This is a genomic window from Lonsdalea quercina (assembly GCF_900107885.1).
In the GTDB taxonomy this organism is placed as follows: Bacteria; Pseudomonadota; Gammaproteobacteria; order Enterobacterales; family Enterobacteriaceae; genus Lonsdalea; species Lonsdalea quercina.
In genome coordinates this window covers 1-57671 of record NZ_FNQS01000013.1, presented here as the reverse complement: position 1 = coordinate 57671, position 57671 = coordinate 1, and the positions used below count along the sequence as shown (strand labels likewise).

Genomic DNA, 57671 nt, shown 5'->3' with positions numbered 1-57671 from the left:
TGAACGCCATCGGCGTTCGCTTCGAGCGCTGGCAGGCGGACCGTGCATTAAGCGCCGAGCCTGATGCGGAAGAAGTGCTGGCGGCCTATCAGCACGAAATCGACAAGCTGGTGGCGGAAAAAGGCTATCAGAGTTGGGATGTGATCAGCATGCGCGCCGACAATCCGCAGAAGGAGGCGTTGCGCGGTAAGTTTCTGTCTGAGCATACCCACGGGGAAGATGAAGTGCGTTTCTTCGTAGAGGGCGCAGGGCTGTTCTGCCTGCATGTCGAGGGGCAGATTTTCCAGATCCTGTGTGAGAAGAACGATTTGCTGTCCGTACCGGCGGGAACGCCGCACTGGTTCGATATGGGATCGTCACCGAACTTCACGGCGATCCGGCTGTTCGACAACCCGGAAGGGTGGATCGCGCACTTCACCGGCGACGACATTGCCACGGCCTATCCGAAGCTGGCCTGATTGACTGACTTCAAGCGTCTCCCCACCCGAGCGGCGGGGAGGCGTCTCCTACCGCATTAACGCGACAGCGTCTGCTGAAAAATGCCTTCCCGTACCTGCTCGGGCGTCACCACACCACAATCCAGCACCCAACCGCTAATCAAGGCGGCCGGGGTGACATCAAAGGCCGGGTTATACACCGGCGCATCCTGCGGCGCCCACTGAGTGTGGCCGAAGCTTCCTGACACGCCGGTGACCTCGGCGGTGGCGCGCTGTTCGATGGGGATCGCGCGGCCCTCCGGACAGTGGGGATCGAGCGTGGTGTGAGGCGCGGCGACGTAGAAAGGAATGCGGTGATAATGCGCCAGCACCGCCAGGCTATAGGTGCCGATCTTGTTGGCGACATCGCCGTTGGCGGCGATGCGGTCCGCGCCGACCCACACGGCATCGACTTGGCCCTGCGCCATCAGCGACGCCGCCATCGAGTCGCAAATCAGGCGATAGGGAATACCCAATTCGCCCAGTTCCCAGGCGGTAAGGCGTCCGCCTTGCAGCAACGGCCGGGTTTCATCCACCCATACGTTTTCAATCTTGCCCTGCTGATGAGCGCGCAGCAGTATCCCGATCGCCGTGCCCACGCCCGCCGTCGCCAGTCCGCCGGTGTTGCAGTGTGTCAGCAGCCGGCTGCCGGAGGTGACCAGCGTGGCGCCGTAATCCGCGATGCGATCGCACAGGGCGCGATCTTCCTCAATCAACCGCAGGGCTTCCCGCCCCAGCGCCGGGATCCACTCCGGCGCCGCCAGCGCCTGCTTCATGCGATCAAGATTGTTCATCAGGTTGACGGCGGTCGGGCGTGCCGCGCGCAGCGTCTCAAGCGCGACCGTCAGCGCCTGTCGCGACAGGCCGCCTTCCGCCAGCAGTGCCAGCAGCAAACTCGCCGATAATCCGATGACCGGCGCGCCCCGCACGCGCAGCGCTTTGATGTGTTCTACCAACGCAGGGACGTCCGGGCAGGGATGCCAGACCATCTCCTGCGGCAGCGCCTGCTGGTCCAGGATCCAGAGCTGGTTATCGATAATCTTCAGACTTGTCGTGTTAATGTTTTGCATTCAGGGTTAAATCCGTGTTGCGCTATTGCATCAATTTTTTTATTCTGCCAGTATGCTTTACGGATGTATAGACGTCCAAACGCTTTTATGTCTAAAACAACAATAAAACGACCAACAGCACCACATACCAGGGGATTCGCAATGTCGCAATACCGTACTTTTCACGCAGACGATGCTGTAGCATACGCCCGCCAATACGGCGGCGTGGCAGAGGCACATACGTTGGTCGCCGCCGAGGAGATTGGTGACGGCAACCTGAATCTGGTCTTCAAAATCCGCGATACGCAGGGCGTCAGCCGTGTGATTGTCAAGCAGGCGCTGCCCTATGTGCGCTGTGTCGGCGAGTCGTGGCCGCTGACGTTGGACAGATCGCGCATCGAAGCGGAAACTTTGCTGACCCATGCGCAGTTTTGCCCGCAGCATACCGTCGCGGTGTTGCATTACGATCCCAAACTGGCGGTGATGGTGCAGGAAGATCTGTCCGATCACCGCATCTGGCGTAACGAACTGGTGGCGGGGCGCCATTACCCGCAGGCGGCCTCTCAGCTAGGCGAGTATCTGGCGCAGACGCTGTTTCATACCTCCGACTTCTATCAGCCGCCGCACGATAAGAAAGCGGCCGTCAGCCGTTTCACTAACCCGGAGCTGTGTCAGATTACCGAGGATCTGTTCTTTACCGACCCTTATATCGACCATGAACGTAATCAGTTCGAGCCGGAGCTACTGCCGGACGTACTGGCGCTGCGGGAAGATCGCGCCCTGAAGCGCGCGGTGGCGGCATTGAAACACGGTTTTCTCGCCAAGGCGGAAGCGTTGTTGCACGGGGATGTGCACAGCGGATCGATTTTCGTGGCCGAAGGCAAGCTCAAGGTGATTGATGCCGAGTTCGGTTTCTACGGTCCCATCGGCTTCGATGTGGGGTCGGCGCTGGGGAACCTGCTGTTGAATTACTGCGGCGTGACGGGATTGTTAGAAGCAGAATCGGCAAAGATCGCCCGATCTCAGCGTCTCGAGGAGTGCGCCACGCTATGGCGGACTTTTGCTGAGCGCTTTACGGTGCTGTGCGCAGAGCAAGGTCGTGAGCCTGCGCTGGCGGCTGACGGCTATGCAGAACTGTTTTTGCGTCAGGTGTGGCGAGACGCCGTCGGGTACTGCGGCAGCGAATTGATTCGTCGCACCATCGGCCTGGCTCACGTCGCGGATCTGGACGGTATTGGGGATCCCCAGGCGCGTTTGACCGCGAAAAGACATGCGCTGGCGCTGGGCAGAGCGCTGATCGTCGAAGCGCCGGTTGTCGGCGACATCGACGTGCTTTTGACGCGGATCCGTCAGTTCGACGTCTGATCCACTCCGTATCGCAGTCGGTGCGGCCAGGCCGCCGTCACGACAGGAAAATAGCATTCGTGGCGGTGGTCGACGCATCGAATATTGCGCTCATCGGTCATGGCGGCGCGCCAGCGCTTCAACGCTTGGCGACGTCAGGCGCACAATTCCACTCCTCGTTGTTTCTTCGTGTTCCTTCCCCACATATCGCTGAAGTAAGGGTTCTTTCAGGCAAGAACCACTTGAATGTGTCGCTGTTTTCGAATGAGGGCTTTGCGATATTGGCGCTATGTGGGCGTTGTTCATCTGTTCATAAAACACCGAAGGTTAAAGTCGGTGAGTTGTGGCTATTTTCACCTATCATTTTCATGAGCAGGATTGCATTAACCACCATGAACGCTTGGATTACGGCATCAATGCGCTGATAGAGGGTAGAAGATGAAAAAACGCGCTTGTCATCGACACGATGGCAGCCTGTTACCGTCGGCGGGTATCGCTTACGCGGCCAGTGCTGACCCGTATATTGAACGTGACACGCAGGCTTTGTTAACTGCGCTGAGCCGCGGGGATGGCCCGCCGATTGAGCAACGCTCTCCGGCAGAGGCGCGAAAGGTACTGGCCGATCTGCAGGCGAGCGTCGAAGTAGATCTGTCCGGCACCATCATCTCGCATAAAACGATTCAGGTGGACGGGCATCCGCTGGCGTTGACCATCGTGCGGCCTGACAACGTCGGGGACATGCCGCCCGCGTTCATGTTTTTTCATGGCGGTGGCTGGGTGCTGGGTGATTTTATGGCCCACCAGCGTATGGTCAGGGATTTGGTGCTGTCTTCTCATGCGGCGGCGGTCTTTGTGGACTACACCCTCAGCCCTGAAGCGCATTATCCCGTGGCAATTCATCAGGCCTATGCCGCGACCCAATGGGTGTCTGAGCACGGCGCTGAAATCAACGTCGACGGACAGCGTCTGGCCGTAGTTGGCAATAGCGCTGGCGGTAACATGGCGACGGTGGTCAGCTTGATGGCGAAAGAAAAGGGCACGCCGACGCTTCGTTATCAGGTGCTTTTCTGCCCGGTTACGAATGCCAAATTTGATACGGAATCTTACCAACTTTTTGCGGAAGGCCGTTTTCTGACTCGCGCTATGATGACCTGGTTTTGGGATCACTACACAATTAGCGACGCGCAGCGCGCCGAGATTTACGCATCGCCGCTGAGGGCGAGCGAAGCGCAGTTGAAAGGGTTACCGCCAGCCCTGATCCAAACCGCAGAAAACGATGTATTGCGAGACGAAGGAGAAGCCTATGCGCGTCATCTGAACGCGGCGGGCGTTGATGTCGTGCAGGTGCGTTACAACGGCATGATCCACGACTTTGGTTTTCACAACGCGTTAGTGAACGTGCCGGAAGTTCAGGCCGCGCTAGATCAAGCTGGCAGCTTGCTGAGAAAGCATCTGCAGTAATCACCGCGTGTCGAGAGGCATGTTTTAATGTCTTATACTGCCGATACGTCGGCGGTTTTTTTTCATTCCAGCCGTGCCTTGCAACGTGGTTCTATGTGATGGACGGTGGAAACTGTGCGTTAAATAATCTCCCCTACGTGACCTCCGCCGCGAATCATATCAATCGTTAATTGTCCGCTTCTCCGGGTTTGGGCGATCCGTTACACTGCATGGCAGACCATCGTGATATCACCTAATGAGAGGGTTCCATGTATCAGGACTTAATCCGTAAAGAGCTAACAGAAGCGGCGGATACGCTGAATACCTTTTTGAGCGACAATGCCAATATTCAGTCGATTCAGGATGCGGCGGTACTGCTGGCGGACGCGTTCAAAGCGGGCGGAAAGGTAATCTCCTGTGGGAACGGCGGTTCTCATTGTGATGCCATGCATTTCGCTGAAGAGCTGACCGGCCGTTACCGTGAAAACCGTCCGGGACTGCCGGCGATCGCGATCTCCGATCCGAGCCATATCTCTTGCGTCGGCAATGACTTTGGCTACGACTTTGTGTTCTCGCGCTACATAGAATCGCTTGGACGTGAAGGCGATGTGCTGTTGGGGATCTCCACCTCGGGCAATTCCGGCAATATCATCCGGGCCATTGCGGCCGCGCGCGCCAAGCGGATGAAAGTCATCACGCTGACCGGCAAAGACGGCGGCAAAATGGCGGGATCGGCGGACGTCGAAATCCGCGTGCCGCATTTTGGCTACGCCGACCGTATTCAGGAAATCCATATCAAAGCGATTCATATCCTGATCCAGCTGATTGAAAAGGAAATGGCGGAGAGCTAATCCCGCTGCGCCTACGGTGCATCAGGCAGCATCCCGCACCGGTGCAAAGGCTGTCGTTGCCGCGAAATCGCTTCATCAAGGCGCGGACGGGCGCTCCGCAGAAGATGGGGATGTCACGTTGGCCCTAAGGAGCAGAGCTGCGCTGTTTTTTAGGGCCATTCACACCGCACGGATCTCGCCTGAAGACGCAGGCTAATCACCGCCAGCGGCTCTGACGTTTTCATCGCGGGTCACAGAGGTAAGGAATCCACCATGTGTGAACTGCTTGGGATGAGCGCTAATGTCCCAACTGATATCTGTTTTAGTTTTTCCGGGCTGATGCAACGCGGCGGCCGTACCGGGCCGCATCGTGACGGCTGGGGCATCACCTTTTACGAGGGCAATGGTTGCCGTACGTTCAAAGATCCGCTGCCTAGCGCCACGTCGCCCATTGCACAGCTGGTACAGAAGTATCCCATCAAGTCCTGCGCCGTGGTGTCTCATATCCGCCAGGCCAACCGCGGTGCGGTGGCGCTGGAAAACACCCATCCGTTTACCCGCGAGCTGTGGGGGAGAAACTGGACGTTCGCCCACAACGGTCAGTTAAAAGGCTATCGCAGCCTGAAAACCGGAACCTACCGCCCGGTAGGGCAGACAGACAGCGAATACGCCTTCTGCTGGCTGCTTCACCATCTCTCGTTACGCTATCCCCGTACGCCATCTCACTGGCCTTCGGTCTTTCGCTATATCGCATCGCTGGCGGAAACGCTGAGCAAAAAGGGCGTGTTCAACATGCTGTTGTCCGATGGACATTTCGTGATGGGGTATTGTTCCACGCGGCTATGCTGGATTACGCGCCGTGCGCCATTCGGCAGGGCGACGCTGCTGGATGATGATGTGGAGATCGATTTTCAACAGCAGACCACGCCGGATGACGTGGTCACCGTGCTGGCGACGCAGCCGCTGACGGGGAATGAAACCTGGCATCAGATCGAGCCAGGCGAGTTCGTGTTATTCCACTTTGGTGAGCGCATAGTTTGAAAACGGGTTCTTGTTCGGCGTCGCCTGATTCACCATATACTGGCCGTTAAACACCGCAACGGCCGGGGGCTGGTGGTGCTGGTTGAAGTAGGCGTAGCCCGGCTGCAACTGCTGCCAGAAATTGGCGTAGGTAGAATTGCGATGCCGCTGCAGGTTTTTGTCCGTCATGCGGAACGGGTAAATCGCCAGTTCGACTTTCGCCTGCCCGTTCAATAGCGCCCGCTCGACGTAGGTGTAGATCTCATCGATGTACTGATTGGTCATCGCATAACAGCCGACCGATACGCACTCGCCGTGAATCATGAGATAGCGTCCGGAATAGCCCTGGGCACGGTCATATTCGTTGGGAAAACCGACGTTGATGGCGCGGTGAAATCGGCTATCCGGTTTAAGCTGATGCAAATCGACCTGATAAAATCCTTCCGGACTTTTCATATCGCCTTCCACACGTTTGGGACCGAGACCGCCCGAGTATTTGCAGATGGGATAGCTTTGCACCAGACGATAGTCGGTGCCGATTTTGGCATACAGCTCCAAAAGCCGCTCTTCTTTGAAGATTTGAATATAAACCGGCGAGCCTAACGCCTGCTGCTTGAAAGAGGTCGTGACCGGAATGACTTCGCTCGCATAGCTGGTAACAAATACGGAAGGCAAAAAAAACAGCGTCGCAAATGACAGTGCGATTTTTTGCATTGATGGATCCTGATAACTGAAGCTGTGTGACATACGGTATTTTTGTGGTGTCGTCCCGTATTCCTGTGCCTAAGGCGGTGTAGCGCTGTCACATTAGCACTGCGTTTATTTTATTCAAGTGGGAAATTATGTCAGACGCAAACAGCGGTGAAAGAGAGGTCGGACCGGGGGCGTCATCGTGGCCGGAATGACGGCTCCGCGCCCAGCCGATAAGGCGCGAGAAGGTCAGGGCAAAGCACCGGTAACACGACGATTTTATTAAGAAACTTATTGGCATCAACCCGTCTGAGGCAGAAAAGGGAAACCCTCCCTGAGACAGGAAGCGAGCGCGAGCCATTTTTCTTTTAGCGTATTTTCCACGAAAATCGGGCGGATGAGCGCGCCGTCAGGGCCTTTGACTTTCGCGGTTCACTGGCGCGACGTGGCTCCGGTGGTGGAGCTGCTTGCATCATTCCATATTGGTACTGTATTTTTATACAGATACCGGAGGGGATATGCGCAAGATTATTCATGTCGATATGGATTGCTTTTACGCCGCCATTGAAATGCGGGACAACCCGCGCCTGCGCGATATTCCCCTTGCCATCGGCGGCAGCGCGCTGCGCCGCGGGGTGATCAGCACCGCCAATTATCCCGCTCGCCGTTACGGCGTACACAGCGCAATGGCGACCGCGACCGCTTTGCGACTCTGTCCGCATCTGACTTTGCTGCCGGGACGTATGGAGGTGTACAAAGCCACCTCCCTCCAGATCCGTCAGATCTTTGCCCGCTATACCGAACTGATCGAACCTTTATCGCTCGACGAAGCGTATCTCGATGTCACCGACAGTCTTCACTGCAACGGCTCCGCCACGCTGATGGCGCAGGAAATACGTCAGACCATTTTCGATGAGCTGAATCTGACTGCCTCCGCGGGCGTCGCGCCCATCAAGTTCCTGGCGAAAGTGGCCTCGGAGCAGAACAAACCCAACGGGCAGTTCGTCATTACGCCCGCTGAGGTGGATGACTTCATTCTGGCGCTGCCGTTGGCGAAGATCCCCGGCGTCGGTAAAGTGACGGCCAGCCGGTTGTCCGAGCGGGGGCTGCATACCTGCGCCGACGTGCGGCGTTATGATTTGTCCGCGCTATTGAAGTCGTTCGGCAAGTTCGGGCGTGTGCTGTGGGAGCGCTGTCATGGTATTGATGAACGCCAAGTGTTGCCTGACCGGCTGCGTAAATCCGTCGGCGTCGAGAAAACGCTGGCGGAGGATATTCACGACTGGCCTCAATGCGAAGCGCTGATCGAAACGCTGTATGACGAGCTGGAGGTGCGGCTGCGTCGGGTGAAGCCGGATCTGCATATCGCGCGTCAGGGCGTGAAGCTGAAATTCGACGATTTTCGGCAGACCACGCAGGAGCACGTCTGGCCGGTGCTGAACAAACAGGATCTCATCCAGTTGGCGAGGCAGACCTGGGAGCAGCGGCGGGAGGCGCGCGGCGTTCGGCTGGTGGGATTACACGTGACGCTACTGGACCCGCAGCTGGAGCGACAGCTGGTATTTAACTGGGAGCGTTAATCGAGGGCGCTTGGCGCCGCATCCGGCGAGGTTTCCAGCCGGATGCGGGAAGGGCAGGCGATGAACGCCTTAGCGTTTCTCTGGGATGGCTTTCAGAACCGCAGTCAGCAGTTGCCAATAGAGGCCGACGCTGACGATATTTACCCGCTCATCCGGCGAGTGCGGTCCGGTGATGGTCGGGCCGATAGAAACCATATCCATCTCCGGATAAGGCTTCTTAAACAGCCCGCATTCCAAACCGGCGTGTATCACCTGAACGCTCGGCGTTTTATCGAACAGCTGCTGGTAGGTTTCCCGCACCAGTTGCATGACCGGCGATTGCGCGTCCGGCTGCCAGCCCGGATAGCCGCCTTTGGGACGCGTTTCCGCGCCGGCCAGCTGTCCCAGCGACGTCAGCATGCTCACCACATAGTCCTTGCCGCTGTCGATCAGCGAACGGATCAGGCAGTGCACTTCCGCCTGTGTCTCCGTCATGGTGATCACGCCGACGTTAAGCGAGGTTTCCACCACGCCTTTCACCTCGTCGCTCATGCGGATGACACCGTTAGGGATCGCGTTGAGCAGGGCCACTAGCCGATCGCGGCTATCTGTGGTCAGGGCTGCGGCGGCGTCCGACGTCGGTTCGACCAGAATAGTGATGTTTTTTTCCACCGCGGCCAGTTCGTGTTTCAGTACGGCCACATAGTCCTGCGCTGCCGCTTTCAGCGCAGCGATTTTATCTTCTGCGATGGCCAGCGTGACCGCGCTTTCGCGCGGGATGGCATTGCGCAGCGTGCCGCCGTTCAGGTCGAGAAGACGCAGGTCCAGCGTTTTCGCCTGCTCCGCCAGGAAACGGCCCAGCAGTTTATTGGCGTTGCCCAGCCCCAGGTGAATATCGCAGCCGGAATGACCGCCTTTCAACCCTTTAATCACCAGCTTCATCACCTGATAGCCCGCGGGCACCGCTTCCCGCTGCAGCGGCAGACGCGTCAGGAAATCGATCCCGCCCGCGCAGCCCATGTAGACTTCGCCTTCCTCTTCCGAGTCGGTGTTGATCAGAATCTCTCCCTGCAGCCAGTTCGGTTGCAGGCCGAAAGCGCCGTCCATGCCGGACTCTTCCGTCATGGTGAGTAGCACTTCGAGCGGACCGTGTTCGACGCTGTCGTCGGACAGGACGGCCAGCGTAGACGCCATGCCGATACCGTTGTCAGCGCCCAGCGTGGTGCCGCGCGCTTTCACCCACTCCCCGTCGATATATGGCTGAATCGGATCTTTCGTGAAATCATGCGCCGTATCGTTGTTTTTCTGCGGCACCATATCCAGATGCGCTTGCAGCACGACCGGCTTGCGGTTTTCCATGCCCGGCGTCGCCGGTTTGCGCAGCAGAATGTTGCCGACGCGATCGCGCTCTGAATGAATGCCGCGCGCCTGCGCCCATGACAGAATGTGCGCCGCCAGCGCCTCTTCATGATAGGAGGGATGCGGAATGGAACAGATCGTGGCAAAAATATCCCACAAGGGCTGTGGGGAAAGCTGAGACAATTCAGACACTATTCACGTCTCCTTTTCAGCAGCCTAAGTCCGCGTCTGGCGCGTGAGGCGCTACAGGTTAAAAAAATGATCGCGCTTGAGCGCGGCGATCGGGCATCATGAAACAGAGTATCACTTTCCCGCCGCCGGGGAGAGTCTGTCAATCCTGGTGGCGAAGAATCGGCTGAGGTGGCTGGCAGCGGGCGGATTGCTAACGATGGCGGCGGGGATTTTGTCGCCACCCACAAAACTCAATCGGATAAAGGCTGGTTTTTATGAGGTTGCCTATCTATAATCTCGCGCAACCTTTTTCCCCCTCCGACTATGATAAAGCCGACTCCACCGTTGGCCGGGATATATTATATGAGTGAAAAATACGTCGTAACCTGGGATATGTTGCAGATTCATGCCCGCAAACTGGCCGAGCGTTTACTGCCGGCGGACCAATGGAAAGGCATTATCGCCGTCAGCCGCGGCGGTCTGGTTCCTGGTTCTCTGCTGGCCCGCGAACTGGGCATCCGTCATGTGGATACCGTATGCATTTCCAGCTACGACCATGACAATCAGCGTGAGCTGAAGGTGCTGAAACGTGCCGAAGGCGATGGCGAAGGCTTCATCGTGGTGGACGATTTGGTCGATACCGGCGGTACCGCCAAAGCGATTCGCGATATGTATCCGAAAGCGCACTTCATCACCATTTTTGCGAAACCCGCAGGGAAACCGTTGGTGGACGATTATCAGGTTGATATCCCGCAGGATACCTGGATTGAGCAGCCTTGGGACATGGGCGTGGTGTTCGTGCCGCCGCTGTCCGACCGCTAATCGCTCCCTGATTTGCCGTCTATCACGCCCGGTTTTGCCGGGCGTTGTCATTTCCGACTCTTTTCCCTCTCCCGTACTGCATTTCCATGTAGTGTTGAGTACACTTTAGCGAAACGCTCTCTCTGCTGCTTGACCTTTATGGAGGCTGCTGTGGTTCAGGCCAACCTGTCCGAAAAGCTGTTCAAACCGTCCTTCAAACATCCGGAAACCTCGACCCTGATCCCGCGCGCGCATCACTCCACCAGTGCGATGCACTCCGCCCTGGAAGGCAGCGACAACAGCGCCTGGTATCGGATGATCAACCGCCTGATGTGGATTTGGCGCGGCGTAGCGCCGCTGGACATCGAGGAGGTACTGTCGCGCATTGCCGCCAGTACAGCCCAGCGCAGCGACGACGCGCTGTTGGATACGGTCATCGGTTACCGCGGCGGAAACTGGATTTACGAATGGGTCGTACAGGGAATGCGCTGGCAGCAGCAGGCGACGGAAAGCGAACACGATGAAGAGAGCAAAGGGCAGTGCTGGCTGAAGGCCGCCGCGCTGTACAGCATCGCCGCCTATCCGCACCTGAAGGGCGATGAGCTTGCCGAGCAGGCGCAGACGATGGCGAATCGCGCCTATGAAGAGGCTGCCGGCCTCCTGAGCTATGAACTAAAAACGCTGTCTATTCCCATCGACGGCGGCGGAACGCTGACCGGTTTTTTGCATATGCCCTCTCAGGGCAGCGCGCCGTTCCCCACCGTACTGGTGTGCGGCAGCCTGGACCTGCTTCAAAGCGACTATTACCGCTTGTTCCATGACTATCTGGCGCCGGCGGGGATGGCGATGCTGACGATTGATATGCCATCAGTCGGTTTTTCGTCGCGCTGGAAGTTGGACCAAGACTCCAGTTTCCTGCATCAGCAGGTATTGAAAGCCTTGCCGGACGTGCCGTGGGTGGACCATACCCGAGTAGGGGCATTTGGTTTTCGCTTCGGCGCGAATATCGCCGTCCGGCTCGCGTATCTGGAATCGCCGCGTCTGAAGGGCGTTGCCTGCCTGGGGCCGGTGGTGCATTCGCTGCTGGCTGGCGCCGTGCGTCAGCAGGACGTGCCGGATATGTATATGGATATCCTCGCCAGCCGGCTCGGTATGCCGTCTTCCACCTACGCCGCATTGAAGGCTGAGATGGGGCGTTATTCTCTAAAAACGCAGGGACTGTTGGGTCGACGTTGCCCAACGCCGATGCTCTCCGCTTACTGGAAGGACGACGTACTTAGCCCGAAAGAGGAATCCGAACTGATCGTCAACTCATCGCTCCAGGGCAAGCTACTGGAGGTCAAAGCTTCACCGGTCTATGAAAGTTTCCATCTCTGTTTACAGCAAATCAGCCATTGGTTAGGGCGTCAGCTTCAGTAGCGATGTCTTTATCTGCCGCATGATCGTCCCCTTTATCGTCCCATTACCTTGAATGGGATGGTGATAACGTATTCATTAGCTATGCTATTTGAAAAACAAAATAGCTTCGAAGGTAAGCCGCCGCGCGTATGGCTTCGCAGCGCGCGCAAAAAACATTCCTTCCTAATTGGATGATAAGCAGCTGGATAACGTTATTATGGAGAGAAGGTGGATCTTACTTGTTCTGATATTTTCGATGTTACCCCTTATGTTGTTAGCCAGGGCCGATGCGTCCAATCTTAAAACAGAGATGAATCAGGTTTCGGCTGCCGACCTACGCCGTACCGTATCCGGTATCGTCAGCTACACTCGATGGCCATCCGCCCAAATGGTTCCCACGCTTTGCGTATTCTCTTCAGCGCATTTCGCTGCCGTGCTCACCGATATGCGTAATGAACAAGATACCCCTTTATTCAATGCAATCTTGGTAGAAGATGTCGATGATTTTTCGTCCTCGCACTGCGATGCGGTATACTTCGGCAGGGAATCCATTCAAGAGCAGGTCGGAATTTCAAGCCTGGACCCGGCGCATCCACTCCTGACTATTTCGGAGCAAAACCCCGAATGTGTTGATGGCAGCGCGTTTTGTCTTATCTTCGCGGATAAAAAGGTCAGTTTCTCTGTCAATTTGGACTCGTTGTTTCGTACCGGGGTGAAAGTTAGTCCCGAAGTCTTAATGCTTGGTCGTCCGCGGAATGCTAAACATGGATAAGCCAGCCTCTACGTCCAGTACAGTCACCGGCAGAATCACTTTCAGGAATGCCCTGGCGCGTATCAGTACCTTGAGTATCGTCATCACCATGACGGTGTCATGGATGTTGATCACCACGGCGTCGCTGATTTCATTCAAACAGTATTCTGAGAAGAATCTGCAACTGCTCACCAGTACCCTGAGCCAAAGCATCGAGGCCGCTGTCGTGTTCCGCGACGGCGTGGCGGCCCGTGAAACGCTGAGCACTCTCGGCCAGCAAGGTCAGTTCAGTCAGGCTATAGTCACTGATGCGAACGGACGTAAAATCACATTCTGGCAAGCCGCGGGCAGCGAGCACGCCGACCCGATGAGCCGTATGATCGCCAAATGGCTTTTTCCCAGTTCGGTACTGCAGCCCATCTATCACCGTGGCAATCTCGTGGGCCATATCGAGATTTCGGGCAGCGACGCCCCGGTTAAAAGCTTTGTTTACTTTTCCCTGCTGGTGCTCACGCTTTGCCTGGTCTTCGCCTCGATATTGTCCGTCATCATCACCCGTCATCTGCACCACGGCTTAATTATGGCGCTGCAGAATATTGCCGAGGTGGTGCACGATATTCGTGAAAATCGTAATTTCGCCCGGCGTGTACCGTCGGCAAAGATTGTTGAACTGGATGTCTTTAGCCAGGATTTCAACAGCCTGCTCGAAGAGATCGAAAGCTGGCAGGAGCAGATTCTGAAAGAGAATGATTCCTTGCTGAAACGTTCTCTGCACGATGCATTAACGGGCCTGGCCAACCGCACGGCATTCTGCAGCGCGCTCGAAAACGTGCTGGAAGATGAAGACAGCCACAGCCATACGGCCGTGTTGTTTATGGATGGCAACCAGTTTAAATACATCAATGATACCTATGGCCATGCTGCTGGCGACAAGGTGTTGATAACCATCGCTAAACGATTGAAATACTGCGCAGGAAAAAAAGACCTTCCGGCGCGATTGGGCGGCGATGAGTTCGCTTTAATCCTGTCTGACGTCCAGGATATGGATGACGTTATGCCCATCGTGAACAAGATCCGCCGTCGCGTGAGTCAGCCGATCGAACTTCAAAATGGCGCGGAAGTTGTGATGTCGCTAAGCATTGGCGTAGCGATTGCCGATCAGTACTCCACTATAGAGGACCTCCTGGAGCAGGCTGACAAAAACATGTACCTGGAAAAGCAAAAATACCGGCGACATGCGTTAACGAGGTAAGTGGTTGTATGAAGTTCACTCTGCAGTTCGTGTTGATTGCCGCGCTGGCTCTAGGGCTGACGGCCTGCCAGTCGCACAAAGATCCGTTTACTCCTGAGCAGGTTGCCGCATTGCAATCGACTGGATTCAAGCCGAGCGAAGAGGGGTGGACTCTGGGGCTGACGGAAAAGGTGTTGTTCGGTGTCGATCAATCCACGCTGACCCCCCAAAGCCGGGCGGCGATAAAAAGAGTTGCCAATACGTTGTCCGCCGTAGGACTGAGCCATGCACGCATGGATGGTCATTCGGATAATACGGGTGAAGATCGCTATAACAAGGCGCTTTCCTTACGCCGTGCGGAAGTCGTCGCGGATGTTTATGCCGTCAGCGCCAACATTCCGCGTAGCCATATCCAGACGCGTGGCTTAGGTAAGGATTATCCCATTGCGAGCAATGCGACGGCGCAGGGTAGAGCGCAAAATCGCCGTGTCGCGATCGTGATCACCGCCCCGTAAATTCTCCCCGCTGGCGTCAGGCCTCGATAAGCACGCCTGTCGTCAAGCCTTATTTATCCCGCAATTTGGTTGAAAAATGCGGCATCTCTGCTAATAACTTAAGGGTAAAACTTGGAGAATGCCGAATGACATTATCGTGTGGACATACGCGACACCGTTTGATTAAAAACTTTACCTCTTTGGGACCCTATTTGCGGGAAGGCCAGTGCCATGATTTCTACTTCTTCTTTGACTGCCTGGCGATGTGCGTCGATGTCAAAGCGGATCCGGAAAAACGCGAGTTTTGGGGCTGGTGGTTAGATTTGGAAGCGCAGGGACAAAGTATGACTTACTCGTATCGTTATGGCCTGTTCGATGAAGCTGGCAACTGGTCTGAAATTAAGTTCAAAGACAAAGCCATCACCGAAAAAGTGCACACTACGCGTCAAAGTTTCCACAAGCGACTGGAAGTCCTGGTACAGCAGCTAGCCCCCCCCTATTCCTTAACGGAAAGACCCTAACGCCTCTTCAGGTCACGCGCCGGTGCCGGTTTTTTTTCGCGTTGTGCCTGTTGGCATAACGCGTCTCTCCTGTTACAACGTTTTCTTCATCATCCTCTTTTTTTATACAAAGCAATGGCAGAAAAATTATGAATGGCAGCCAAACAGTGGTTGTAAAGCTGGGCACCAGCGTGCTGACAGGCGGGTCTTCTCGCCTCAACCGGGCCCATATCGTAGAACTTGTACGTCAGTGCGCGCAGCTGCATGCCGCAGGGCATCGCATCGTGATTGTAACTTCAGGCGCTATCGCCGCAGGCCGTGAGCATCTCGGCTATCCCGACCTCCCCGCAAATGTCGCCACCAAGCAGCTTTTAGCCGCTGTCGGACAGAGTCGACTCATCCAACTATGGGAACAGCTGTTTTCGATTTACGGCATCCACATCGGTCAGATGTTACTGACCCGTGCGGATATGGAAGATCGAGAACGGTTTCTCAATGCGCGCGACACCATGCGCGCACTGCTGGATAATCGCGTCGTCCCGGTGATCAATGAGAACGACGCGGTCGCGACGTTGGAAATCAAGGTGGGCGACAACGACAACCTGTCGGCGCTGGTCGCCATTATGGCGGACGCCGACAAGCTGCTTCTTCTCACCGATCAGAAGGGCCTTTTCACCGCCGATCCGCGCGATAATCCCGAGGCGAAGCTGATTAGCGACGTGTCGACCATCACCGATGAGCTGCGTCACATCGCCGGCGGCAGCGTATCAGGCCTGGGCACCGGCGGTATGTCGACCAAAATCCAGGCGGCCGAAGTGGCCTGCCGCGCCGGTATCGACGTGATCATTGCCGAAGGATGCCGACTCGGCGTCATCGGCGATGTGATGAATAATGTGTCGGTCGGGACTCACTTTCATGCCGTCGACGAGCCGCTCGAAAAACGCAAACGTTGGATTTTCGGCGCGCCTCCGGCTGGTGAGATCATTGTCGATGACGGCGCTCTGTCCGCCATCCAGGAGCGCGGCAGTTCTCTCCTGCCAAAAGGCATTCGGGAGGTGACGGGGATTTTCTCGCGTGGCGAAGTCATCTGCGTACGCAGCCTTTCCGGTCGTGATTTGGCACATGCGGTCACTCGCTACAACAGTGATGCATTGCGCATGATTGCGGGTCACCACTCCCAGGAGATTGAAGATATTCTTGGATACGAATACGGTCCGGTGGCGGTTCATCGGGACGACATGATTATTAATTAAGGAGTACGCGGTGCTTGAACAAATGGGCAAAGCGGCAAAACAGGCCTCTTATCAACTAGCGGCCTTGAGCACCAGTCAGAAAAATCAGGCCCTTCTCGCGATAGCCGATCTGCTGGAAGCGGAGAGCGCCTCTATTCTGTCCGCCAACGAACAGGACGTTGCCGCCGCTCGTGAAGAAGGACTGAGCGAAGCGATGCTGGACCGTCTGCAACTGACCCCAGCGCGTTTGTCGGCGATCGCCAGCGACGTGCGTCAGGTCTGCCGCCTCAACGATCCGGTCGGCGAAGTCATCGATGGACGGATCCTGGACAACGGTCTCAAGCTGGAACGTCGACGCGTACCACTGGGCGTGGTCGGGGTTATCTACGAAGCGCGTCCCAATGTGACGGTCGACGTAGCGAGTCTGTGCCTGAAAACCGGCAATGCGGCCATTCTGCGCGGCGGGAAAGAGACTTATCGCACCAACGTGGCCACGGTCAGCGTGATCCAACGGGCGTTGACGCAGTGCGGCTTGCCGGCGGCGGCGATCCAGGCGATTGAAAAGCCGGACCGCGAACTTGTTAACCAATTGCTGAAGCTCGACCGCTACGTGGATATGCTGATCCCGCGCGGCGGCGCGGGTCTCCACAAGCTGTGCCGAGAACAGTCCACGATCCCGGTTATCACCGGCGGCATTGGCGTCTGCCATATTTACGTTGATGAGTCGATGGAGTTCGATCCCGCGTTGCGCATCATCGTGAACGCGAAAACTCAGCGTCCCAGCACGTGCAACACGCTGGAAACGCTGCTGGTGCATCAGCGTATCGCTCAGGATTTCCTGCCGCAGCTGAGCGCCGCGATGCATAAAAGCGGCGTCACGCTCCACGCCTGCCCGCGTTCTCTGCCGCTGCTAAGCGGGGGACCGGCGCAAGTCACGGCCGTTGAAGCCGCCGACTTTGACGATGAGTGGCTGTCTCTGGACCTGAATGTCGCGCTGGTGGACGATCTTGACGATGCCGTCTCCCACATCCGTGAGCACGGTACGCAGCACTCAGATTCGATTCTGACCCGTTCGCTGAGCCGTGCGGAACAGTTTATCCGTGAAGTCGACTCCTCCGCTGTCTACGTGAATGCCAGCACCCGTTTCACCGACGGCGGACAATTCGGACTGGGCGCCGAAGTCGCCGTCAGCACGCAGAAACTGCACGCCCGCGGCCCGATGGGACTGGAAGCGCTCACCACCTACAAGTGGATTGGCTACGGCGACGATCTCGTCCGCGCTTAATCGCCCGTGTTATAGCGATTTAGTTCGTTATAACAGGCTGCTATAACAGGAAAAAAGCGCTCGTTGGCCCGATTATAAAATCGGCAGACGAGCGCCAGATGCTTGACTTGCTGGCATGATTTCACTAGTTTGTCACCCCGTAACACAACGTCAGGCATTCGCCGGGCGACCTAAAAAGCCGATATAGCTCAGTTGGTAGAGCAGCGCATTCGTAATGCGAAGGTCGTAGGTTCGACTCCTATTATCGGCACCATTTCAACATCCTCAAACGACCGTTTTTAACTCCCAACAACTTTCGTATTGTGACGTGAAATAACTGTTTCACTGAGTTTACCGTTTTTTTGTTCGTCTTGATTTATGAGCGTGCTGCGTAATCTGTGAAGGGATGAGTGTAAAACGACAGCGCCCCTGATAAAGGGGAGAATGAGTTCGCGGCAGAGACTCCGGACTTTCGAAACAATGTAGCGCGACCGACAATTACGTCCTCTAGATTGACATTAATCTCCATGTTGAATTATTACTCGGAGGGTGAATATCTCTATTTCGATGACGATATTTCTGACCTATTCATGGTCTATTGCATTTCCACTTCTCATGGTGAGGAAATGTTCACGCATGTCGTACTCGTTCACTTTAAACGGCAAAAGTGAACAACAAAACTCTTGCAATGGGTATGATAAATAAAAAACAGCCATGGATAATTTAATTATGTCGCTTTTCCATATTGAAAATAAATCACTGAGCGCAGTGAACAAAACCAACTTTCAATCCGCCGGTATTACTGAACGGTATGATTTACAGCAGGCGCTAAAAAGCAACATTGCCTCTATTGCACCGGATTGCCTGATTATTTCTGAGGAGTTCTCCGATTGGGAGGATAGCCGACGCCGAATTGATTTGCTGGCGATAGATAAGAACGCAAACCTTGTCGTCATTGAGCTGAAACGGGATGAGACCGGCTCGCATATGGAACTTCAGGCCCTCCGTTATGCCGGGATGGTGTCGACCATGACGTTTGAGAAAGCATGCGGATATTACGAGTGCTATCTCCAGAAGCAAGGCACCGAGCGCAACGCGAAAACTGAGATTTTAAATTTCACCGGTTTAGATGAGTCGAATATCGATGAATTTGGTAATGATGTAAGAATAATCCTTGCCTCTGGAGATTTTAATAAAGAGATTACTTCTTCCATTCTTTGGCTAATCAGCAAAGGGATTGATATAACCTGTGTGAGAATGACATGTTATTCTTTTAATGAGAATATCTTTATCGATATAGATCAGATAATCCCTGTCCCTGAAGTGGCTGATTACCAGGTCAAGTTTCGTGAAAAGCAAATTGAACAAAAAATTATCAAATCAAAATCCAGAGACTATTCGATGTATAGTTATAATGGAGAAATCTTTAATAAAAGGAATTTAGCTTTGAAGATGATGTCTGACTGGATAGCGAATAATGATTTAAAAGATATTGATTCCGTTCGTTGCGCGCTGGATAGTCGGTTGAATAATAAAATAATTGAGTTGGTGTCGGAAATCCCTGACAATAAGATTAATCGTTATCATATGAATGACGAGGATCTCATTGAGCTTCCTTCCAGAGAAGTGGTCACAATTTCGAATCAATGGGGGGTAGGTAACATTAATATTCTTATCGAATTTTTAAGTCGATATAATCAAGTCGTTGAGAAAGTCAGTGGCTGATCGCAGTATGGTTTTAGTTGACTAATATTTTAAAAAGGGGCGAGCTGCCCCTGTGTTCATTTTTTTTATTTCGCCAGTACATTGATACTCAACTGTGACGGTTGTCTGCATGCAGCCTGAATATGACGGTTTCGTACATTGAGACGTGAATCCTCCGAATGGTTCGGCTCCTGAATAGCCCCAAGCAGCACAACGAGCCTTAGCTGCTACCATGCCCTGTTTTGGATCTATTACCGGACTTTCAAACAACCCAAAAGAATATCCCATGCGAACTGTGCCATCGGATTTACTACCACCTGTCGGAATAAGCTCTTTCTTTATTGAACATCCGGAAATAAGTAGCGTGAAGCATAATGCCATCATTAACTACGTTTTCATTTTACCTTTATTTGTTATTAGTGGTGGGGGGGTAACTCTTTATTTTATATTTCAATGTGAGTAACATAGTGATTTTTATGTGAATAGAAAATTCATTAAAATTAAACTAAGCAAGGGGAATGTATTCGATAAAAAGCAGCAATCAACAAAAGTGGAGCGAATGCACTCCCTGTTGTCGTTATTTTTTGTGAATATTAAATTCAAATATCATATTTGGCCGTTCTCTTTCCCCTTTCATATCCGGTATTCAATACGCCGCGGAGTTCGATCAGTAGAGGTGTCACTTCTTTTTCCGCGCAGGGTTTATGTTCAAGTCCGTGTTTAACCGCAAACATTTCTCCGGCGTTGAGGGGCACTGCGCCATCGTGAAAATCGATCAGCAATGTGCCTTCCGGCACGTTGAATGTCTCGTCGGTTTCTTTGTGAGTGTGCCTGACAAACTTGCCTTCGATTTTGACGACTTGAAATTAATAGCCATACATTTCAGCGATGACTGTCGAGGGCAATGGCATTGTGGATCCCGCGGATTAAGGTATAGAAGTATTAAAAATCTAATGAGTGACTCGTAATAAGCTTCAGATCGTCAGGCGGCTTTGAGCGACCAAGACGAGGGGATTCACCGGCGACTCAAATCGTCTGACTTTCGGGCGCCAGTTGACCCGCGATGGATCACTAACCCGGAGCCAATCCCAATCCCCCCAGATGACCACTGCGTTGCTGAGCGATTCCTGCTATTCAGCGTGGCGTCTCTTTCCCATGTCTCCGCTTTAATCCCCGCTTTTATGCCGCCGCATCGCCCCGTATCACAATCCATTAACTATATTTAAAGTGTGGTTATTTTTATGCCTTTCTTATGTATTTGTTTTCTAACAATTAACAGGAGGAAACATGAAAGATGAAAAGGATCGAAAGCCGACGAAGAGGGTAAAACTGGATGCATCTCAGTCGGTCAAGCCTCATCTGGCGGATACCGCACCCGACGATGCCGCGCTAAAACCGGCAAGCAGTCCGACTCCGCCAGGCGCGGAACCGATGTTTCCCGGCAGTGCTAAAACGCCTAAAAACACTAACGCTAAGTTGAAACAGCTGGACAAATACCGTACCGATCCTGAGCACGAAGCCCTGCGTACGGATCAGGGCGTTAAAATTGCAGATAACCAAAACTCACTTAAGGCAGGCGCGCGTGGTTCTACGCTGCTGGAAGATTTTATCCTCCGTGAGAAAATCATGCATTTCGACCATGAGCGTATTCCTGAACGCGTGGTCCATGCACGTGGGGCGGCCGCGCACGGCTATTTCCAGGTTTACGCGCCGCTCTCCCGCTACACCAAAGCGGAGTTTTTGCAGGACCCGAAAGTAAAAACGCCAGTGTTCGTACGTTTCTCCACCGTGCAAGGATCGCGAGGGTCAGCCGATACGGTGAGAGACATCCGCGGATGGGCCACCAAGTTTTACACGCAGGAGGGCAACTTCGATCTGGTCGGGAACAATACGCCGATCTTCTTTATTCAGGATGCGATCAAGTTCCCTGACTTCGTGCATGCGGTGAAGCCGGAGCCTCACAATGAGATTCCTCAGGGGCAGAGCGCGCACGACACCTTCTGGGATTACGTCTCCCTGCAACCGGAAACGTTGCACAATGTGACCTGGGCGATGTCGGATCGCGGTATTCCGCGCAGTTATCGCATGATGGAAGGTTTTGGGATCCACACCTTCAAGCTCATCAACGCCGAAGGAAAGTGTCACTTCGTGCGCTTCCACTGGAAGCCGGTTTACGGCGCGGCGTCGTTGATTTGGGATGAAGCTCAGTTACTGACGGGGAGAGACCCCGATTTCCATCGTAAGGAGTTGTGGGAGGCAATCGAAGCCGGCGATTATCCCGAATACGAGCTGGGACTGCAAATTATCCCCGAGGAGGATGAGCACAAGTTCGATTTCGATATCCTCGACCCGACGAAGCTGATCCCGGAATCTCTCGTGCCGGTGCAACTGGTCGGTAAGATGACGCTTAATCGCAATCCGGACAACTACTTCAGCGAAACAGAACAGGTGGCGTTCTGTCCGGGCAATATCGTCCCAGGGATCGACTTTTCCGACGATCCGCTGCTTCAAGGGCGGTTGTTCTCATATCTGGATACGCAGATTAGTCGACTGGGCGGACCGAATTTCCACGAGCTGCCCATCAACAAACCGGTTTGCCCGTTCCATAATCATCAGCGAGATGGTATGCACCGGATGGAAATCAGCGGAGCGGCGAATTACGAACCCAATTCCATCAATAATAACTGGCCTCGGGAGACCGCCCCTGCACAGGCTAACGGTGGATTTTCGACCTATCCACAGGCGCCGGACGGTGAAAAAATTCGTCAACGCAGCGAGTCTTTTGCTGACTACTATTCTCAGCCTCGCTTGTTCTGGCTAAGTCAGACCGACGCGGAAAAAAAACATATCGTAGGTGCCTATAGCTTTGAGTTAGGGAAGGTGGCGCGTCCGTGGATCCGTGAGCGCGTCGTCGATCAGTTAACATATATCGATCACGATTTGGCAGAGAAAGTGGCGGAGAATCTGGGGATGAAACTCACCGCTGAACAGCGCCAACATCCTTTGCCTGGCGCTATCAACGGTATCACGACGGATGCAACGCTCAGCCTGTATGCGGCGGATAAAAAGCAGACGTTGAAATCCCGACAGGTCGCGATCCTGGCCGCGGACGGCGTATGCGGCGCATCAGTCGAGAAAATCGAAAAAGCGCTGCATAAACTGGGGATTCATACCAAAATCTTTGCCCCCCACCTTGGCAAGATCAAAACGCTGCAAGGGCAGGAGCTGGAGGTGTCGGGCACGATTGAGGGTAACCCTTCCGTTCTGGTCGATGCGGTGATTGTACCGACTGGTAAGCAGAGCATTGAGACGCTGAAATCCGATGGCAACGCCAAGTACTATCTGCTGCAAGCGTTTAAGCATCTTAAAGCGATAGGGCTGCAAGGGGATGCGCTGAGCCTGTATCAGGCGCTGCCGCTGCCTGAACCGGATGAAGGCGTGCTGATAGACGAAGAGGCCAAAAAGGTCACGGAGAAATTTATTCACGCTATGCGGGAACACCGCGTATGGTCTCGTGAGCCTGTCGCGCAAACCATTCCAAGCTGATGTGGCGTAACTGATTAGTCTGCTGTTGCTTTCCTAAATCACGGCTGTGCCTGTCTCAACCACGAGAGAGGGCAGCCGTTCCTGTATTGACGATTCTCCAGCAGCCATAAGTTATTGATGATCGCCTTCAGCGTTAGCTCAAGCTGAAAGCTGTGAGTGAGCCGTGATATTTCGCCGAAAAAGATCGGAGTCGGCGCTGCCGAGGGTTTTAAAACATGGCGTAACACTATCCGCAGGCGTTACAGAGACCCCGTTGGGGGAACTGCCGAAGCTGCCCTATGCTGTGTATTGAGGCTCCGTGGATGAGGGCGCCGACTTTCTGGGAGAAATGCTGGTATGAAGATAAATCGTCGACATTTTCTGGCCGGTTCGGCAGCGGCGCTGCTGACAACGCCTATCCGTGGCAGTTGGGCGACCAACGAACCGCTGAGGAGTCATCTTCCGCTGTGGCGTGACATTCCGCCGGGCGGCGGTGGGCCGTCAGGGGACGAAGTGCTTTCCCCAGGCGGTGCGCTGAAAAATATCTCCCATCCCGCTCTGGAGGTGTTTACGCCAACGAATCCGAATGGCTGGGGTATTTTGGTCGCTGGCGGCGGGGGCTATAAACATATCGAAATGGGCGATGAGGCGTGGCCTGCCGCGCAGTGGTTGGCGGCGCTCGGGTACTCGGCCTATGTTCTCAGCTACCGCTTGCCGGGGGAAGGCTGGGGCGCGGGCAGTCTGGTCGCATTACAAGATGCGCAGAGGGCGCTGCGGATGATACGCCATCGTCAGCAACACGTCGGCGTTTTGGGATTTTCCGCAGGAGGGCATCTGCTGGGAATGGCGATAACACGCACCGATTTTAAATCTTATCCGGCAGTGGACAGTCTTGATGACGTTCCCGCCTATGCTGAACATGCCGCGCTCATCTATCCAGTCATCACTCTGGAAAAGCCCTATACGCACACCTCGACCCATAAAATTCTGGTGGGGCCTCACGCTGATCCTACGGCAGAGGCCGCGTGGTCGGTACAACATTTCGTGACTTCGGCCACGCCGCCGGTGTTTATGGCGCAGGCGAAAGATGACACCATTTCCGATCCACATAACACGTTGATCATGGCGGCAGCCTGTCAGCGACACCATGTTCCGGTCGAAATGCATCGTTATAGTCATGGCGGACATGCTTTCGGTATGGGGAAGGCGGGAACGCCGACGGTGAAATGGCCCGCCAGCTATCGGGAGTGGTTGGCGACAGTTCAGGAGCGCGCCACCAGCAGAAACTCTGTAAAAACGAAGGAAGCGTGAAGCGCTTAAAACGTGGCGCCGCTACTCGTAGGGACCATGTCGCATATCGACGGGCAGCAAGATAGTGTCGACGATGATAGAGAAGGGTAAATCGATAAACGTGATGTATTTCAGCCAGGTATCACGCACGTCCCACTGCACGCCGGGATAGTATTGATGACCGTGTCCCTGTCCCTTGATGTTGCGACTGATGATGCTGCCGCAGCCGGACAGAAGGCTGCTGATGATGAGCATGGCGATAACTCTTTTCACTATATCCTCGGTTTAAGCGTCGATGGGGTGCCGTATGCGGTAACGAATGTACGTCAAAAAGGGGCAATCTGGCGATCTGAATCGGATAATCTTACTGTCATCTTATACATAAATGTTCTCTGAACGTCAGTCTTTCCGTCAAAGTGGCATAACATGGCGTTTTTCTTACCGTCGACTCTGCCGACACAGGCAATTCCTTCCCGATGGACTATGATTAACATTCCTTGAATATCAATTAAATAACGCTAAGTAGCGTTTTTTAGTACCCCGGTTTACCTTCCGTTTGGCTGGTACATGATTATTTAAAGCGCGATATAAGGGTGGAATTGAATATTAAAGTACCGATTACGGATGCCGATATTCATGTATCATGACCCACCCGAATCATATCAACATAAAGTAAGCAATAGGATGATTGAGATAATTACTATGGGCGACAACCAAGACTCCGATTTGAAGCGTAAAGCCTGGACTGCTTCATTTTTTGGCTGCCTGCTGTTTTGGATTGCTGTAGGTGCCTTAGCTTATTTCTGTTTCTGAGTGGCTCATGCCGATCCATCGGCTGATGAATGCCCCATTCTGGATAGTTGTCTTGCTAGTATCACCTCAATAACTCCCTCGGAGTCGCATTAGCAGGGTTGGCGTTATGCTGATGATGCCAACAAATGACGAATCGACGAGAGACGCTACTGCTACGAGCGGCCGGGCCGGGCGTCTTTACCCTCTTAAAATCTGAACTGTCCTTTCTGTCATTTCAATAAGTAGATATCGCATAGGCCGTGTGGCCGAGTACAGCGATCTTTTCTTTTACCCCCTATCGTGCCAGACCCCAGACCCCGGTTGAAGCATCCGCGTGGCTACTTAGCTTTAATATTCAGCCCTGGCTCACATTCAATGTGCCTGCGATGACACGTGTTGAGACACTTTCCCGGCATAAAATCGCTGACCAGCCGACAACGAGGTTTCTCACGTGCGGTTCGTTGCCTCGCTAGTCTTCTTCTGTATTCACCATCCGCCCGACGTTGGAAGCGATATCCTGCATGACGTCTCGTGCCGCCTGGCTAATTCCCCCGAGTTGGAAAAATCCATGAATGACGCCCAGATAGCGTTTGCATCGTACGCTCACGCCCGTCTCCACCAGCGTGCGATACAGCTGTTCTCCCTCATCACGCAGGGGGTCATACTCCGCTGTGATAATCAGCGTTTGGGGAAGATCGTTCAGGTCGTGCCGCCACAAGGGGCTGGCTTCAGGATGATGGTACTCAGACGAAGCGAAGTAAGCTTCATAGCCGGTGAGCAGCGTATCGCGAGTGATAATGAAGTCGTCGCCATGGGTGTGGTACGTGTCACAGCGAGCGGTGGCATCCAACATGGGGTAAATCAGCACCTGCCCGCGAGGCTGCTGGCCCCCGCGATCTCGTAACCGCAATGCCGTGATGAAAGCCAAATGGCCGCCAGCGCTGTCTCCCATCAAAACCAGATTGGCGGCATCGATTTGTAACGTCGTCGCCTGCTCCTGAATAGCACAGAATGTTTGAAAAGCGTCGTCGTGGGCGGCAGGATAACGATGCTCCGGCGCAAGCCGATACTGGACGGCAATGATGCGACATCGGCTGTGATACGCCAGCTGGCGCAGTGTGTTGTCGTGAGTGGCAAAGCCGCCGCTGACGAAACAGCCGCCATGATAATAGACGATGGCGGGGGCATTGGACGGTGCCTGGAGCGGCGAGTAGATCCGCAGAGACACCCCCTGCAATGCCCGCGCCTCCACACTAACGCGTGTTTCACTATCGCCGGACAGGCTGGCCGCGGCGATGTATCCCGCCCGGCGTCCATCAATAGATTGGTGTCTTGCTGATGGGCGGCCTGCGTTGATGAAGTCCTGAACGAGTGCGGCTATGCCGGGCTCAAGCGTCATGGCGATAGCTCCATAATGCGTATTCATGGATAGGCGCAATCGGAGAGGTTGACGTCATCCTGTCAATACCTGGGTGGAAAGCATTGACGGTAGCGCACTCGCTTTGACGACGTCAAAGCCTCTGAGACGAAAGTCGCTAGCCTGTTTGCAGAAGGTGATGAAACTGGTTTCGTCATGAAGAGGAAGGGGTTAACGCGATGATGCGACAGCTGTTATGACTTTGATGGGAAGCAGCGGCCGATAGTCAGGCCGCCGGGAAGAGGAAAGTTTACTGCCCTTTCACGTCGCCGCGTTCGAGCGTGGTAACGCTGTTGCCCATGGCATCTTTTGTACTCATATCTGCCCCTTTTCGCTGCAAATCGTGGAGAAGCTCGGTACGTTTGAACAATGCGGCATACATTGCCGCCGTCTGTCCGGCGTTGTTACGTTCGTCCGGGTTGCATTCAGCAGCGAGTAGCCGTTTGGCGATGCGCAGTTCTCCTTTGAATACGGCGCCCATCAGCGCGGTATTACCTCGTTTGTCCTTCAAACAAGGATCGGCCCCGTGTTTTAGCATGAGTGCGACGGCATCATCGTGGCCGTGATAGGCCGCAAGAATCACGGGGGTATACCCTTTTTCATCCTGCACGTTCAGATTGTAACCCGAGCGGATGAACTCGGTGATGACAGGCAACTCGCCATTTCGGGCGGCATCCCACAGATAATGATTTAACTGCGATGGTACGTTCCCGGCATCTTCCGGCGGTTGAGCTTGCGCAAGACCGATTAGCATCAGCAGGCCCGTAACGAGCGATAATAGACGTTTCATGATGGTATTCCCTGAAATGAGTGGCCGCCCGCAGAGATCCCGACGGGCGGCCGGGCATCATTAGTCGCTCAGTTTAGCGGCCAGACTCTTCACCTTCGCCAAATCGCCTTTGGCGATCGTCGTCAGTCGTGAGCCATATTCCTGATCGGCTTTATAGAAGTAGGACAGCATGATGTTTCTGCTTTCAACGTCTGCCGTTCCCAAGGCTGAACCCAGGCTGTTAACCAGATCGGTGCGATCCTTTTCGCTATAAGAGCGGTACAGCTCGCCCGTTTGCTTAAAGTTCTGCTCCTTCTGGATCTTGCTTTGCTGTGTTGTCCCAGTCAGCGTAGTTTGGCTATAACGGGCGGAAACCAGCTCTTCACGCGGATGTAGTCGGCTGGGCTGATAGTTCACCCCCTCATCCTGGGTGTGCCCGTGGTTCAACGTACCATCCTGATTGCCGTTATTGACGGCTTTAAGCGGCGCATTGATCGGCAGGCTCAGCCCCGTCGTGCCTACCCGGTACAACTGGGTATCGGCATACGCGAACAGTCGGCCTTGCAGCAGTTTGTCTTCAGACGCTTCGATACCGGGAACCAGATTCGCAGGCGCCATCGCGACCTGCTCGGTTTCCTGGAAGAAGTTATCCGGGTTTTTGTTCAGAACCATCTGTCCGATTTTGCGTTCAGGGACGTCAGGCCAGATTTTGGTGGCATCCAACGGATTGAAGTCGAACTTCTGCAAATCTTCCGGCTTCAGCACCTGAACATAAAGATCCCACTTCGGATAGTCGCCGCGCTGGATCGCGGTGACCAAATCATTGGTCATGTGGCTGTAATCTTTGCCCTGTACTTCTTCAACCTGTTTGGGGTCCAGATTCTTCACGCCCTGCAACGTTTTCCAGTGGAACTTCACGTAGTGAACTTCACCTTTCGCGTTAATCAGTTTGTAGGCGTGAACGCCGTTACCATCCATATTCCGGTAAGTCGCCGGCGTACCTTCGTTGGAGTAGAGCAACGTCAGCGTACGGGTGGATTCCGGCAGGTGGGAGAAGAAGTCGAAGCGACGTGCATCGTTATCCTGGTTGGTGCGCGGGTCCGGCTTGAACGCATGCACCATATCGGGAAACTTGATGGCGTCTCGAATGAAGAAGGTGGGGAAGTTGTTGCCGACTAAATCCCAGTTACCCTGTGTGGTATAGAATTTGGTGGCGAAACCGCGCGGATCACGCAACGTTTCCGGGGAGTGGTTGCCATGCACGACGCTGGAAAAACGAACGAAGACGGGGGTGTGCGTTCCTTTTTTGAATACCTCCGCGACCGTGAGATTGGAGATGTCGTCCGTGGCGGTAAACTGACCATGCGCGCCGGTTCCCCGAGCGTGAACCACACGTTCCGGAATGCGTTCGCGGTCAAAACGCTGCAGCTTCTGTAGCAGTTGGACGTCCTGAAGAAGAACCGGGCCATTGGGACCGGCGGTTTGCGAGTTCTGGTTATCGCCCACCGGGGCGCCATTGTCGCGGGTCAAGGTATCGGCGAATGCCGACTGAAACACGATAAGTGAAGATACGGCGACCAGCGTTCTTTTCCAGCCGGCGCCACGATGCGTTGCGGGTATATTGCTCATAATTTGCCTCTTCTTCCTTGCGATGTTCAACAATAAGGAGTGTATTGCCGTCGAGTCCGTTGTGCTGATTTCCGGCAAACCGCGGTCTATAGCCGCCTGATGCTCTGTCTTTCCTTGGGCGTGTCGTTGTTTCCCTCTGTTCAGGCCTGACCGGGTTGCCACCTATAGGTCGATCATCTCGGTAAGCACCAAATAGTTACTTGCCGTGACCGAATTACTTTACCTGTTTTAACCTTATGCTTGAGGCTGTTATTTCTATTGAATTGATAGGTGGGCTATAGCGGCAGAATCGTTTTGCGAAATCGGAAAAAAAGAGGGGGAAAGAGGGCGTCGGCGGAGAGGTTTCCCGCCACAGACAATGTCATCCTGGCGGGAAATACACGACGTTATGGCTAAGATGATGGCTTATTTAAATACCATACCACCGTCGATCAGCAATGACTGACCCGTCATGTAGTCAGAGTCCGGCCCACAAAGGTAGGACACGCATGCCGCGACGTCTTCCGGCGTGGAAGGACGACCCAGTGCTATCTGCTTGGTGAACTGCTCCGTACCATAACCTTCCGGTTGACCTGCCGCGGCAGAGAACTTGCGGTCGAATTCTTGCCAGAGCGGAGTAACGACGATGCCAGGGCAAAAGGCGTTTACATTAATGCCCAGCGGCGCAAGGTCGCGAGCGGTTGTTTGCGTCAGTCCGCGAACGGCAAACTTACTGGCGCTGTAGATGGACATATCGGGGTTGCCGACCTGGCCTGCTTGTGAACAGGCGTTGACGATTTTGCCGCCGTGCCCCAGTTTTTTAAACGCTTCTACCGCGGCCTGAGTTCCCCAGATGACGCCTTTGATGTTGATATCCACAACGCGGTCGATGATCTCGGTCGTCATGTCTTCAATCGGGCCACGCGGCGCAATACCGGCGTTATTCACGATCACGTCGAAACCGCCCAGCTGCTGTTCGGTCGTTTTGACTGCGGCGAAGATTTGATCGCGGTCGGAGACATCCGCCGTGATCGCGATGGCTTTACCGCCGGCGGCGGTGATTTTCTCAGCGACCTGCTTGGCGCTTTCACCGTTATAATCAACGATAGCGACCGCGAATCCATCTTTGACAAGGCGAAGCGCGATGGCTTCACCAATTCCCTGACCCGCTCCTGTAACCAGCGCGACTTTATTTGTCATCTGTTATCCCTTCAATAAATGTTATTAATCAATTGGGAACAGGGTAGCGTCTGGCGTATTAAATAAAAACTCATAATAAATTCAGTGACTTTTACCCGGCATGCAATAACCAATAGCGCTTATCAACCCCAATAATTGTTCTCTGGCTAACCATTTTGGGCTTGGTCCGGGGAAGTTCCTGCGAGGGAATATCGAAAATGAGTGGGGTGGGAGGAGCCGAAGAGTAGCGTTCTCTCGTCTAACTTAATTGTAGGACGGGAGAACGCTGGGGGGCTGGCAGCGCCGTTGAGGCTGCCATCACGGGTTAACGCGTCGAATTAACTAAATACCATACCGCCGTCGATGAGCAGCGACTGACCGGTCATATAGTTGGAATCAGGGCTGGCCAGGTAAGAGACGCAGGCGGCCACGTCTTCCGGTTCGGACAGACGGCCCAGCGTAATGCGTTTGGCGAATTGTTCGGTGCCATAGCCTTTGGGTTTGCCCGCGGCTTCGGAGATTTGGCGGTCGATTTCATCCCACATCGGCGTTTTCACGATACCGGGGCAGAAACCGTTAACGGTAATACCCAGCGGAGCCAGGTCGCGTGCTGCGGTTTGCGTCAAACCACGAACGGCAAATTTGCTGGAGCTGTAGACAGCCAGTTCCGGGTTGCCAATATGACCCGCTTGGGAACAGGCGTTGATGATTTTACCGCCGTGTCCCAGTTCTTTGAACGCTTTGACGGCGGCTTGAATACCCCAAATCACCCCTTTCAGGTTGATGTTGTAAACCTTATCGACGATTTCCGGCGTGATTTCTTCAATCGGCGTGCTCGGCGCGATACCTGCGTTGTTGACGATCACATCAAAGCCGCCCAGCTGTTGCTTGGCTGTTTCAACGGCGGCAAAGACCTGGTCCCGGTTGGAGACGTCGGCTGTGACCGCAATCGCTTTACCACCCGCTTCATTAATACGCTGCGCTACCGCTTTAGCGCTGTCACCGTTGTAATCCACAATAGCTACGGCAAATCCGTCTTTAACCAAGCGAAGGGCGATAGATTCCCCGATGCCTTGACCCGCACCGGTTACCAATGCAACTTTCGTCATGTTCTATTCCTTAGTATGTAATAGTTAAACCGTTCTAATGAGGATAGCTGTAGACCTAAAGAATAAAAACTTATAGTGAGAATGATTATTGTTAGTTGGCTTTAAATAACTTATCGATATTAATGCGCGCATCGTTATTCGCCACTCGCTATTCACCAGTTGTTATTCACCACATAGTGCATGGCGATTGATGAGGGGCAGTTTGAAGATCATCCCCTGTAAAACCGGGTCATCATGAGTAAAGGAAGGGTGAAATCAGAAAGTTTGTAACATGCCAAATTCACCTTACATCCTCGCCATCAACCTTACCGACCTATGACAGTTCTATACATTCAGGTTGATAGATTAGAGCCATCCCTTGTTGATGTTGTGTTATTCATCCCTGTCTGAGAGTAGTTATTTACCCGCTTCCGAGCGGGTTTTTTTTGTCTGTTGATTATGATGAGGCTGCTGACGGCGCTGGTTTCTGCTCTGCCAGTTTTTTGAAGCGTTGAAGGGTATTGTTCAGCATTTCTTTAGAAAGCAACGCGAACATCTGGCCGATTTGTCGCCCCAGAAATCCGCCGGGCGCATCGAAATAGATCGTCAGCGTGACTTCGGTGCCTTTTCCCTGAGGGGCTGGCTGAAAGACCAATTTGCCCTCATTGGGAACACGGGCGCCTGCGAGGGAACACCAGTGGATGAAACTGCCAGGCTGTTCCTCAACGATACGAGCTGTCCATTCGATGCTTGGACCGAGCGGCGCTTTGACCCGCCAGAGAGAATCCGTGGCGTTGAGAATGTCTATTCGAGCAAAGTGATTCATCAGAACCGGCAGCGTCTCTGGCTTACGCCACAAGTCGAATAACATGTCAGCAGGTCGGTCTATGACGATCGATTTGCCAAAACGGGTGGCGTTAGGACCTTTCACGCCCATATTGTTCAAGAACGTTGATGACACGTTCGTCCCTCCTTTATTTGGCGCCATAGGTCGCTATCGAGAATGGTATTCCCAAGTGTATCGCAGAATGTGCGTTCGCAGGATCGTTCTATCGGCGTGCCTCATCGCGTTGATGAAAAGGAGACGACGATCTGAATGTTATTGCTGGTCTTTATGCGTTTCTCATCCTTGCTGCTTATCGGTTTGCACTTCGGGACTTGCCACGTTTTTTGAGGCGAGAAATGCTACCCTGAGGGGTAACAGCTTCATTACTATAGTGAGTCGATAGATGACAGAACATGCTATTTTTCAGTTGAGTGAGCAGGTTGGCGAACGATTGAAATCCCGCGGCGCGCACGTGACCTGCGCAGAGTCCTGCACAGGGGGCGGGCTGGCGAAGGTGATTACTGATGTCTCGGGCAGTTCCGCGTGGTTTGACTACGGTTTTGTGACCTACAGCAATCGGGCCAAAGAGGTACTGGTCGGCGTCAAGTCGGAAACACTGGCGGAGTATGGAGCGGTCAGCGGCGAAGTGGTTGAAGAAATGGCCTCAGGCGCACTGGATAAAGCCGATGCGGATTATGCCATTTCTATCAGCGGTGTCGCCGGACCGGATGGCGGTACCCCCGAAAAACCGGTCGGCACCGTATGGTTTGGCTTCGCCGCAAGACAAGACAAGGGGTTCGTCCGCAGAATGCAGTTCGACGGCGATCGTAACAGTGTCCGCCAACAAGCGGTCCAGTTTGCGTTGGAAACGCTGCTGAATACTTTTCTGCAAAATTAACCTTGATGCTGTATGAGTGTACAGTATAATGTCCGTCACCCGTTCGGTGAATCATGAACAAGCAACAGCGCAGATGCAGCCTCGTGCTGCGAGACAGGAGTAGAAATGGCTATTGATGAGAACAAACAAAAGGCACTAGCAGCAGCACTGGGTCAAATCGAAAAGCAATTCGGTAAAGGTTCTATCATGCGTTTGGGCGAAGATCGCTCAATGGATGTTGAAACTATCTCTACAGGTTCCCTGTCCCTGGATATCGCGCTGGGCGTCGGCGGTTTGCCTATGGGCCGTATCGTTGAAATCTACGGGCCGGAATCCTCAGGTAAAACCACGCTAACGCTGCAGGTGATTGCCGCCGCTCAGCGTAAAGGCAAAACCTGTGCCTTCATTGATGCGGAACATGCGCTGGACCCTATCTACGCGAAGAAACTGGGCGTTGATATCGACAATCTGCTGTGTTCCCAGCCGGATACGGGCGAGCAGGCGCTGGAAATCTGTGACGCGCTGGCGCGCTCCGGCGCGGTCGATGTCATTATCGTTGACTCCGTAGCGGCATTAACGCCGAAAGCGGAAATCGAAGGTGAAATCGGCGACTCTCACATGGGGCTTGCCGCGCGAATGATGAGCCAGGCGATGCGTAAGCTGGCAGGCAACCTGAAACAGTCCAGTACGCTGCTGATTTTCATCAACCAGATCCGTATGAAGATTGGTGTGATGTTTGGTAACCCAGAAACGACGACTGGCGGTAACGCGCTGAAATTTTACGCTTCAGTACGATTGGATATCCGCCGTATTGGCGCTATTAAAGATGGCGACGAAGTTGTGGGTAGTGAAACCCGTGTGAAAGTGGTGAAAAACAAAGTTGCCGCGCCGTTCAAACAGGCAGAATTCCAGATTATGTACGGTGAAGGTATCAACACCTTTGGCGAACTGGTCGACCTTGGCGTTAAGCACAAGCTGATTGAAAAGGCGGGTGCCTGGTACAGCTACAACGGTGAGAAGATTGGTCAAGGTAAGGCCAATGCATGTAACTTCATCCGTGAAAACACTGCGATCGCGAACGAGCTGGATAAAAAGCTACGTGACATGTTGCTCAATAAAGGCAATGAGTCGGCCGTAGCGGCTGCCAGCAGCGAAGCGGGTCTTGATGAAGAAACAGCAGGTGAGTCCAAAGAAGATTTTTAATCAGTTCATTATGTTAGCTAGCAGCAGCCATACAACTATCAAGGTCACGCATGTCTAAAATATTGCGTTATGCCATGAATGTGTTGGCGGTCCGCGACCACAGTGAAACCGAGTTACGCCGCAAAATTGCGGCGTTCTTGTATTCCCCGTCAGAAGAAAATGGCGATGATTCCATTGCCGTTACTCAGGAAATTGAACAGGCCGTTGCCTATTGCGCCGAGTATGGTTGGCTCGACGACCAACGATTCGCTCAACGTTACATTTCTAGCCGGAGCAGGAAGGGGTATGGCGCTCAGAGAATTCGCAGCGAGTTGAGTCAAAAAGGCGTGGACAAATCCACGCAAATCCAGGCATTACGTCGCAGTGACGTCGACTGGTATCAATTGGCTCAGCAGGTTGCTGAGCGTAAGTTTGGTCATCCTCTCCCCTTAGAATGGAAAGAAAAAGCGAAAGTTCAGCGTTACCTCTTGTATCGCGGTTTTTCGCATGATGAAATCCAATCTCTATATACGAATTTTTCAGATTGAATGCATGCGGGATTTTACTTCCCTCCTGAGAAAATTTATCTTATTCCCACTTTTTAGTTCGTGATGGGTTCGATCATGTCGGTATGTTGCACGGATCGAACCCGCGACCATTCTTTTAGCTTGATTTCAGGACAATTATGAGCAAGAGCACCGCTGAGATCCGTCAAGCGTTTCTCGATTTTTTCCACAGTAAGGGACACCAGATTGTCCCCAGTAGCTCCCTAGTACCTAATAACGATCCAACACTGTTATTTACGAATGCGGGGATGAACCAGTTTAAGGACGTATTTCTTGGTCTGGATAAGCGTAGCTATTCGCGCGCGACTACGTCTCAGCGTTGCGTGCGTGCCGGTGGGAAACATAACGATCTCGAAAACGTAGGTTATACCGCACGTCATCACACTTTCTTTGAAATGCTGGGTAACTTTAGCTTCGGCGACTACTTCAAGCATGAAGCTATCCGCAACGCCTGGGAATTACTGACCGGCGAGCAGTGGTTCAATCTGCCTAAAGAAAAGCTATGGGTGACCGTCTACGCGACGGATGACGAAGCCTTCAATATCTGGGCTGACGAAATTGGCGTTCCGCGCGAGCGCATCATTCGTATTGGCGACAACAAAGGCGCGCCCTATGCGTCAGATAACTTCTGGCAGATGGGCGATACGGGGCCATGCGGCCCATGTTCCGAAATCTTTTACGACCACGGCGACCACATCTGGGGCGGACCTCCAGGCTCTCCGGAAGAAGACGGCGACCGCTATATCGAGATTTGGAACCTGGTGTTCATGCAGTTTAACCGTCAGGCCGACGGCACCATGCTGCCTCTGCCCAAGCCTTCGGTGGATACCGGCATGGGGCTGGAACGTATTTCAGCGGTACTGCAGCATGTGAACTCCAACTACGAAATCGATCTGTTCAAAACACTGATCGCTGACGTGGCGAAAGTCATTGGTACAGACGATCTTGATAATAAATCGCTACGTGTCATTGCCGATCATATTCGTTCTTGTGCTTTCCTGATCGCAGATGGCGTCATGCCGTCCAATGAAAACCGCGGTTATGTGTTGCGCCGTATCATTCGACGCGCCGTACGTCACGGCAATATGCTGGGCGCCAAAGATACCTTCTTCTATAAGTTAGTGGCGCCGCTGATTAGCGTTATGGGGCCGGCCGCAGAAGACTTGAAACGTCAGCAAGCGCTGGTCGAACAGGCGTTGAAGAATGAAGAAGAGCAGTTTGCTCGGACGCTGGAACGTGGGTTGGCACTGCTGGACGAAGAGATTAATGGCCTGCAGGGCGATACGTTGGATGGCGAAGCGGCTTTCCGTTTGTACGACACTTACGGCTTCCCGCTGGATTTGACCGCGGATGTGTGCCGTGAGCGCAATATCAAGGTCGATGAAGAAGGCTTTGAGCGGGCGATGGACGCGCAGCGCCAGCGAGCTCGTGAAGCGAGCGGCTTTGGCGTGGATTATAACAGCCAGATCCGCGTCGATACGGCCACTGACTTCTGCGGCTACGAAAACACAGCAGGCAATGCCAGCATTATTGCGCTTTACCGTGAAGGTCAATTGGTCGATGAAATTCATGCCGGTGAAGATGCCGTGGTCATTTTGGACAACACGCCGTTCTACGGTGAGTCCGGTGGTCAGGTGGGGGACCGGGGTGAACTGAAAACGACCGATGCGCGTTTCGTGGTGGAAGATACCCAGAAATATGGTCAGGCTATTGGTCATATCGGTAAACTCAGCCATGGTACGCTGAGAATTAATGGTACTGTGAATGCCGTTGTTGACCAGGCGCGTCGCGATCGTATTCGTCTGAACCACTCTGCGACGCATCTGCTGCATGCGGCACTTCGTCAGGTGCTGGGTGAGCATGTCGCTCAGAAAGGTTCATTGGTTAATGACCGTCATCTGCGTTTCGACTTCTCGCATACGGAAGCCATGAAACCGGAGCAGATTCGCCAGGTTGAAGATATTGTCAATGCTCAGGTTCGTCGCAATTTGCCGATCGAAACCGAAGTGATGGCGATTTCAGAGGCGAAGTCAAAAGGCGCTATGGCGCTCTTTGGCGAAAAGTACGATGACCATGTTCGTGTGCTGACAATGGGTGACTTCTCGATAGAGTTGTGCGGCGGCATCCATGCCAGCCGCACGGGCGACATCGGCCTGTTCCAAATTGTGTCGGAATCAGGCACTGCTGCGGGTATTCGCCGTATCGAAGCCGTGACGGGCGAGAATGCCATCAACGCACTGCATCGTCAGAGCGATGTATTGCAGGAAGTGACCGCACTGGTTAAAGGCGATAGCAATAATCTGGCGGAAAAAGTACGTTCTGTCATCGATCGCACGCGTACGCTGGAAAAAGAATTACAGCAGTTGAAAGCGCAGCAGGCAGCACAAGAAAGTTCCTCTTTGGCAGGCAAAGCGAAAGAGGTGAAAGGCGTGAAACTGCTGGTTGTCCAGTTGGATAACGTTGAGCCCAAGATGCTGCGTACGATGGTCGATGACCTGAAAAACCAGTTGGGGTCAGCGATTATCGTTCTGGCTACGACAGCCGAAGGTAAGGTCAGCCTTATCTCCGGAGTGACGAAAACGTTGACCAGCAAGGTGAAAGCTGGGGAGCTCATCGGCTTTGTCGCCAGTCAGGTTGGCGGTAAGGGCGGTGGTCGGCCTGATATGGCCCAGGCCGGAGGCAGTGACGTTAACGCCCTGCCAGCGGCTCTGGAGAGCGTTGAAGCCTGGGTGGTTGATAAGCTATAACTAATTTATCAATGTTATCTAGACATACGTCGTAACCTTTAACAGTTTTGGCGCCTTGGGCTTGCGGAAACGGACGAACGCAAGCCAGATGGAGTTTACCGGCCCTTTGAAAACCGGGGCCTGTGAGACCTTCCATCTGGCTGTGATAACAAAAATCGCAAGCTGTCTTATATCGACTAGACTGAACATTAGTAACAACTATGAGTGGGATGATGAACAATCATCATCTGGGTTTACGTTTTCTTGGCCCATGACGGATAATGGTGAGAAAATGAAGGGGCCTGACTCTTTATAATCTTTTCAAGGAGCAAAGAATGCTTATTTTAACTCGTCGAGTTGGCGAAACCCTCATGATCGGCGATGAGGTTACGGTTACTGTACTGGGAGTAAAGGGCAATCAGGTACGCATTGGTGTCAACGCGCCCAAAGAGGTCTCCGTTCACCGCGAAGAGATTTATCAGCGAATTCAGGCAGAGAAGTCTCAGCCAACATCGTATTAATTGACAATGCGTCTCGCAAAACGAGGCGCCATTGCTTCTATCGCTCGTTTTAGTCGTATTTCCCGTTTTTCCCGTTTTTCCCATCTAAGTTCCGCATTTGTTTCTTCATGCTAGCGAGCATGATAAGCAATTGTTTTTCTGTTGATAAAATACACGTTGTGTTGCCAATCTGTACGTATTGACCGCGAAGTGTGCAAACAAACAGGGTGAGGGAAAAATTGTTTGACTTATAAGTCGTGGAAAGTAATATGTGCGCCACGCAGTACCGGTGAGCACGAAACGAAAGATGAGTTGAGTATCACTGGTGATGTTAGGTGAGGTGGCCGAGAGGCTGAAGGCGCTCCCCTGCTAAGGGAGTATGCGGTCAAAAGCTGCATCGAGGGTTCGAATCCCTCCCTCACCGCCATTAATTGATAATGCATCCGTAGCTCAGCTGGATAGAGTACTCGGCTACGAACCGAGCGGTCGGAGGTTCGAATCCTCCCGGATGCACCATCACTACTGTTTCATCCTCTGTTTTCAAAATTCTTAGCGCACCATTCTGATATGCATCCGTAGCTCAGCTGGATAGAGTACTCGGCTACGAACCGAGCGGTCGGAGGTTCGAATCCTCCCGGATGCACCATCTTCTTTCTTAGATTTATTTTCCCCTTTATCTTCTTGTTTCTCTGCCTGAGTTCTTCATTTTCTCCAGCGCTGTATCACGCTTCCCATTAGTTCTCTTCCTCCGGTTTCTTACAATCACCATAATGGCCTGTTTTTTATATGGTTATTGAATAAGCGACAAGTTTTTGACTTTGCGCTAAAGTAGATATCCTTTTTTTAAAGTGCCATGGAGGCAAGATGTACGATCGCTATCTGGGCCTCATATTCGATATGGATGGCACTATTCTGGATACCGAGCACACTCACCGTCTGGCCTGGAGACAGGTGCTTGCGCGGCGGGGAGTGGAGTATGATCCAGCGCCTCTTGTGTCACTCAATGGCGCGCCAACCTGGCGTATCGCCGAATTTATCATTGCCAGACATCAGCTCGAACTCGATCCTCACCAACTCGCAGAAGAAAAAACTTCGCTAGTGATGGAAATGTTGCTGGATGCCGTCAGACCGTTGCCGCTGATGGACGTGGCGAAGCATTATCACGGCCGGCGGCCAATGGCGGTTGGAACAGGAAGTCGACATGCGATGGCGGAACAGCTACTAAGCCATCTTGGGGTCAGACACTATTTTGATGTGATTGTGGGCGCCGACGACGTGGAAAATCATAAGCCGTTCCCCGATACCTTCCTGCGTTGCGCCGAACTGATCCAGGTAGCCCCTCAAGACTGTGTCGTTTTTGAAGATGCCGACTTCGGTATTGAAGCCGCGAGGCGGGCAAATATGGACGTTGTCGATGTCAGAACGTTGTGAATGAAGTCTGGTCTTTCATCTCGCTTTTCGGAAGCAGCTTTCTCAGCGCCACGTTATTACCCGGCAGCTCGGAGGTTGTGCTGGTGTCGCTGTTGGTCGCAAAAACGTCCAGCCCATGGCTTCTGGTCGCTATCGCAACGGCCGGTAACACGCTTGGCGGTTTAACCAATATGATCGTCGGCCGACTCATACCCGAACGCCACGGCGGGGGAGGGCGAGCTATGGCTCAGCGCTGGTTAGAGCGTTATGGTGTTGCTGCGCTATTATTTAGCTGGGTGCCTATCATTGGAGATATGCTCTGCGTCTTGGCGGGCTGGCTACGTTTACCGTGGGGGCGAGCTTCGCTCTGTATTTTTATTGGGAAAACGCTACGTTATCTTGTGCTGTGCTGGATGACGTTACAAGGGGTTGCATGGTGGTCCTAGCCAGTTTTAATCGCGTCGGATGGACGGCATCCGACATCAGTTATGCTAACAACTATTACATATTAACTAACGGGAGGTCGCTTTGATCCCGGACGTATCAGAATCTCTGTCCTGGCTGGAACAACATCCTCAGGCCATCAAGGGAATTCAGCGAGGAATAGAACGCGAAACATTGCGTGTTATGGCCAATGGACATCTGGCGCAGACCGGACATCCGGAAACGTTAGGGGCCGCATTGACGCACTCGTGGATCACCACAGATTTTGCCGAGTCTTTGTTAGAGTTTATTACTCCGGTTGATAAAGATATTCATCATCTGCTGACGTTCCTGCGCGACATTCACCGATATGTCGCTCAGCATCTGGGTGAAGAAAGAATGTGGCCGCTCAGCATGCCGTGCTTCGTCGCCGCGGAAGATGATATTGAACTGGCCCAATACGGCTCATCCAATATTGGACGGATGAAGACGCTGTACCGCGAAGGGCTGAAAAATCGTTATGGCGCTCTGATGCAAACCATTTCCGGCGTGCATTACAATTTCTCTTTGCCGCTATCTTTTTGGCAGCAAAAAGCGGGCGTGGTCGATGAAATCAGCGGTAAGTCCGCGATCTCATCCGGCTATTTTCAGCTGATTCGCAATTATTATCGCTTTGGCTGGGTCATCCCTTACCTTTTTGGCGCCTCCCCAGCTGTCTGCTCTTCGTTCCTGCAGGGGAAAAAATCCTCCATTCCTTTTAAGCGTACGGAAAATGGCCTTTGCTATCTGCCTTATGCCACTTCGCTGCGTCTCAGCGATCTGGGGTATACCAACAAGTCGCAGAGCAATCTGGGCATTACCTTCAACGATCTGGATACGTATGTCGCAGCGCTTAAACAGGCTATTGCCACCCCTTCAGAAGATTATGCTCGACTGGGCGTGAAACGAGATGGTCGCTACCTTCAGCTCAATACCAACGTTCTGCAGATAGAAAACGAATTGTATGCGCCAATCCGCCCTAAACGTGTCACGCGCTCGGGAGAGAAGCCCTCAGATGCTTTGCTGCGTGGTGGCGTCGAGTACATCGAGGTCAGATCGCTCGACATTAACCCCTTTTCCGCCACGGGTGTCAGTGAAGAGCAGGTGCGCTTCCTCGACCTATTTCTGATTTGGTGCGCACTGGCCGATGCGCCGGATATGAGCAGTGAAGAGCTGCAATGTACTCGTAAAAATTGGAATCGCGTTATTCTTGAAGGGCGTAAGCCCGGACAAACCATCGGGATGGGCTGTGATTCGCGGCAGCAGCCGTTGGCTGAAGTCGGGCGCGAGCTGTTTGCCGATTTACGTCGGGTAGCGGAATTGCTGGATAAAGAGCATGATGAACCTTGTTATCAGCAGGTCTGTGATAACCTAGTCGCCCAGTTTGACGATCCAGAAAGCACGTTCTCAGGCCGATTGTTGAAAATGATGCTTGAAGAAGGGAGTGGAGGCGTCGGTTTGGCGCTGGCGGCCCAATATCGTGAAACCTTGCGAAAAGAGCCGTTGGAAATCCTGACCGAAAGCCAGTTTATCGCCGAGTCTGAACGCTCATGGCTGCGGCAGCGACAGCTGGAATCTGAAGATAAACAAAGTTTTGACGAGTTTCTTGCCGCGCAATAACAGCGGGTAAAAAAAGAAACGGCCACACCGTAGTGTGGCCAAATAAACATCTCTGTTAATAGGGATGATGATGATAAATGCGCGTCTTTCATATGTTATGACTTGCGCCAAGAAAAAAAGTTTCCTGGAAACCAGAAAAAAACATTTTTTTCGATGAGGAGGTGGCAACATGCCATTACTAGATAGCTTTACTGTCGATCATACGCGTATGGCAGCCCCTGCGGTACGGGTCGCAAAAACCATGAAAACTCCTAACGGCGATACCATCACGGTCTTCGACCTGCGTTTCTGCCGTCCTAACCATGAAATCATGCCGGAACGCGGTATTCATACGTTGGAGCATCTGTTTGCCGGTTTCATGCGCGACCATCTGAATGGTGAAGGGGTCGAGATCATCGATATATCCCCGATGGGATGCCGCACGGGTTTTTACATGAGCCTAATTGGGACGCCGGATGAAGTCCGCGTGGCTAAGGCTTGGAAAGCTTCAATGGAAGACGTTCTGAAAGTGAAAGAGCAGCGGAAGATCCCTGAACTGAACGAGTTCCAGTGCGGTACTTATGATATGCACTCCTTGACCGAAGCGCAGGATATTGCTCGCCACATCCTGGAGCACGATGTTCGGGTCAATAAGAATGATGAGCTGGCCTTGCCTAAAGACAAGCTGGCTGAGCTGCATATCTGACAGCCTTGAGAAAAAAAGAGAGCATAGCGCTCTCTTTTTTGTGTCTGAAACGTAAGTTTAATGAACGAGAAAAGGATTAATCATACGGCTGCCGAAATAGGACAGCGTCAACAGCAGCGCTCCTATGAGGTTGAAGTAAACCACACGGCGACCCCTCCAGCCTTCATGGTAGTGCCCCCACAGCAGCAGAATATAGACGAACCAGGCTAGCAAAGAGAACAGCGCCTTGTGGAGATTCTCTTTATTGTTGAGCAAGTCGCTCATGTAAAACATCCCGGTGCACAATGTCAGCGTCAGTAGAATCACCCCGACCTGAGTGATGTGGAACATCTTGCGTTCAATGCTGAGCAGCGGCGGCATATCCGACGTAAATCCCAACATTTTATTCTTCAACATGTAGTCCAGAGACGCCATTTGCAGCGCGTACAGCGCGGCAATCATCAGCGTGGCGTAGGCGAACAGCGCCAGGCCGATATGCACCATCAACCCAGGTTCATTTTCGAGATGAGTGATGAATTCACCCGGCATAAACGTCGCGAATGCCAGGTTTATTAGCGCGAAAGTATAGACAACGGGCAGCAGAAACCAGCCGCGATTGCGTGTGGCGACGAAGGTCATGACCGAACAGATCATCAGACTGACTAGCGAGCCGATGTTGAGCAGGCTCAGATTCTGCCCGGCGTAGACATCAAAGATGCGTTGATAGAGCGCCACGGCATGACAGGCAAGCGCGAGCACCGCGGAAGCGACTGCCAACCGACGAAAGGCGCTGTTCTTTTTCAACAGGCTGGGAACAATCAGCCCCAGGCTGAGCGAATAGGCCGCTAAAGCCACGATGGCGAAAACAGACATAGCGTTAGATTATTTAATACCGACAGAGTAATAAGGACGGCCAGTATAGCCTTAGTCATTACGGCCCACCAACCTGTTATCCGTAAACACGCGCGGAGATTGCCGCCGCTTTCGTGTTATAATCCCCACCGTTCACGTCGCGATAGCGGCCAGTTTACGTTGAGCAGAGCTATGTTTGAAAATCTAACCGATCGACTATCGCGCACTTTGCGCAACATCAGCGGCCGTGGCCGACTGACTGAAGAGAATATTAAAGAGACGCTGCGCGAAGTTCGCATGGCGTTACTTGAAGCCGATGTGGCACTGCCTGTGGTGCGTGATTTCATCAATCGCGTCAAAGAGCGGGCTGTCGGCCACGAGGTAAATAAAAGCCTGACGCCGGGGCAGGAGTTCGTCAAGATCGTTCAGAACGAACTGGTTTCCTCCATGGGCGAGGTTAATGCCGAGCTGAATCTGGCGGCGCAGCCTCCTGCCGTTGTCCTGATGGCGGGTTTGCAAGGTGCGGGTAAAACGACCAGCGTCGGTAAGCTGGGTAAGTTCCTGCGCGAAAAGCAGAAGAAAAAAGTGCTGGTGGTTTCAGCGGACGTGTATCGCCCTGCGGCGATCAAGCAGCTGGAAACGTTGGCGCAGACGGTTGGGGTCGACTTTTTCACTTCCGACGCCGGTCAAAAGCCGGTTGATATCGTCAATCAAGCGTTAAAACATGCCCAACTGCAGTTTTATGATGTGCTGCTGGTAGATACCGCGGGTCGACTGCACGTTGATGACGCGATGATGGATGAGATCAAGCAGGTCCATGCAGCATTAAATCCCGTGGAAACTCTGTTTGTGGTCGATGCCATGACGGGGCAGGATGCGGCGAACACGGCGAAAGCGTTTAACGAAGCGCTGCCGCTGACCGGTGTGATCCTGACTAAAATCGACGGTGACGCCCGTGGCGGTGCGGCGCTGTCTATCCGCCATATCACTGGCAAACCGATCAAATTTCTCGGCGTCGGTGAAAAAACGGAGGCGCTGGAGCCGTTCCACCCGGATCGTATCGCGTCCCGTATTCTGGGAATGGGTGACGTCCTGTCCCTGATCGAAGAGCTGGAAACCAAGGTCGACCGCACCCAAGCCGAGAAGCTGGCGAAAAAGCTGAAAAAGGGCGACGGGTTTGACCTGACCGACTTCCTAGACCAGCTCAAGCAGATGCGCAACATGGGCGGCATGGCCAGCATGATGAGCAAGCTGCCTGGTATGGGCCAACTGCCGGATAACGTCAAGTCACAGATGGATGACAAGGTTCTGGTGCGTATGGAAGCCATCATCAACTCCATGACGCAGAAAGAGCGCGCTAAACCTGAAATTATCAAGGGATCACGCAAACGCCGTATCGCTATGGGTTCAGGCATGCAGGTGCAAGACGTCAATCGGCTGCTGAAGCAGTTCGACGACATGCAGCGCATGATGAAGAAGATGAAAAATGGCGGTATGGCGAAAATGATGCGCGGAATGAAAGGTATGATGCCACCGGGCTTTCCGGGGCGCTAACGTCCGATGTTTTACCGCGGCGTAGAAAGTATTCGGGGATGAAACACGCTTTAGATTGCTTTTTACGCCAAAATGAGTAAAATTTTCGGGCTTTTTATATGACACTGGGCCCCGTTCCTCGATGGGGCCCGGTTGTTTTATTCACTAAAGAGGATGTTATGGTAACTATTCGTTTGGCACGTGGCGGCGCTAAAAAACGCCCGTTCTACCAAGTCGTCGTGACCGATAGCCGCAATGCGCGCGACGGTCGTTTTATTGAGCGTGTAGGTTTCTTCAACCCGATCGCAACCGGTCAGGCCGAAGCACTGCGTCTGGACCTGGATCGTATCGAGCACTGGGTTGGCCAGGGCGCTACCGTTTCTGATCGCGTTTCTGCGCTGATCAAAGACGCTAAAAAAGCAGCATAACCTGTTGCGGTGGTGACAATGAGCAAGCAGCTTAGCCCTCAAGCCCCGAAAAACCCGGTAGTTCTCGGGAAAATGGGGTCTACGTATGGCATCAGAGGTTGGCTCAGAGTGTTTTCCTCCACCGAAGATGCCGAAAGTATTTTTGACTATCAGCCCTTGTATCTCCGGAATAAAGGCGGTTTGCAGCTCATCGAAATAGAGAGCTGGAGGCACCATAATCAGGACCTGATCATCAAGATCAAAGATGTTGAAGATCGGGATGCCGCGAATCTGTTGACCAATTGCGAGATTGTTGTCGACGTCTCTCAGCTTCCTGAGCTGGATGAGGGTGATTATTACTGGAAAGATCTTATTGGCTGTGAAGTCGTAACCGTCAACGGTTACGGGCTGGGCAAAGTCATCGATATGATGGAAACCGGTTCGAACGACGTGATGGTGGTAAGAGCTAACCTGAAAGATGCTTACGGGGTCAAGGAGCGGTTAATTCCGTTCCTGACAGAGCAGGTGATCAAGCATGTTGACCTCTCTACTCATCGTATTGAAGTAGATTGGGATCCTGGTTTTTGATCTCCGTACAACGCGCAGTAACGGGTGGAACGATGCTATGTGGATTGGGGTAATCAGCCTGTTTCCAGAAATGTTCCGCGCCATTACTGATTATGGAGTCACTGGCCGGGCAGTAAAAAATGGCCTGCTGAGCGTAGAATATTGGAGTCCGCGAGACTTCACCTACGACCGGCATCGCACCGTGGACGATCGCCCTTATGGCGGTGGCCCCGGGATGCTGATGATGGTGCAGCCTTTGCGGGATGCGATTCATGCAGCTAAAGCAGCGGCAGGCGAAGGCGCTCGGGTGATTTATCTGTCACCACAGGGCCGCAAATTAGATCAGCAAGGCGTACGTCAACTTGCCACAAATGAGAAGATGATTCTGGTCTGTGGAAGGTACGAGGGGATTGACGAGCGCGTAATCAAAACCGAAGTCGACGAAGAGTGGTCTATCGGTGATTATGTACTCAGTGGCGGCGAACTGCCGGCAATGACGCTGATTGACTCTGTTTCCCGGTTTATCCCGGGCGTGCTGGGTCATGAAGCTTCCGCAGAAGAAGACTCTTTTGCGGATGGGTTGCTGGATTGCCCCCATTTCACCCGGCCTGAAGTGTTGACGGGGATGGAAGTGCCGGCGGTTTTACTGTCAGGCAACCATGCTGAAATACGTCGCTGGCGTTTGAAGCAGTCGCTGGGCCGAACCTGGCTTAGAAGACCTGAACTTCTGAAAAGCCTAGCTCTGACTGACGAGCAAACAAGGTTGTTGGCTGAATTCCAACGGGAACATCAGTCACAACAAGAGTATTAGGGGGCCGTGACGGCGCAGTGCCGGGCGAACCCATATATCAGTTTACCTAGGGTAAGAGACATATTATGAGCAACATCATTAAACAGATCGAACAAGAGCAGATGAAGCAAGACGTACCTTCATTCCGTCCGGGTGATTCCGTGGAAGTGAAGGTATGGGTCGTTGAAGGTTCTAAAAAACGTCTGCAGGCATTCGAGGGCGTGGTTATCGCTATTCGTAACCGCGGTCTGCATTCTGCATTCACTGTTCGCAAGATTTCTAACGGCGAAGGCGTGGAACGTGTATTCCAGACGCATTCTCCAGTAGTGGATAGCATTACTGTGAAACGCCGTGGTGCCGTACGTAAAGCGAAACTGTACTACCTGCGTGAGCGTGCTGGTAAGTCTGCTCGTATCAAAGAGCGTCTTAACTAAGAACGCGCTTTCGCGACATCCGAAAGTCGTTTTGAATGAGGGGGTGGCCTATATGCCGCCCCTTTTTTTGTATGCAAAAAGCGTTAAATTAACGGGGGTATATCGAATATTCGAGATCTAAGGAGAAATCATGGACAACTTAGAGCAAGTTAACGCTATTCTGGGGAGTCCCTTTGAGGGATTTTTTCGGCCACTACGGCATTTTTCGCCATAGTCGCTCGGCTCTGGCTCATGACTGTTCCTGAAGATCGAAAAGGGTGGGGAGTTATTGAGGGAGTGAAACCCTGGATGATCAGACTGAGCGGAATAAAATGTAGAAAGAAGCTGCTTAAGCCTCCGAGTTGGTTCGATTATGTTGCCGCCGCTATTTTTTTCATTTTGTTTGTTAGCCAGTTAAGTATGATGACTTACGTCATGGGCCGCTATGTTATCAGCGTTCCCCACGACTGGGCGTCATTAACGATGAAGGTGGAAGGGAAAGAGAACTTCCTGTTAACGCTGGATAAAGCTAAGGGGGTAGTCGATCAGCAACCTTGGGAAATCACGCCCACTAACTGTAGGAGCAAATCTTACAACGATATCTCACTTGATTTACACCTTTCTCCCGCGCTGATACGGACCGTATGCGATCACATTGGTATGGAAAGCTCACAGCGTAATATTCAAAAAAAGATCGATGAGACGCGCTATAACAAAGTTTGGTTTATCGTCACTTATCTATATTTCCTGCTGTTTTTTGTTTTCATTCTTGCCTCGATATTCTCAGACATCCTGTTGCGTAAAAAAGCCGTCGCCCACCATGAGAAAGAAAAAGCCATTGCTGAACAGTACTTAACGTAGCCTAGCTGTAGGGGGCAGAGGTTGACTCTCTTTAAACCACGTTATCCACATTCAATGAAAAAACGGTGCCGTTCTTACGCTCAGTTCAAATCGAATTAGCTTGAGAACTCGGTGATGATGATAAATAAAATACAGTTGAGTGTAATTATAAGTTTACATACGGCGACTGGTTGAGGATTTTCTTTTTGTCTTTGAGGCGGTTTTCTTCAACTTCAGTGTCTGACGAGAAAATTGTTCAACTTCCGTCTAGGGTTTTGGGTTGTGTCTGAGCCCCCCCATTTGGTGGTGTTTCTTTTTTATTATATGTTTTTAATGATATTTAAATTTCAATGGGGAGTGATTCAATGCTTTTGGCGTCACCCCTCTTCAGTATGGCAAGGCGTCCCAGGACAGTGAAGGTTTGTCTATGTCGGTGACTGTCCTCAAGAGCGGAGTCTGCCTGGTGTGACACTCCGCTTATAGCGGTAATTATAACTTTACAGAGTGTGGTTTTAAAGATTTACACCCTATGGTAGTGTGTCCCGAGTCATTTCATAACCGCCGCCATTGCATAGGCACAGCATAAGGGACAGGACGATGATCATGCAGAAAGACGCGCTGAATAACGTCAATATCGTTGAAGAGCAGATATTGATTACTCCGGATGAATTAAAGGCGAAGTTTCCCCTGAGTGAAGAAGCTCAGCAGGCGATTTCTCGCTCCCGACAAGCCGTGGCGGATATTATCCACGGCCGCGATAATCGGTTGCTGATTGTGTGCGGTCCTTGTTCCATCCATGACACCGATGCCGCGCTGGAGTATGCCCGCAGGTTACAGGCTCTGTCGGCAGAGCTGAGCGACAGGCTCTATATCGTCATGCGTGTCTATTTCGAAAAGCCCCGGACCACCGTGGGCTGGAAAGGGTTGATCAGCGATCCGCATATGGACGGTTCGTGCGATGTGGAAACCGGGCTGCATGTTGCGCGCGACCTGCTGCTGAAACTGGTGAATATCGGTCTTCCCCTGGCGACGGAAGCGCTGGACCCCAATAGTCCGCAATACCTCGGCGACCTTTTCAGCTGGTCAGCTATCGGAGCGAGAACCACGGAGTCGCAGACTCACCGTGAGATGGCATCCGGGCTTTCCATGCCGGTCGGATTCAAGAATGGCACAGATGGCAGCCTTGGCACCGCTATCAATGCTATGAAGGCCGCCTCGATGGCGCACCGTTTCATGGGGATCAACCAAAGCGGGCAGGTTTGCCTGCTACATACGCAGGGGAATACCGACGGTCATGTTATTTTGCGTGGCGGAAAAAGACCGAACTACAGCGCGGAAGACGTGGCGGAATGCGAAAAACAGATGCGTGATGCGGGACTGAAACCGGCCCTGATGATAGATTGTAGCCACGGAAATTCGAACAAAGATTATCGTCGCCAGCCGCTGGTGGTGGCGTCTGCCGTGGAGCAGCTCAAAGCCGGCAATCGGTCCATTATCGGCCTGATGCTGGAAAGCCACTTGAATGAAGGCAGCCAGTCTTCCGAACAGCCGCGTTCTCAGATGCATTACGGTGTGTCTGTCACGGATGCCTGCATTAGCTGGGATAAGACCGAATCATTATTGCGATCGGTGCACCAGGACCTTGGCGCGATACGCACCCATCAGTAAGGAGAAGAGTCATGACCGCTGAACTGACCGCGTTACGTGATCAGATTGACGAGGTAGATCAGGCACTATTGGCATTGTTGTCTCGGCGGTTAAAACTCGTCGCAGAAGTGGGCGAAGTCAAAAGTCACTATGGATTACCGATTTATGCGCCAGACCGGGAAGCGGAAATGCTGGCTTCTCGTCGAAAGGAGGCCGAGGCCCTAGGGGTTCCTCCCTCTTTGATTGAAGATGTGCTGCGGCGCGTCATGCGTGAATCCTATTCCAGCGAAAATGACAAAGGGTTTAAAACGTTGAACCCTTCACTGCGGTCGGTCGTCATTATCGGCGGTCGCGGTCAGATGGGACGCATGTTCGATAAAATGCTGACCCTTTCTGGTTACCAGGTCAAAACCCTGGAACAGGAAGACTGGCCTCGGGCGAACGAACTGCTGGCGGATGCGGGAATGGTGATCGTCAGCGTACCCATTCATCTTACCGAACAGGTGATTGCCCAACTGCCGCCGCTGCCGAAGGACTGCCTGCTGGTGGATTTGGCATCGGTCAAAAATGGCCCGCTGCAGGCGATGCTGGCCGTACATCAGGGGCCGGTCGTGGGGCTGCACCCGATGTTCGGGCCGGATACGGGCAGTCTGGCCAAGCAGGTGGTGGTGTACTGCGATGGGCGCCAACCCGAAGCCTATCAGTGGCTGCTGGAACAGATTCGAGTGTGGGGCGCGCGTTTGCATCGCATTAGCGCGGTCGAGCACGATCAAAATATGACCTTCATTCAGGCATTGCGCCATTTCACGACGTTTGTTTACGGGTTACACCTGACGGAAGAGAATGTTCAGATCGAACAATTGCTGGCGCTGTCATCGCCCATATATCGGCTGGAGCTGGCGATGGTGGGGCGGCTGTTTGCACAGGACCCGCAGCTTTACGCGGACATCATCATGTCATCCGGCAACAACTTGGCTTTGATCAAGCGTTATTACGAGCGGTTCGGCAAAGCGATTGCGCTCTTAGAGAATGGTGATAAAGCGGCGTTCATCAATAGTTTTAAGAAAGTGGAGCATTGGTTCGGCGACTATTCTCGTCGCTTTATGAGCGAAAGCCGTACATTGTTACGACAGGCCAACGATATCCGCTAGCCCTTCATCTGCAAGAACACTGCGCCGCCATCTCCTTATGGACATGGCGGCGTTTGCGTTTAACCGCCCAAATCGACCGGGACGACATTTTCGCTAGGGTAGCAGCCGAGGACTTTCAGCGAACGAGTGATCGCCGTGAGTTCATTGATGGCTTTCTGCATCGGCTTGCTGCGCAGGTTTGCCTGGACATCAATGTAAAACATCTCTTCCCACGGGTTGCCGTGGATAGGACGAGACTCCAGTTTGGTCATGATAATGCCTTGATCCCGCAGAACCTGTAATGCTTCGACCAGCGCGCCGGATTGCTGGCCGGTCGCCATAATTAACGTGGTTTTAGCCGGAACCTGTTCTGCAACGTCGATTTGCTTGCGAGCCAATACGATGAAGCGGGTGTAGTTTTGGGTCTGGTTCGCCAGGTTGTGCTCCAGCACCTGCAGATTGTAAAGCGTACCTCCGGCCTCACTCCCTAGCGCCGCGGCGTGAGGGGAGTTCAGCTCGGCCACTTTCGCCATCGCGGCGGCGCTGCTTTCGCAATACTCGATTTTCCAGTGGGGGAAGCGATTGATAAAATGGCTGCATTGCTGGAAAGGCTGAGGATGGCTATAAACGGTTTGGATCTGGTCAAGCTGAGTGTCTGTAGCCACCAACACGCAGTGGTCGATCGGGTTGGAAAGTTCGCCCACGATCGACAATCCTGTGTGTTGCAGCAGATCGTAGACGTCGTTAATCGATCCTGAACTGGTGTTTTCGATCGGTAAAACGCCGTAATCTGCGTGGCCATTCTCAACCGTGGTGAAAATATCCTGAAACTTCTGGCAGCCGCATTCGATGATCTGATCGAAGTGACGCGCGGTGTATTGACGTGCGGCCAGGTGGGAATAGGAGCCTTTAGGGCCGAGGAACGCCACACGAGCCGAGAGTGCGCCGGTTTGATTCAGGTGCTGTTGGAGCAAAGCCTGCTGGGTCAGTACGGAGTCCTCGATGATCAGCTGGAACAGCCGGGTGATGTAGTGACCATCGAGTTGATACTTCTTGCCCGCTTCTACCAGGCGCGCCAGCAGGTCGCGTTCACGCTCTTTGTCTCTGATAGGACGATGCGTGGTTTGCTTAGCGCGGGCAACGTCCAGAGCCAACGCTCGTCGTTGAGCCAGAAGCTCCAGCAACTGTAAATCCAGCGCGCTGATGCGGTCGCGCAGTGCTAATAATGGATTGTCGGTCATTTTGCTTTACCCTGTTTGCTGTCCAGAACAAAAAAAAGCCTCCTGTTTTCAGGAGGCTTTTTGTTCGTCTTCGTATTCTTACTCACACGACCAAGCGCCCCCCCTGCGGGGGAAGAAAAAGAAGAATACGAAGAACAATGAGTGGTGTGTCATCGATGAAATCCTGATGGTTGATAGGGCTAGGTTAACGACTGCCTTTTCATCCTGTCAATAAAAAACGCGCCTTTCGGCGCGTTAACAACATCGACGGTAGGGAAGACGGGAATTACTCTTCCGGGGTTGGCAGCGGCGCGATGTCTTTGAGGCAGGTGTCTGCACGGCGCGCTTCGCCTTTATGCTGAACCTTATTCAACTGTCGTTCGAGCTTGGCGATGAGTTCGTTGACCGCAACATACATGTCTTCATGTTTTGCGCTTGCGACTAGCGGTCCGTTCGGTGTGCCAATGGTGGCATCAGCGACAAAGCCTTTGGGTTCTTTCGACAGGATAATGTGTGGGTTGATTAGGTTGGTTTGCCACTTGTCCAGCTTGGTGAGACGGTCTTCGACATGTTTGCGTATTGCCGGGGTGATATCCATTTGCTTACTGGTAATGTTGATAGTCATAAACGTTTACCTCTCTGCCTTGTCCGTCTTGGATAATTTCAGCATACCCCGAGATGGCTAAAATGGCAGGGTTTTGAGTCTTTTTTTTGTCATATATCGGAATGGTCGTGTAATTTGTGAGCGACTTTTGGAATTACGGCCGCAAGCCTTGTCAGTGATGGGGCGTTATGCCAATCTTTTCAATATTTGCCGCCTGACATTGCCTTGCCTAATAGGCATTGGGCATAAAAAAGGCAGCCTAAGCTGCCGTTGTGCAATCCTTTCAAACGCATTCGATCAGGCTTGATTAGCCGAGATCAGCTTAGCGACTTTGTCGGCCTCTCCGGTCAACTGCATCTGGCGATAAGCATTTTCCATCAGCGGCAGAGCCGTACGCGTGGCCTGCGTATCCGGGTAGTCTTTCAGCATCTGCTCAACACGATTAACCACCGCGACATAAGCGCCGCGTTTCGTGTAATATTGCGCGACCGAAAGTTCATACTTCGCCAAACGCTCTTTCAGAAACGCCAGACGTTTGCCGGCATCGGTCACATACAGGCTGCGAGGATAGCCCTCCGCCAGTTGGCTGAACGCCTTGAAGGCGGCGCGAGCATACTGCGGATCGCGGTCTGAACGATCTACACCGAAGAAACCCTGCAATGCACTGTCATCTAACGCCATGTTGGTTAATCCGCGCATGTACAACACGTAATCCACATTGGGACTCGTGGGGTTCAGACGCAGGAAACGGTCGATGGATGCCTGAGCTAACGGTAACTCAGCAGATTTATAGTAGGCGTAGATCAGGTCAAGCTGAACCTGCTGGGAATAAGGGCCGAATGGATAACGGTTATCCAACGCTTCCAACTGCGTAATGGCTGCCTTAAAGTTGCCCTCCTGCAATTTCTCCTGCGCGGTGGCGTAAAGCTCGGCAGGTGGACGGTCTGGAACCGCATCCTTGGTGCTGGAACAACCCGCCAGCACCAGGCTCAACGTGGCAGCAGCCACCAGATATTTCATACGCGTCATGACGTTTTGATTATCCTCAGAGTGTTTTTTTACGGGAAACTGTCCGTTAAGCTCCCGATGAAGACCAGCTACAATGGTACATGATTTTATACGGCATCGCCGTTAAAACCCAACGTAAAAGAAGCGGCATACTATGGCACAACAAGTACAACTCACCGCAACGGTGGCCGAATCGCAACTCGGACAACGTTTAGATCAGGCTTTAGCCGAATTGTTCCCTGATTATTCACGTTCTCGCTTAAAAGAGTGGATTCTGGACCAGCGCGTGCAGGTGAATGGCACCGTGATTGATAAACCTAAAGAGAAGGTGCTGGGAGGCGAAACGATTGCCGTCGACGCGTTGATCGAAGAGGAAGCCCGTTGGGAACCTCAGGCGATCCCGCTGGATATCGTCTATGAAGATCAGGATATTCTGGTCATCAACAAGCCGCGAGGCCTGGTCGTCCATCCGGGCGCGGGCAATCCGGACGGCACCGTGCTGAATGCGCTGCTTCATTATTGTCCCGAGATTGTCGATGTGCCGCGTGCCGGCATTGTGCATCGACTGGATAAAGACACCACCGGGCTGATGGTGGTCGCCAAAACCGTGCCGGCGCAGACCCGGCTGGTGGAATCGCTGCAGGCCCGCGAAATCACGCGTGAATATGAAGCCGTGGCGATTGGTAATATGACGGCGGGCGGCATGGTGGAAGAACCTATTGCGCGTCACCCTACGAAACGCACGCACATGGCCGTGCATCCGATGGGCAAACCGGCGGTCACTCATTACCGGATTATGGAGCATTTCCGTGCTCATACCCGGCTCAGACTCCGTCTGGAAACGGGGAGAACCCACCAGATTCGCGTTCATATGTCCCATATCGCACATCCGCTGGTCGGCGATCCGCTCTATGGCGGCCGTCCCCGTCCCCCGAAAGGCGCATCGGACGAATTCATCAGCGTGCTGCGCGGCTTCGACCGTCAGGCGCTCCACGCCACCATGCTGAGACTGTACCATCCCGTCACCGGTATTCAGATGGAGTGGCATGCAGCGTTACCGCAGGACATGGTGGATTTGGTCGCCGCACTGAAAGCGGATACCGACGAGTTCAAGGATCAACTGGACTGGTGACGACATGCTGATTCAGCCCGACTGGCCCGCGCCAGCGTCCATCCGCTCCTGTTCTACCACGCGTAGCGGGGGAAGCAGCAGCGAACCCTATGCTTCTCTTAATCTCGGCCACCACGTGGGCGATGACATCGCATGCGTGGAGCAAAATCGCCGTCGGTTGGTGGCAGACGCCGAACTCCCTGCTGAGCCGCATTGGCTTCAGCAGGTGCATGGGACTCAGGTCGTCAATCTTGACGACGCATTTCCCGGGACGACGGGGGATGCTGTCTATACCTCCCGTCAAGGCAAGGTCTGTGCGGTGATGACGGCCGATTGTTTGCCGGTGCTGTTTTGTTCGTTGAAAGGGAATGAGGTTGCGGCGGCGCATGCGGGTTGGCGAGGCTTACAGGCCGGTGTGCTGGAACAGACGCTGCAGGCTTTCCGGGCGGCGTCATCGGACATTATGGCGTGGCTCGGTCCCGCTATTGGACCGCAGCAATTTGAGGTCGGCGCTGAGGTGCGGGAGGCGTTCATGGAGAGCGACCCCGCTGCGGCGCACGCGTTTGTCGCGCGTGACGATAAGTACCTGGCCGACATTTTTCAGCTAGCCCGACTGCGACTGCGCGCGGCGGGCGTCACCCGCATTTACGGCGGCGAATACTGCACGGTGGGCCGTCCGCAACACTTCTTCTCCTACCGCCGCGACGGCGTAACCGGTCGGATGGCAAGTTTAATCTGGCTGATATAACCTTCTGAATTAGGACGGTCCAGCGCGTAGAACATTATTCCTACTATTATTACTGACAAATCATCTTGAAAATTTGGGGCTAGGCCTCATCTAATCTCCAGTAGCACATTTGATCAGTACAAATCGGAGGAGTTATGCGTCTGGATCGTCTTACAAACAAGTTCCAGCTTGCCCTCGCTGATGCCCAATCTCTCGCTCTTGGTCGAGACAATCAATTTATCGAACCACTGCATTTAATGAGTGCCCTTTTAAATCAGGAAGGAAGCACGGTCAGCCCGCTGTTAACCGCAGCTGGCGTTAATGTCGCTCAACTGAAACAAGAGATTGAGCAGGCGTTAAGCCGTCTTCCGCAGGTTGAAGGGACGGGGGGCGATGTACAGCCATCCAATGAATTGGTGCGGACATTAAATCTTTGCGACAAGCTGGCTCAGAAAAGGGGTGACACCTTTATATCGTCGGAAATGTTTGTTCTGGCGGCGTTGGAAGCGCGGAGCACGTTGACGGATCTGTTAAAGAACGCCGGCGCAAACATGGATAGCGTGACCAAAGCGATTGACCAAATCCGTGGAGGAGAAAACGTGAACGAACAAGGGGCTGAAGATCAGCGCCAGGCATTGAAAAAATTCACGATTGATTTAACCGAACGAGCCGAGCAGGGCAAGTTGGACCCCGTCATCGGTCGTGATGAAGAAATTCGTCGCACTATTCAGGTGCTTCAGCGCAGAACCAAAAACAATCCGGTACTCATCGGCGAGCCAGGGGTCGGTAAAACGGCCATCGTCGAAGGGTTGGCGCAGCGTATCGTCAACGGGGAAGTGCCGGAAGGGTTGAAGAATAAACGCGTGCTGGCGCTGGATATGGGCTCGCTGGTAGCGGGCGCCAAGTTCCGCGGCGAATTCGAAGAGCGCCTGAAAGGCGTCTTGAATGATCTCTCGAAACAGGAAGGTAGCGTTATCCTGTTTATCGACGAACTGCACACAATGGTCGGCGCGGGTAAAGCCGACGGTGCTATGGATGCGGGCAATATGCTGAAGCCTGCGTTGGCACGCGGTGAGCTGCACTGCGTTGGGGCGACCACGTTGGACGAATATCGCCAGTACATTGAGAAAGATGCTGCATTAGAGCGTCGATTCCAGAAAGTGTTTGTGGCCGAACCGACGGTGGAAGACACCATCGCGATTCTGCGCGGGTTAAAAGAACGCTATGAATTGCATCATCATGTTCAGATCACGGACCCGGCGATTGTGGCTGCGGCGACGTTATCCCATCGTTATGTCGCAGATCGTAAGCTGCCGGACAAGGCGATTGACCTGATCGATGAGGCGGCATCCAGCATTCGTATGCAAATCGACTCGAAGCCTGAGGCGCTGGACCGTTTGGACCGACGCATCATTCAACTGAAGCTTGAACAGCAGGCGTTGAAGAAAGAGTCTGACGACGCCAGCCTGAAACGGCTTGAGATTTTGAATACCGAGCTGGAGGAGAAAGAGCGTGACTACTCTAAGCTGGAAGAGGAATGGAAAGCCGAAAAAGCCTCGCTGACGGGGACTCAGAATATTAAGGCCGCGTTGGAACAGGCCAAAATTGAATTGGAACAGGCGCGCCGTCAAGGCGATTTGGGCCAAATGTCGGAATTGCAGTACGGCAAGATACCTGAGCTGGAAAAACAGCTGGCAGCGGCGACGCAGTCGGAAGGTAAAACCATGCGCCTGCTGCGTAACAAGGTGACGGACACCGAAATCGCTGAAGTGTTAGCGCGTTCTACCGGCATTCCGGTATCAAGAATGCTGGAAGGTGAACGAGAAAAACTTCTGCGCATGGAAGATGAGCTGCATCAGCGGGTGATTGGACAGAATGAAGCGGTGGAAGCGGTGGCGAACTCAATCCGACGTAGCCGCGCCGGCTTGGCCGATCCTAATCGTCCTATTGGTTCGTTCCTTTTCCTGGGGCCGACAGGGGTGGGGAAAACCGAGCTATGCAAAACGCTGGCGAAATTCCTTTTCGATAGCGACGATGCGATGGTGCGCATCGATATGTCCGAATTCATGGAAAAACATTCGGTATCCCGACTGGTGGGGGCGCCCCCGGGATATATCGGTTATGAGGAAGGGGGTTACCTCACGGAAGCGGTGAGACGCCGTCCTTATTCCGTCATTTTGCTGGATGAAGTCGAGAAGGCGCACCCTGATGTGTTCAACATCCTACTGCAGGTGCTGGATGATGGCCGCTTGACAGATGGGCAGGGACGAACGGTGGATTTCCGTAACACGGTGGTCATCATGACGTCCAATCTGGGATCGGACGTGATTCAGGAACGGTTCGGCGAGATGAGCTATAACCAGATGCGCGATATGGTCATGAATGTCGTCAACCACCATTTCCGCCCTGAGTTCATCAACCGTATTGATGAAGTCGTGGTCTTCCATCCGTTAGGCCGGGAACACATCACGTCAATTGCCCAGATTCAGCTGCAGCGTTTGTACCAGCGACTGGAAGAACGGGGCTATAGCGTGACGATTTCTGAACCTGCGTTGGAGATGCTGGGTAAAATCGGGTTCGATCCGGTATATGGCGCCCGCCCATTGAAGCGTGCCATACAGCAACTGATCGAAAACCCGCTAGCGCAGCAAATATTGTCAGGCAAGCTGCTTCCGGGTAAGCCGATTACCCTGGATGTTGATGGTGAGTCTATCGTCGCGCATCAGTAGCGTTAGGCTGTTTCACACAACGAAAAGCCCAGAGTCTTTTATCTCTGGGCTTTTTTGTTGATTAAATACGCATTTCGAGGCTTTAAACCGCACTGGATTGATGTTTTGGTTTAAATGTGAGCGGTCGGTCATTTTTTTGCATTTAGCGCTTGTCAGCCCGAAATAACTCCCTATAATGCGCTCCCACTGACACGGCGCAGCGGACAACGCGACGCGGTGACAGTCGGAGAAAAACGAAGAAAGTCGTTGACTCTGAATGAGGTAAGCGTAGTATACGCG

Annotated in this window: 56 protein-coding genes, 4 tRNA genes and 1 other annotated feature (1 of these 61 running past the window's edge); of the genes, 43 read left to right on the top strand and 17 right to left on the bottom strand. The window is 53.2% G+C overall.

Annotated elements, in window-relative coordinates; translation table 11 throughout:
• Positions 1-458, top strand: partial view of a 1,2-dihydroxy-3-keto-5-methylthiopentene dioxygenase gene (locus tag BLU64_RS15315; protein WP_026743253.1) — the 3' portion only. The gene continues 85 nt to the left of window position 1, outside the view; only the last 458 of its 543 coding nucleotides appear in the window; its start codon lies off the left edge, out of view; it ends in the stop codon at positions 456-458.
• Positions 459-514: 56 nt separating this feature from the next.
• Here BLU64_RS15315 and mtnA read toward each other — a convergent pair whose 3' ends face one another.
• Positions 515-1546 carry an S-methyl-5-thioribose-1-phosphate isomerase gene (gene mtnA / locus BLU64_RS15310; RefSeq protein WP_074729304.1) on the bottom strand — a complete coding sequence of 344 codons (1032 nt, stop codon included), beginning with the start codon at positions 1544-1546 and terminating at the stop codon, positions 515-517.
• A gap of 141 nt (positions 1547-1687) precedes the next feature.
• On the opposite strand from mtnA, the gene mtnK reads away from it, so the two are divergent.
• The 5 genes from mtnK to BLU64_RS15290 all read left to right on the top strand — a co-directional run bounded on the left by mtnK (position 1688) and on the right by BLU64_RS15290 (position 6180).
• The gene (mtnK, locus tag BLU64_RS15305) at positions 1688-2890 is read left to right on the top strand and encodes an S-methyl-5-thioribose kinase (RefSeq protein ID WP_074729302.1); all 1203 of its coding nucleotides are present in this window, start codon (positions 1688-1690) and stop codon (positions 2888-2890) included.
• Between the two features lie 59 nt (positions 2891-2949).
• Positions 2950-3294: a hypothetical protein gene (locus BLU64_RS17285; RefSeq protein ID WP_139171521.1), complete on the top strand. Its 345-nt coding sequence runs from the start codon at positions 2950-2952 to the stop codon at positions 3292-3294.
• Positions 3295-3307: 13 nt separating this feature from the next.
• Positions 3308-4330: an alpha/beta hydrolase gene (locus BLU64_RS15300; protein WP_036153179.1), complete on the top strand. Its 1023-nt coding sequence runs from the start codon at positions 3308-3310 to the stop codon at positions 4328-4330.
• A gap of 248 nt (positions 4331-4578) precedes the next feature.
• On the top strand, positions 4579-5160 hold the full coding sequence (gene lpcA, locus BLU64_RS15295) for a D-sedoheptulose 7-phosphate isomerase (protein ID WP_026743249.1): 582 nt from the start codon (positions 4579-4581) through the stop codon (positions 5158-5160).
• 252 nt (positions 5161-5412) lie between these two features.
• Positions 5413-6180: a class II glutamine amidotransferase gene (locus tag BLU64_RS15290; protein WP_074729300.1), complete on the top strand. Its 768-nt coding sequence runs from the start codon at positions 5413-5415 to the stop codon at positions 6178-6180.
• Here the strand turns inward: BLU64_RS15290 and dpaA are convergent.
• Positions 6151-6873 (bottom strand): peptidoglycan meso-diaminopimelic acid protein amidase, encoded by a 723-nt coding sequence (gene dpaA, locus BLU64_RS15285; protein ID WP_026743247.1) that lies wholly within the window; start codon positions 6871-6873, stop codon positions 6151-6153. The two genes, BLU64_RS15290 and dpaA, sit on opposite strands and share 30 nt — an antisense overlap.
• A 494-nt stretch (positions 6874-7367) precedes the next feature.
• Here dpaA and dinB point away from each other — a divergent pair, with 494 nt between their 5' ends.
• On the top strand, positions 7368-8429 hold the full coding sequence (gene dinB / locus BLU64_RS15280) for a DNA polymerase IV (RefSeq protein WP_026743246.1): 1062 nt from the start codon (positions 7368-7370) through the stop codon (positions 8427-8429).
• Positions 8430-8498: 69 nt separating this feature from the next.
• Here dinB and pepD read toward each other — a convergent pair whose 3' ends face one another.
• Positions 8499-9959, bottom strand: a complete 1461-nt coding sequence (gene pepD, locus BLU64_RS15275; protein WP_074729298.1) for a beta-Ala-His dipeptidase — start codon at positions 9957-9959, stop codon at positions 8499-8501.
• Between the two features lie 342 nt (positions 9960-10301).
• Between pepD and gpt the strand changes: the two genes are divergently transcribed.
• From gpt to BLU64_RS15220, 10 genes are all read left to right on the top strand, one after another.
• Positions 10302-10760: a xanthine phosphoribosyltransferase gene (gpt, locus tag BLU64_RS15265; RefSeq protein WP_026739764.1), complete on the top strand. Its 459-nt coding sequence runs from the start codon at positions 10302-10304 to the stop codon at positions 10758-10760.
• Positions 10761-10910: 150 nt separating this feature from the next.
• Positions 10911-12158, top strand: a complete 1248-nt coding sequence (gene frsA / locus BLU64_RS15260) for an esterase FrsA (RefSeq protein ID WP_074729296.1) — start codon at positions 10911-10913, stop codon at positions 12156-12158.
• A gap of 235 nt (positions 12159-12393) precedes the next feature.
• Positions 12394-12909, top strand: a complete 516-nt coding sequence (gene yfiR, locus BLU64_RS15255) for a regulatory sequestration protein YfiR (RefSeq protein WP_175527821.1) — start codon at positions 12394-12396, stop codon at positions 12907-12909.
• Positions 12902-14140, top strand: coding sequence for a diguanylate cyclase DgcN/YfiN (gene dgcN / locus BLU64_RS15250; RefSeq protein WP_074729294.1), 1239 nt, complete (start codon positions 12902-12904; stop codon positions 14138-14140). The genes yfiR and dgcN overlap by 8 nt, the downstream gene beginning before the upstream one ends.
• An 8-nt stretch (positions 14141-14148) precedes the next feature.
• Entirely contained in the window at positions 14149-14634 is a 486-nt protein-coding gene (gene yfiB, locus BLU64_RS15245; RefSeq protein ID WP_036153172.1) for an outer membrane lipoprotein YfiB, read from the top strand.
• Positions 14635-14759: 125 nt separating this feature from the next.
• On the top strand, positions 14760-15134 hold the full coding sequence (gene crl / locus BLU64_RS15240; RefSeq protein WP_026743239.1) for a sigma factor-binding protein Crl: 375 nt from the start codon (positions 14760-14762) through the stop codon (positions 15132-15134).
• Positions 15135-15262: 128 nt separating this feature from the next.
• Positions 15263-16366 (top strand): glutamate 5-kinase, encoded by a 1104-nt coding sequence (proB, locus tag BLU64_RS15235; RefSeq protein ID WP_074729292.1) that lies wholly within the window; start codon positions 15263-15265, stop codon positions 16364-16366.
• A 10-nt stretch (positions 16367-16376) separates the two neighbouring features.
• Complete coding sequence (gene proA / locus BLU64_RS15230) at positions 16377-17630, top strand: glutamate-5-semialdehyde dehydrogenase (protein ID WP_074729290.1); 1254 nt, start codon at positions 16377-16379, stop codon at positions 17628-17630.
• 177 nt (positions 17631-17807) lie between these two features.
• Positions 17808-17883: transfer RNA gene (locus BLU64_RS15225), tRNA-Thr, on the top strand.
• Between the two features lie 455 nt (positions 17884-18338).
• Entirely contained in the window at positions 18339-19334 is a 996-nt protein-coding gene (locus tag BLU64_RS15220) for a PDDEXK family nuclease (protein WP_026743236.1), read from the top strand.
• A 21-nt stretch (positions 19335-19355) separates the two neighbouring features.
• Here the strand turns inward: BLU64_RS15220 and yecR are convergent, their stop codons facing one another.
• Together yecR and BLU64_RS17670 are read right to left on the bottom strand one after the other, a co-directional pair.
• Positions 19356-19697, bottom strand: a complete 342-nt coding sequence (gene yecR, locus BLU64_RS15215; RefSeq protein ID WP_071999788.1) for a YecR family lipoprotein — start codon at positions 19695-19697, stop codon at positions 19356-19358.
• A 215-nt stretch (positions 19698-19912) separates the two neighbouring features.
• The gene (locus BLU64_RS17670; RefSeq protein WP_268748628.1) at positions 19913-20164 is read right to left on the bottom strand and encodes a cupin domain-containing protein; all 252 of its coding nucleotides are present in this window, start codon (positions 20162-20164) and stop codon (positions 19913-19915) included.
• A gap of 436 nt (positions 20165-20600) precedes the next feature.
• On the opposite strand from BLU64_RS17670, the gene katE reads away from it, so the two are divergent.
• Both katE and BLU64_RS15200 read left to right on the top strand, forming a co-directional pair.
• The gene (gene katE, locus BLU64_RS15205) at positions 20601-22859 is read left to right on the top strand and encodes a catalase HPII (RefSeq protein WP_074729289.1); all 2259 of its coding nucleotides are present in this window, start codon (positions 20601-20603) and stop codon (positions 22857-22859) included.
• Positions 22860-23201: 342 nt separating this feature from the next.
• Positions 23202-24149, top strand: coding sequence for an alpha/beta hydrolase (locus BLU64_RS15200; RefSeq protein ID WP_051625552.1), 948 nt, complete (start codon positions 23202-23204; stop codon positions 24147-24149).
• Positions 24150-24170: 21 nt separating this feature from the next.
• On the opposite strand, the gene BLU64_RS15195 is transcribed toward BLU64_RS15200, so the two are convergent.
• On the bottom strand, positions 24171-24383 hold the full coding sequence (locus tag BLU64_RS15195; protein WP_036150742.1) for a YceK/YidQ family lipoprotein: 213 nt from the start codon (positions 24381-24383) through the stop codon (positions 24171-24173).
• Positions 24384-24752: 369 nt separating this feature from the next.
• On the opposite strand from BLU64_RS15195, the gene BLU64_RS17920 reads away from it, so the two are divergent.
• Positions 24753-24941: a YmiA family putative membrane protein gene (locus BLU64_RS17920; protein WP_081825718.1), complete on the top strand. Its 189-nt coding sequence runs from the start codon at positions 24753-24755 to the stop codon at positions 24939-24941.
• A 448-nt stretch (positions 24942-25389) separates the two neighbouring features.
• Here the strand turns inward: BLU64_RS17920 and BLU64_RS15185 are convergent, their stop codons facing one another.
• From BLU64_RS15185 to BLU64_RS15160, 6 genes are all read right to left on the bottom strand, one after another.
• The gene (locus BLU64_RS15185; protein ID WP_074729287.1) at positions 25390-26319 is read right to left on the bottom strand and encodes an alpha/beta hydrolase; all 930 of its coding nucleotides are present in this window, start codon (positions 26317-26319) and stop codon (positions 25390-25392) included.
• Positions 26320-26587: 268 nt separating this feature from the next.
• The gene (locus BLU64_RS15180; protein WP_074729285.1) at positions 26588-27127 is read right to left on the bottom strand and encodes an ankyrin repeat domain-containing protein; all 540 of its coding nucleotides are present in this window, start codon (positions 27125-27127) and stop codon (positions 26588-26590) included.
• Between the two features lie 60 nt (positions 27128-27187).
• Positions 27188-28735 carry a catalase gene (locus BLU64_RS15175; protein ID WP_051625547.1) on the bottom strand — a complete coding sequence of 516 codons (1548 nt, stop codon included), beginning with the start codon at positions 28733-28735 and terminating at the stop codon, positions 27188-27190.
• Between the two features lie 405 nt (positions 28736-29140).
• Positions 29141-29914, bottom strand: a complete 774-nt coding sequence (locus BLU64_RS15170; protein ID WP_026743230.1) for a (S)-acetoin forming diacetyl reductase — start codon at positions 29912-29914, stop codon at positions 29141-29143.
• Positions 29915-30231: 317 nt separating this feature from the next.
• Positions 30232-31002, bottom strand: a complete 771-nt coding sequence (locus tag BLU64_RS15165) for a (S)-acetoin forming diacetyl reductase (RefSeq protein WP_026739747.1) — start codon at positions 31000-31002, stop codon at positions 30232-30234.
• A 436-nt stretch (positions 31003-31438) separates the two neighbouring features.
• Positions 31439-31942, bottom strand: a complete 504-nt coding sequence (locus tag BLU64_RS15160; protein WP_394296482.1) for an SRPBCC family protein — start codon at positions 31940-31942, stop codon at positions 31439-31441.
• A gap of 268 nt (positions 31943-32210) precedes the next feature.
• Here BLU64_RS15160 and pncC point away from each other — a divergent pair, with 268 nt between their 5' ends.
• The 12 genes from pncC to luxS all read left to right on the top strand — a co-directional run bounded on the left by pncC (position 32211) and on the right by luxS (position 41835).
• Positions 32211-32705, top strand: a complete 495-nt coding sequence (pncC, locus tag BLU64_RS15155; RefSeq protein WP_026743228.1) for a nicotinamide-nucleotide amidase — start codon at positions 32211-32213, stop codon at positions 32703-32705.
• 105 nt (positions 32706-32810) lie between these two features.
• Positions 32811-33887: a recombinase RecA gene (gene recA, locus BLU64_RS15150; protein ID WP_026743227.1), complete on the top strand. Its 1077-nt coding sequence runs from the start codon at positions 32811-32813 to the stop codon at positions 33885-33887.
• Positions 33888-33937: 50 nt separating this feature from the next.
• Positions 33938-34414, top strand: coding sequence for a regulatory protein RecX (locus BLU64_RS15145; protein ID WP_026743226.1), 477 nt, complete (start codon positions 33938-33940; stop codon positions 34412-34414).
• Between the two features lie 137 nt (positions 34415-34551).
• A complete protein-coding gene (gene alaS, locus BLU64_RS15140; RefSeq protein WP_074729284.1) occupies positions 34552-37179 on the top strand; it encodes an alanine--tRNA ligase in 2628 nt (875 codons plus the stop codon).
• 314 nt (positions 37180-37493) lie between these two features.
• Positions 37494-37679, top strand: a complete 186-nt coding sequence (gene csrA, locus BLU64_RS15135) for a carbon storage regulator CsrA (protein ID WP_005972168.1) — start codon at positions 37494-37496, stop codon at positions 37677-37679.
• Between the two features lie 313 nt (positions 37680-37992).
• Positions 37993-38085: transfer RNA gene (locus tag BLU64_RS15130), tRNA-Ser, on the top strand.
• 12 nt (positions 38086-38097) lie between these two features.
• Positions 38098-38174: transfer RNA gene (locus BLU64_RS15125), tRNA-Arg, on the top strand.
• 53 nt (positions 38175-38227) lie between these two features.
• Positions 38228-38304: transfer RNA gene (locus tag BLU64_RS15120), tRNA-Arg, on the top strand.
• Positions 38305-38522: 218 nt separating this feature from the next.
• Positions 38523-39089, top strand: coding sequence for a fructose-1-phosphate/6-phosphogluconate phosphatase (gene yqaB / locus BLU64_RS15115; RefSeq protein WP_026743224.1), 567 nt, complete (start codon positions 38523-38525; stop codon positions 39087-39089).
• Positions 39086-39514: a YqaA family protein gene (locus BLU64_RS15110; protein ID WP_026743223.1), complete on the top strand. Its 429-nt coding sequence runs from the start codon at positions 39086-39088 to the stop codon at positions 39512-39514. Before yqaB ends, BLU64_RS15110 begins: the two co-directional genes overlap by 4 nt.
• Positions 39515-39596: 82 nt before the next feature.
• Entirely contained in the window at positions 39597-41150 is a 1554-nt protein-coding gene (gene gshA, locus BLU64_RS15105; protein WP_026743222.1) for a glutamate--cysteine ligase, read from the top strand.
• A 169-nt stretch (positions 41151-41319) separates the two neighbouring features.
• Positions 41320-41835: an S-ribosylhomocysteine lyase gene (luxS, locus tag BLU64_RS15100; RefSeq protein WP_026743221.1), complete on the top strand. Its 516-nt coding sequence runs from the start codon at positions 41320-41322 to the stop codon at positions 41833-41835.
• 57 nt (positions 41836-41892) lie between these two features.
• Here luxS and BLU64_RS15095 read toward each other — a convergent pair whose 3' ends face one another.
• Positions 41893-42687, bottom strand: a complete 795-nt coding sequence (locus tag BLU64_RS15095; protein WP_026743220.1) for a cytochrome C assembly family protein — start codon at positions 42685-42687, stop codon at positions 41893-41895.
• Between the two features lie 171 nt (positions 42688-42858).
• On the opposite strand from BLU64_RS15095, the gene ffh reads away from it, so the two are divergent.
• The 8 genes from ffh (at position 42859) to tyrA (ending at position 50014) form a co-directional block, all read left to right on the top strand.
• Positions 42859-44220 (top strand): signal recognition particle protein, encoded by a 1362-nt coding sequence (ffh, locus tag BLU64_RS15090; RefSeq protein WP_074729282.1) that lies wholly within the window; start codon positions 42859-42861, stop codon positions 44218-44220.
• Between the two features lie 158 nt (positions 44221-44378).
• A complete protein-coding gene (gene rpsP, locus BLU64_RS15085; RefSeq protein WP_026739736.1) occupies positions 44379-44627 on the top strand; it encodes a 30S ribosomal protein S16 in 249 nt (82 codons plus the stop codon).
• 18 nt (positions 44628-44645) lie between these two features.
• On the top strand, positions 44646-45194 hold the full coding sequence (gene rimM / locus BLU64_RS15080; protein WP_036153165.1) for a ribosome maturation factor RimM: 549 nt from the start codon (positions 44646-44648) through the stop codon (positions 45192-45194).
• Between the two features lie 37 nt (positions 45195-45231).
• The gene (trmD, locus tag BLU64_RS15075) at positions 45232-45984 is read left to right on the top strand and encodes a tRNA (guanosine(37)-N1)-methyltransferase TrmD (protein WP_026743217.1); all 753 of its coding nucleotides are present in this window, start codon (positions 45232-45234) and stop codon (positions 45982-45984) included.
• A gap of 65 nt (positions 45985-46049) precedes the next feature.
• Positions 46050-46397 (top strand): 50S ribosomal protein L19, encoded by a 348-nt coding sequence (rplS, locus tag BLU64_RS15070; RefSeq protein WP_026739733.1) that lies wholly within the window; start codon positions 46050-46052, stop codon positions 46395-46397.
• 231 nt (positions 46398-46628) lie between these two features.
• Positions 46629-47237: a DUF6216 family protein gene (locus BLU64_RS15065; protein ID WP_139171520.1), complete on the top strand. Its 609-nt coding sequence runs from the start codon at positions 46629-46631 to the stop codon at positions 47235-47237.
• A gap of 582 nt (positions 47238-47819) precedes the next feature.
• Positions 47820-48884 (top strand): 3-deoxy-7-phosphoheptulonate synthase, encoded by a 1065-nt coding sequence (locus BLU64_RS15060; RefSeq protein ID WP_074729334.1) that lies wholly within the window; start codon positions 47820-47822, stop codon positions 48882-48884.
• Positions 48885-48895: 11 nt separating this feature from the next.
• On the top strand, positions 48896-50014 hold the full coding sequence (tyrA, locus tag BLU64_RS15055) for a bifunctional chorismate mutase/prephenate dehydrogenase (RefSeq protein WP_074729278.1): 1119 nt from the start codon (positions 48896-48898) through the stop codon (positions 50012-50014).
• A gap of 59 nt (positions 50015-50073) precedes the next feature.
• Here the strand turns inward: tyrA and pheA are convergent, their stop codons facing one another.
• From pheA to bamD, 3 genes are all read right to left on the bottom strand, one after another.
• Positions 50074-51234, bottom strand: coding sequence for a bifunctional chorismate mutase/prephenate dehydratase (gene pheA / locus BLU64_RS15050; protein ID WP_074729276.1), 1161 nt, complete (start codon positions 51232-51234; stop codon positions 50074-50076).
• 29 nt (positions 51235-51263) lie between these two features.
• Positions 51264-51388 (bottom strand) — a sequence feature (Phe leader region).
• A gap of 111 nt (positions 51389-51499) precedes the next feature.
• Positions 51500-51838 carry a ribosome-associated translation inhibitor RaiA gene (gene raiA / locus BLU64_RS15045; protein ID WP_026743212.1) on the bottom strand — a complete coding sequence of 113 codons (339 nt, stop codon included), beginning with the start codon at positions 51836-51838 and terminating at the stop codon, positions 51500-51502.
• A gap of 276 nt (positions 51839-52114) precedes the next feature.
• Positions 52115-52846 (bottom strand): outer membrane protein assembly factor BamD, encoded by a 732-nt coding sequence (bamD, locus tag BLU64_RS15040; protein WP_026739727.1) that lies wholly within the window; start codon positions 52844-52846, stop codon positions 52115-52117.
• A gap of 133 nt (positions 52847-52979) precedes the next feature.
• Between bamD and rluD the strand changes: the two genes are divergently transcribed.
• The 3 genes from rluD (at position 52980) to clpB (ending at position 57392) form a co-directional block, all read left to right on the top strand.
• Positions 52980-53957: a 23S rRNA pseudouridine(1911/1915/1917) synthase RluD gene (rluD, locus tag BLU64_RS15030; RefSeq protein ID WP_074729274.1), complete on the top strand. Its 978-nt coding sequence runs from the start codon at positions 52980-52982 to the stop codon at positions 53955-53957.
• Positions 53958-53961: 4 nt separating this feature from the next.
• On the top strand, positions 53962-54684 hold the full coding sequence (gene yfiH / locus BLU64_RS15025; RefSeq protein ID WP_026743210.1) for a purine nucleoside phosphorylase YfiH: 723 nt from the start codon (positions 53962-53964) through the stop codon (positions 54682-54684).
• A gap of 134 nt (positions 54685-54818) precedes the next feature.
• Entirely contained in the window at positions 54819-57392 is a 2574-nt protein-coding gene (gene clpB / locus BLU64_RS15020) for an ATP-dependent chaperone ClpB (RefSeq protein WP_074729272.1), read from the top strand.
• A 12-nt stretch (positions 57393-57404) separates the two neighbouring features.
• Here clpB and BLU64_RS17500 read toward each other — a convergent pair.
• Positions 57405-57671 (bottom strand): hypothetical protein (locus BLU64_RS17500; protein WP_217630048.1); only part of this gene is annotated, 267 nt, incomplete at its 5' end.

What these genes read in the sequence shown, in the direction of transcription:
- dinB (WP_026743246.1), top strand. Translation starts at nt 7,368, where the DNA reads ATGCGCAAGATTATTCATGTCGATATGGATTGCTTTTACGCCGCCATT.
- pncC (WP_026743228.1), top strand. Translation starts at nt 32,211, where the DNA reads ATGACAGAACATGCTATTTTTCAGTTGAGTGAGCAGGTTGGCGAACGA.
- mtnA (WP_074729304.1), bottom strand. Translation starts at nt 1,546, where the DNA reads ATGCAAAACATTAACACGACAAGTCTGAAGATTATCGATAACCAGCTC.
- BLU64_RS15220 (WP_026743236.1), top strand. Translation starts at nt 18,339, where the DNA reads ATGTCGCTTTTCCATATTGAAAATAAATCACTGAGCGCAGTGAACAAA.
- clpB (WP_074729272.1), top strand. Translation starts at nt 54,819, where the DNA reads ATGCGTCTGGATCGTCTTACAAACAAGTTCCAGCTTGCCCTCGCTGAT.
- BLU64_RS15165 (WP_026739747.1), bottom strand. Translation starts at nt 31,002, where the DNA reads ATGACGAAAGTTGCATTGGTAACCGGTGCGGGTCAAGGCATCGGGGAA.
- recA (WP_026743227.1), top strand. Translation starts at nt 32,811, where the DNA reads ATGGCTATTGATGAGAACAAACAAAAGGCACTAGCAGCAGCACTGGGT.
- luxS (WP_026743221.1), top strand. Translation starts at nt 41,320, where the DNA reads ATGCCATTACTAGATAGCTTTACTGTCGATCATACGCGTATGGCAGCC.
- rimM (WP_036153165.1), top strand. Translation starts at nt 44,646, where the DNA reads ATGAGCAAGCAGCTTAGCCCTCAAGCCCCGAAAAACCCGGTAGTTCTC.
- lpcA (WP_026743249.1), top strand. Translation starts at nt 4,579, where the DNA reads ATGTATCAGGACTTAATCCGTAAAGAGCTAACAGAAGCGGCGGATACG.
- pheA (WP_074729276.1), bottom strand. Translation starts at nt 51,234, where the DNA reads ATGACCGACAATCCATTATTAGCACTGCGCGACCGCATCAGCGCGCTG.
- yqaB (WP_026743224.1), top strand. Translation starts at nt 38,523, where the DNA reads ATGTACGATCGCTATCTGGGCCTCATATTCGATATGGATGGCACTATT.
- BLU64_RS15185 (WP_074729287.1), bottom strand. Translation starts at nt 26,319, where the DNA reads ATGACGCTTGAGCCCGGCATAGCCGCACTCGTTCAGGACTTCATCAAC.
- dpaA (WP_026743247.1), bottom strand. Translation starts at nt 6,873, where the DNA reads ATGCAAAAAATCGCACTGTCATTTGCGACGCTGTTTTTTTTGCCTTCC.
- ffh (WP_074729282.1), top strand. Translation starts at nt 42,859, where the DNA reads ATGTTTGAAAATCTAACCGATCGACTATCGCGCACTTTGCGCAACATC.
- BLU64_RS15290 (WP_074729300.1), top strand. Translation starts at nt 5,413, where the DNA reads ATGTGTGAACTGCTTGGGATGAGCGCTAATGTCCCAACTGATATCTGT.
- rluD (WP_074729274.1), top strand. Translation starts at nt 52,980, where the DNA reads ATGGCACAACAAGTACAACTCACCGCAACGGTGGCCGAATCGCAACTC.
- crl (WP_026743239.1), top strand. Translation starts at nt 14,760, where the DNA reads ATGACATTATCGTGTGGACATACGCGACACCGTTTGATTAAAAACTTT.
- katE (WP_074729289.1), top strand. Translation starts at nt 20,601, where the DNA reads ATGAAAGATGAAAAGGATCGAAAGCCGACGAAGAGGGTAAAACTGGAT.
- rpsP (WP_026739736.1), top strand. Translation starts at nt 44,379, where the DNA reads ATGGTAACTATTCGTTTGGCACGTGGCGGCGCTAAAAAACGCCCGTTC.
- BLU64_RS15060 (WP_074729334.1), top strand. Translation starts at nt 47,820, where the DNA reads ATGCAGAAAGACGCGCTGAATAACGTCAATATCGTTGAAGAGCAGATA.
- bamD (WP_026739727.1), bottom strand. Translation starts at nt 52,846, where the DNA reads ATGACGCGTATGAAATATCTGGTGGCTGCTGCCACGTTGAGCCTGGTG.
- yfiB (WP_036153172.1), top strand. Translation starts at nt 14,149, where the DNA reads ATGAAGTTCACTCTGCAGTTCGTGTTGATTGCCGCGCTGGCTCTAGGG.
- dgcN (WP_074729294.1), top strand. Translation starts at nt 12,902, where the DNA reads ATGGATAAGCCAGCCTCTACGTCCAGTACAGTCACCGGCAGAATCACT.
- yecR (WP_071999788.1), bottom strand. Translation starts at nt 19,697, where the DNA reads ATGATGGCATTATGCTTCACGCTACTTATTTCCGGATGTTCAATAAAG.
- proB (WP_074729292.1), top strand. Translation starts at nt 15,263, where the DNA reads ATGAATGGCAGCCAAACAGTGGTTGTAAAGCTGGGCACCAGCGTGCTG.
- mtnK (WP_074729302.1), top strand. Translation starts at nt 1,688, where the DNA reads ATGTCGCAATACCGTACTTTTCACGCAGACGATGCTGTAGCATACGCC.
- BLU64_RS15170 (WP_026743230.1), bottom strand. Translation starts at nt 29,914, where the DNA reads ATGACAAATAAAGTCGCGCTGGTTACAGGAGCGGGTCAGGGAATTGGT.
- BLU64_RS15195 (WP_036150742.1), bottom strand. Translation starts at nt 24,383, where the DNA reads ATGCTCATCATCAGCAGCCTTCTGTCCGGCTGCGGCAGCATCATCAGT.
- BLU64_RS17920 (WP_081825718.1), top strand. Translation starts at nt 24,753, where the DNA reads ATGCCGATATTCATGTATCATGACCCACCCGAATCATATCAACATAAA.
- alaS (WP_074729284.1), top strand. Translation starts at nt 34,552, where the DNA reads ATGAGCAAGAGCACCGCTGAGATCCGTCAAGCGTTTCTCGATTTTTTC.
- yfiH (WP_026743210.1), top strand. Translation starts at nt 53,962, where the DNA reads ATGCTGATTCAGCCCGACTGGCCCGCGCCAGCGTCCATCCGCTCCTGT.
- tyrA (WP_074729278.1), top strand. Translation starts at nt 48,896, where the DNA reads ATGACCGCTGAACTGACCGCGTTACGTGATCAGATTGACGAGGTAGAT.
- BLU64_RS15300 (WP_036153179.1), top strand. Translation starts at nt 3,308, where the DNA reads ATGAAAAAACGCGCTTGTCATCGACACGATGGCAGCCTGTTACCGTCG.
- gpt (WP_026739764.1), top strand. Translation starts at nt 10,302, where the DNA reads ATGAGTGAAAAATACGTCGTAACCTGGGATATGTTGCAGATTCATGCC.
- raiA (WP_026743212.1), bottom strand. Translation starts at nt 51,838, where the DNA reads ATGACTATCAACATTACCAGTAAGCAAATGGATATCACCCCGGCAATA.
- csrA (WP_005972168.1), top strand. Translation starts at nt 37,494, where the DNA reads ATGCTTATTTTAACTCGTCGAGTTGGCGAAACCCTCATGATCGGCGAT.
- yfiR (WP_175527821.1), top strand. Translation starts at nt 12,394, where the DNA reads ATGTTACCCCTTATGTTGTTAGCCAGGGCCGATGCGTCCAATCTTAAA.
- trmD (WP_026743217.1), top strand. Translation starts at nt 45,232, where the DNA reads ATGTGGATTGGGGTAATCAGCCTGTTTCCAGAAATGTTCCGCGCCATT.
- BLU64_RS15065 (WP_139171520.1), top strand. Translation starts at nt 46,629, where the DNA reads ATGACTGTTCCTGAAGATCGAAAAGGGTGGGGAGTTATTGAGGGAGTG.
- BLU64_RS15175 (WP_051625547.1), bottom strand. Translation starts at nt 28,735, where the DNA reads ATGAGCAATATACCCGCAACGCATCGTGGCGCCGGCTGGAAAAGAACG.
- BLU64_RS15180 (WP_074729285.1), bottom strand. Translation starts at nt 27,127, where the DNA reads ATGAAACGTCTATTATCGCTCGTTACGGGCCTGCTGATGCTAATCGGT.
- rplS (WP_026739733.1), top strand. Translation starts at nt 46,050, where the DNA reads ATGAGCAACATCATTAAACAGATCGAACAAGAGCAGATGAAGCAAGAC.
- BLU64_RS15095 (WP_026743220.1), bottom strand. Translation starts at nt 42,687, where the DNA reads ATGTCTGTTTTCGCCATCGTGGCTTTAGCGGCCTATTCGCTCAGCCTG.
- BLU64_RS15145 (WP_026743226.1), top strand. Translation starts at nt 33,938, where the DNA reads ATGTCTAAAATATTGCGTTATGCCATGAATGTGTTGGCGGTCCGCGAC.